The sequence below is a fragment of the Paenibacillus marchantiophytorum genome, assembly GCF_014640555.1.
Classification (GTDB): Bacteria; Bacillota; Bacilli; order Paenibacillales; family NBRC-103111; genus Paenibacillus_E; species Paenibacillus_E marchantiophytorum.
In genome coordinates this window covers 230,687-286,146 of record NZ_BMHE01000003.1, presented here as the reverse complement: position 1 = coordinate 286,146, position 55,460 = coordinate 230,687, and the positions used below count along the sequence as shown (strand labels likewise).

Genomic DNA, 55,460 nt, shown 5'->3' with positions numbered 1-55,460 from the left:
GAAGGGGGGGGGGGGGGTCTCCCATAAGGCCTATGGCCTTGGGGGGAGCCGGAAAGTACTGAAGCCCTGAGGCCCTGAAGCTCTGCTCGACCCCTGAATCCTAGATCACCCAAACCCTGAACCTCGAACTCGAACTCGGACCCCCGACCCCGAATCCCCAGATTCCAAATTCCAGACCGCAGACCGCAGAGCGCAGACCGCAGGCCGCAGACCGCAGACCGCAGACCGCAGACCGCAGACCGCAACCCGCAGACCCCCAACCCGCAGAGCGCAGAGCGCAGAGCGCAGACCGCAACCCGCAACCCGCAGACCCGCAGACCGTAACCCGCAACCCGCAGACCGCAGACCCACAAACCCCATGCCCCGCACTTACGAACTCAGTAACGCTTATTTGATCAAAATGGTTCAATTTGAAAAGATAACGAATTCCAGATGCGTTATTGCAAGAAATTAACCACCATTCCCCCAAAAAAATGCATCATAACGCTGTTTCAATTCGTTAGATTTTTAAAGTAGCCATTTTCACCTCAATAAGCATCATGCAGTTCGTAAGCGATGAGCGTTGTTGTAGATGCTGTAGATGCTGTAGATGCTGTAGATGCTGTAGATGTAGTAGTTGTTGAAGTTGATTTAGTTGTTGATGTTCTTGTAGTTGTTGATCTAGTAATAGTCGTAATTGCGGATGATGAGGCGCCATTTCAATATTCGATAACAACCATTTGATGCAGATCCAGCTTAGGAACAGTAAAGGTAAGCAACTGGTCTTTGGTCTCGAAAGCCAATGGATCCATCTGTGGAGCTAAATAAACACTAGTTGCCGCCTCCGGGATTCGTAAGGCTACGTTTATTTGATAGAGAGGTATAATATCCTCGATGACCTCGATATCTTTGCCGCGTTTGACAGGGGAAGCATAGAGCAGATGCTGCACGTATCGCTTCTCCGATATGTGTTTCGTCAATGTTGCAATTCCTTGTGCGGGCAAATTGGTTTGTAAGGTTTTATGTTCCATAAGAAGTTTATCTAAGGCATATTGTACGGATTCCTTGAGTGCCAGGCTGCCCATTTTCGCATAATCATCGAAGACGTCCCAGGCAAAATAAATGCCAGAAGCACTTTCAACCATGCCAGGACCTGCATGATGATGACGGCTTGGCGTATGCTGATGTGAGCAAAAGGTGAAAACATCCCGATTGAAATAGGGGTCTTCCCGTTGACCTAATTCCACGCCACCGTCAAGCTCAATTTTCTGGCCGAGTGAATAGAAGACGAAGGCGGCGTTCCTAAGATTCGCTAACGCAAAATGAGGACGGAAGTAATCCGGTTTGTACGGATTCTCACAAACCCATTTCACGCCTAAGTCGATGGCGAAAGCATCACCCGCATCATCTAATCCCGATTTACCAGTTGCTAATAGTTTGCCGCCGTTAAGTAGGAAGGCCTGCAATTTCTTCTTTAAAGCTTCATGAATGACGATGCGGTCAGGGAGAATGATAACTTTGTATGGATCAAAATGTTGATCTAGGTCAATAACATCAAATAGATACTTGCTTTCCAAGAGCATTCTCACTGCGCCTGCATCGGATTGTAATTTGGTGCTGTCTGCTGCATAATGAGCATCTGCGGCTTCCAGGCTTAATAAAGCAATATCAGCCACATTGTCGGCTTGTACACACCAGGCTTCCTTCGCTTGGACTTCTTGATAAGCTGCCCCGATTAAAGTGTAAGTAGCTTCATCCATGACACCGCTGGGGTGCAGTTGATCTCCGATAGAGCAGCGCGCCCCGTTAGCCAAGCTTAAAGCTGTTTCATATCTGAGGGCATTCGGATGCTTATATCCGCCAAATTCGCCCCAGCTTGTGTGAAATTTCCCGGTCATCCCGAGATAAGGTAAACCTAAGTTCTGCACATAGCGTGCAGAGAGAGGGAAATGATCATAACCCCAACCCCCTGTTGGCAGAGACTCTAACTCTAAATGTGTGTTCATCGCAGCTAAATCCCGACGTCCTCGCCTAATATGCCCTCCATTATGAAAAATAGGTGTCCCAGGCTTGATTGCATGGATAGTTTCGTTCACTCTGGCTGTGTAATTAGCATAGGTCATTTCGCCTAATTCGAGCACAGCGTTCGGATCCCGTGGATCTTTGCCTTGCTCCAATAAGGAATTAATACAATTGTGACAATAACAATTCTTAACACCGACAATGTCCAAAAAGATACCGTCTACGTCATAGTTGGTAACGACCTCTTTGATCTGCGACAGCAGAATTTCAAGATAAGGTGAGTTCATGCAAAATAGGTGATATCCGGGTTTCATGAAACCATTAACCCAACTCGTGCCATCCGTTTGATCGCGAAACAGCCATTCCGGATGCTTCCGGGCTAGTTTTTCATCTAAACCTGCTGAAAGGTAGACAGGTGTTTTCACATCGATTTCATGTGCGGCCTCAATCATCGCTTGCAATAAATCAAAGGTAAGCCCTGGATGCATGTCATTAACCGCAGAAGGATGATAAGCCCATCCATGATGACATTTGGAGAAGACCGTAATGGAATCCACATGTCCGAGCTTGAGCATTTCCTGAAATTGTTTTTTATCAAATTGGGCACCAATGTGTTCAATTGCTTCTGAGGTATGGAAATCTAAATGCACTTGTCTGAATCTCATTCTCTATTCTCCTTTTAAGTTAAATTCACTACTCTAACTGTACGCAGAATTACTCTATTTCACTAGCAAGAAAAACGACTATTAATAGCCTAATATCGACTTTAAGGTATTTATGATACGATAGGGACATGAGGTGATTAGAGCGAATGCTATGTTTGGAGTTGACCATGCCGCCGCTCCCGCAGTTCGTTACCATCGGGCGAGCAAGGTGGGAACAGGGGATGCAGCATTTCCGGAGAACATTTGATGTTTATGACATGCTTTTTTGTACGAGTGGTGCTTTCTATATGTCAGAAGACGAGCAATCATATGAAGTTCTGGCAGGACACATGTTAGTTCTGGAGGCAGGCAAAGAGCATTGGGGGTATCGGCCGACCGAGGTTAATTCGGATATTTATTGGGTGCATTTTGTTCATGAACGGCCGAATAGAACCTTGTTTCATGAAGAAATAGAGTGGACCTCTTTGATAAAAAAAGGAACGGATGCCGATATCATGCCCTCTAAACAAACGATGTATATTCCTAAATATGCGTCGCTTGATTTGGTGCCGATTATGCCCATTTTGGAAGAAATGTACGCCTTGCATAATCAATTCCAAGTAGAAAATGCGCTTGAGCTTCATTCGTTATTAGGGCTTTTATTTAGCAAATTACAAAAATCAATTCGCAATCGGCATACATCGCGCTCCCAAACGATCTGCGACCGCGTGATGCAGTATTTGCAGGCAAGACGTCATGAACCGTATAAGGCTAGCGAGATGGAGCGCGAACTCCATTTCAATCCAGATTATTTGAATCGTTGTTTGAAGAAGCATGCGGGCATGACACCTGTCGAGTATTTGCATTATTTGCGGATAGAAGATGCCAAGCTCTTATTAACTGGGACCGCGCTGCCTGTAGAACATATTGCAGAGCAGATTGGTTTTCCTAATAGCAATTATTTTGTTCGGTTGTTTCATAGGAAAGTTGGCATGACGCCGGGGAGATTTCGGAAGATCAGTATGGGTTATAGGGGGATTCTCAATGAAACGGTTAGGTGAGGGAAGGACAGCAGAGATATACGACTACGCTCCTGATAGGGTATTAAAGCTATATCGAATCGGATTTCCTAAGGAAGCAATTGTGTTTGAATTTGAGACGAATCTATTCATTTCTTCACTTGGTATTTCTTCTCCAAAAGCATTTGAACTCATAGAGCATGATGGTAGGGTAGGGATTGTTTTTCAATACGTAGAAGGTCATTCGTTTCTTCAAAAAATCACGCAAAATCCACAAGAATTAATTATACTTTCTACTATATTCGCTGATCTACACCTCCAGATGCATAACCATGTGTTGCAAACTGATCGTGCAGTTAAACAGATTCGTAATCAAAAAGTTGTATTAACAGAAAATATACATAATACGACTCAGCTCTCGCATGAAGAAAAGAGACGGATCATTCTCTATCTGGAGAAACTGCCACAAGGAAATTGCCTGTGTCATGGAGATTTTCATCCAGATAATGTCATGGTTGGCGAACAGGAATGGATTATCGATTGGATGACCGGAATGATTGGCAATGCTGCAGGGGATATTGCGCGTACTTTGCTCTTACTTACCTATGGAACACTCCCTGATGGTGCCCCTAGCGACATTATAGAAACTTTACATCTCACAAGGAACAAAATGAAAGACACCTATTTAAACCAGTATCTGGTTAATTCCAAGCTTCAGATTGACGACATCAATCAATGGATGTTACCTGTAGCAGCAGCTAGGTTATCGGAGTGGATCCCTGAGAAGGAGAAAGAAGCATTGCTCATGTTGATCAGAGAACGATTAGAACAATTATCTTGAGAATACTAAATTTGGTGTGAATAGTCAGCGTCAACATTTTTTTTTACATTTAGAACAAAAATCAGGTATTATATATAATGAAATTAAAAAAGAAAGTGGGATCACTCGTGGGCCGTAAGTGGAATAACATTAAAGAAAAGAAAGCTTCCAAAGATGCAAATACAAGTCGAATTTATGCCAAGTTCGGACTCGAAATTTATGTAGCAGCACGCAAGGGTGAACCAGACCCTGAATCGAATCGCGCGTTGAAAGTTGTCCTGGAGCGGGCCAAAACTTACAATGTACCCAAAGCGATTATTGATCGCGCCATCGATAAAGCCAAAGGCAGCTCCGATGAAATCTACGTCGAGCTTCGCTATGAGGGATTCGGACCTAATGGTTCTATGGTCATTGTGGACACGTTGACGAATAACGTCAACCGCACGGCTTCAAGTGTTCGAGCGGCTTTTAGCAAAAACGGCGGCAATATGGGTGTAACAGGATCTGTTGCCTACATGTTCGATGCCACGGCAGTTATCGGTATTGAAGACAAGAGCATCGATGACATTATGGAATTTCTGCTGGAGTCGGATGTTGACATTCGTGACATTGTTGAAGAAGAAGGCATCGTGATGGTTTATGCGGATCCGGAGCAATTCCATGCTGTGCAAGAAGCATTCAAGAAAGCTGGCATCACAGAGTTCTCGATTGCGGAATTAACGATGTTAGCGCAAAACAATGTCACTTTGCCAGATGAAGGACAGGTCCAATTCGATAAATTAATTGATGCTTTGGAAGATTTAGAAGATGTACAACAGGTGTATCATAACGTTGAATAAGCCACATACCGCGCATTGCGCGGTTTTTTTATTTTAGAAAAACTTCCTGGCATTAATGACATTATTCTGAAAATGAATCATTGCCAGTATAAGATTCTGGTCGTGGATGATGAACCACCGGTTAGCTCGGGGATTAAGAATTATTTATTGAACTGGATGAACTGATTCGCGTGGTGGGAAAAGCGTTGATAGAGAAGAAAGATATCGGAAGACAAGCATTAATTGAGTTGGTTACGGAGAAAGATCTCCAGGAAAAGGATTATGCCGATCTGCTGCGTGGAATTGGCGGTCCACTGAAAGAAGAAGGCTATTGGTACGGCATCGCGGCTGTACATTTGAATCTAAGCAAGGGCGGTTTCAGCAATCAGGACATAACGTTGGCAGATCGTAAACTATTGAAATATGCCTCGGTTAATATTCTGGAGGAAAGCTGGTCGGACTGGTGCGGTGTTGCTTTCAGAAATTACAACGCTGCCTAAGCTCATGGAGGAGGCTGCATCCGAACAATAAGATTCTTTATTATGGCAGTGTGGCTGCCGGGCCATGGCCGGACACGTTCCTTTATTACGACAACCAGTGTCAAATGGTTGTCGTGAAAGGAGAGAGCACACCGCGTTTGCTGCGCAACTACGTTGGACAATGGAATATGAACGAAATGTTCCAAGAAGATATTAGAAAAGGATTCGATTAATACTGCTGAAAAAGCAGTGATGACGTAGCCAAAGCCTTGCATCGCAATCGATGCAGGGCTTTGGGAAATGAAACGAGTTGGCGAATCCGCTCAGCATGGCAATTATGGAGCTGCAGGCGCAGCAGTCGGCTTATCTTCGGCTACCTGAGGGAGGGCTCTGACAGGGCCCGATTGTTGCGGCTCTTCCTTTGCGGCGGAGGGTTGACTTCTTACAGAAGCAGCCGCTTTCGGCTTGACTCCCGAGTCAGAAGGCAGCTCCTTGACAGAAGGTACAGCTCTCGGCTGTTGTCGCTGATCACTCACCGCAGCAGGCTGCTCAACAACCGGAGCAGTTGCACGAGTATTCTCAGTCGGTATAACTCGCACTGTGCCATCTGAAGCTGCAGGGCGTGTTTTCTCCACAGTCACAGCAGACTGAGCTGCAGATGTCTCAGATTTTGGCTTACTATCTGCGGCTGGCGTTTGTATGCCGCCTGCCAAATCGGTTTGTTGCGTTGTAACACCAGTTGGCGTTGTTTGCGGCACAGTCGGCGTTGATTTTTCTTCGGACACTTTGGTACTTGATGCTTGGGGAGCCGCTGTCTCAGTGCCCTTAGGATTGGTTAAGGTACATCCACTAATAATAAGAATGGTGGCTAGGCCAAGAAATGACCATCGATAGGAATTGGATTTGAATTGTTTGATCATGGTAATTCTCCTTTGTAGTTGACCTTTATTTCCTGAAAGATGGACGTTCCCTGCTACACGCCTAGGTTGAGTGAAATTTTCCAACAGCTTGATGAGCGTATAGCCATAGTCCTGACTTTGTTCAGGGGGTAAGCAGTTGAGGGCGAGAGCATCGCTAGCGATTTCCTGATCTTCCTGCATGCGACGATTGGCATACCAAAGAATTGGATTAAACCAATGAATAATAAGCAGAACATGCATGAGCCAGTTGATGGCGATGTCATTTCGTTTGCTATGGGCAAGTTCGTGCAAGAACACATGCTGCAATTGATCGTCATTTAAACTGTTAAGAATAGATCTCGGCATAATGAGTTTGGGCTTTATAAGGCCAAAAAGAGTAGGTGTCGCTACTTCATCAGATTGTAGAAGCACTATAGGTCTTTGAAACGACATCATGACTTTGGATCGATTGAAAAGTTTACGTATGCGCGCATCGGTGATCATCACCGTTTCACGTTGTATCTTGCGAGCAAATTTACGATTGATCCAGATCGTATAAGTACCTAAAGAACATACACCAATCAGCCAAATTGCGAATAAAATTCGATACATAGATGGGGCTGCAGTTGGTTGAGTGTTAGTAATTTGGCTAATTACTTCTTGATTAACATCTATCGCAGAGTGGACTGAATCTGTATACCCAACCCAATTGTAGATGCTGAATTCACTTTCTAAGCCCCAGGGTAGAATTAATCGGACAATCACCAAAAGCCACATAAGGTAATGCCATCTTGGTTTGAGTCGATGCTTGAGCACTTTCTGCATCCCAATAATCAGCACAACCAAAACACTTGTCATCGTCGAAACAGACCAAACCCAATCAAAGAGCTGAATCAATTGTTCAGTTAACTGTTTCATTTTGTTTTGTCATCCAGAATATTTTTCAATTCTTGAATATCTTCCTGAGAGAGGTGATCCTCTTTCAAAAAGTTGACAAGCAAAGGCTTAAAAGCACCGCCATATATGCGTTTCAGGAAAGATGTGGTTTCGGACTTCACACATTCGTCTTCGGACACCAAGGGGAAATAGGCATATACTTTGTTCTCTTGTGAATAAGAAATGGCTTGCTTGAGGGCCAATCGGTTTAAAAGCGTTCTGATGGTTTTCGGTTTCCAATCCGTTTGATCAGCTAATGCTTCAATGACTTCATTAGCCGTACATGGTGTCTTGGCCCAAAGCACTTTCATAACTTCCCACTCGGCATCTGAAATATGGGGGACACTTGTCACAGGTTTACCTCCTTGTTTATTTGGATTACAGCTGTAATACATTCACTATATTACATGTGTAATCCACGCAAGTCAAGCTGCACATCTAAGACAATGGAAGAGGAGCCTAAGCAGGATTTCTGATGGTTGAAGGGGAATACATCATGACAACTTTATCTGAAGGGGAAGATCCATTTGACCAAAGTACTGATGTGTTATCCTGGGGGACGGCACAAGGCTCTGACTATGAGCTATGATGATGGTAGAAATGCGGATAGAAGGTTGGTAGATATTTCTGGTTAAGTGTTGACGGTCAGCCAGTGGAAGTGAAAAGTGGGGAACAACGGAAGTTTTGAGACCAATACGAGGATGACGAGTTTGTAACGCGTCATTGCCTCTTTTTTTTGAGGAAATGCGGAGTTACTTCAGCTTCCTCGAGTTGCGGTAGGGGAACTACAGTACTATTTTGATTGTTCTGTGGGAATTGGGAATTTTGCAGAAATAAGATACTGTAGTTCCGCTATGACCCTCGCATTCCTGCTAATTGCCACAATAGCGTCCTAGGGTTCTCTTATAAGGTTTGGTCGCTAATTTCAGGCAAATCTTTCTAGCCGGCAAAGCTGTTTTTCTTAACACGCCAGAATTTATATGTTTTTGGGATGAGCGAAGCTTACCTTTTATTTATTGGCTTTACCACAGGCTCTTTGTTTTGGAGGTTTTCGATCTTCTTTGCTTTGAAGGTTTTCGATCTCAAGGGCAGCTAATGAACTGTATGATGCTTATAGACGAGAAAATGGCTACTTTAGAAATTTAATGAACGGAGTTGGCGCTATCCGGTACTTAATTGGCAGAATGATGGTCATTTGCTTGAAATAGAGCATCTGAAATTCATTAGATTTTCAGTATGAGTGATTTTGGCCGAATAAAGGGTATTCAGTTCGTTAAGGGGCTTGGTTTTCCTCAAGGTTCATTGACTTTGTGACTTAGCCGCAGGCTCGGTTTTTCATATTGGTGTTCACCACAGGCTCTTTGTTTTGGAGGTTTTCAATCTTCTTTGCTTTGAAGGTTTTCGATCTAAAGGGCAGCTAATGAACTGTATGATGCTTATAGACGAGAAAATGGCTACTTTAGAAATTTAATGAACGGAGTTGGCGCTATCCGGCACTTTATTGGCAGAATGATGGTCATTTGCTTGAAATAGAGCATCTGAAATTCATTAAATTTTCAGAATGAGCGATTTTGGCCGAATAAAGGGTATTCAGTTCGTTAAGGGGCTTGGTTTTCCTCAAGGTTCATTGACTTTGTGACTTAGCCGCAGGCTCGGTTTTTCATATTGGTGTTCACCACAGGCTCTTTGCTTTGGAGGTTTCCGGTCTTCTTTGCTTTGGAGGTTTTCGATCTCAAGGGCAGCTAATGAACTGTATGATGCTTATAGACGAGAAAATGGCTACTTTAGAAATTTAATGAACGGAGTTGGCGCTATCCGGTACTTAATTGGCAGAATGATGGTCATTTGCTTGAAATAGAGCATCTGAAATTCATTAGATTTTCAGAATGAGTGATTTTGGCCGAATAAAGGGTATTCAGTTCGTTAAGGGGCTTGGTTTTCCTCAAGGTTCATTGACTTTGTGACTTAGCCGCAGGCTCGGTTTTTCTGAGCTTGACAAGAAAGTCATAAATTTGCAAAAAATCCAAGACATTTGATCAGCCGAGCAAAAATGTCCAATTGTGCGTAAACTAATAGTTGTTTACGATGTTTCTGGACGTAAATCATCGCTCTATCTGGAAATTAGCGTGCTAGGAGGATTGCGCATGAGTCAAGTAAACAAGGAACCATTTCTACTAGGGAGCATCGACACCAGGGCGGCAGGTCAGCGCTGCAAAATGCTGCTTGGTGACCTGAACGGAGACGGGCGCATGGAAATATTGTTGGTGCAGCCTGACAATCGACAGGATGTACGGTACATCCCTCATCAGCTACAGTGCCTCACTGCGTTCGATCTTGAAGGACATTTATTGTGGCAGACAGGCAAACCAGATTCAGGAGCAGGGAGTCGCGGCTCAAATTATCAAGCACAAATTGCTGATATTGACGGCGATGGCCATCTGGAGGTTTTGTGCGTCATGGATGGAAGGTTTATGATCCTGAACGGACAAAATGGAACAGTGAAGACTGTTCACGATTTGCCAAGTCCAGAAGCGCATGATTGTAACATTGTAGCTAATCTAACAGGTGGTGACTTCGCCGGAGATATTATTGTGAAAGACCGTTATCATCATTTGTGGGCGCTTGACCGTCATTTGGGTTGGTGATGTAAACGGGGATGGGGAGCCGGAACTCGTTATCGGCGGCAGCGTGAAGGTCATGTATGATCGCCATGGGAAGGAACTGTGGCGTTATGAGGGTTCGATAGAATCGCAGCATATCGCACTTGGTCGTTTCCGTAGCGATTTATCTGGTCTGCAAATTGCGGGTCTGGATCGACTTGTCCGAGAAGATGACGGTAAAGGATTGAAGGGGAAGGATGCTTTATTTCTACTGGACAGCAACGGGCAAGAACTGTGGAAGGAAGACCGGACAACGGATGGTTGGTTGACGATTATTGAACCGCTGCGGAGCTGGCAGGAAGGTTCAGCAGACTATATTTTGGCCTATCGTCGCGGTGGCGGCGTATTTCCAAATTTATATGATGGTGAAATGAAGGTCGTCACGGAATTTCCGTTTATAGGCTACGCGGTACACGGTGCTTTATTGGGTGGGGCAACCGAACAAGTCATCATTTATAACGATGAAAAAGCAGTCATCTATGCGAGCCGTCCTTATGACATCAAGGAAAAACCGTCCGGCGTTCCATTAACTCAGCCAAAAAGACTATCCAGCTCGACCTTATATCCTGGCGGAGAGATTCCGCTGTAACTGATTTAAATCGTGATCCAACAACTCAATCAGATAACAAACGAGGCTGCCTTATAAGGTTGAAAAACCTGACGGGCAGCCTCTTATTTATCATTCAGTCTCCACACGAAACAGGGTGCCATCATCACGAAAATAATAAGCGATCTCATCCTGGATGGTAGTTAACCTTACTGAGTTTTTCGTGAACCTGTCGATGATGCCTCGATCTACTTCGCAATAAACACCGTCTATATCCGTCTGCCACACGGAAACCGAAGATTGTGACAACGCTGCGGCAAATAGGTCCGCATCTGATTCCAGCTTCTTCAGCATTAGCTTCGCCTCACCTTCGGATAGATTCATCCCGACCTGTTTCGTACGAAAGAATACTTGAGTATATGTCAAAGTGTGCAATGTATAACGTTTTATTATGGAATGAGGGAGATCAGGTAGTAGATAAAGATAGTACTGTTCGTATGGAAAGAATCGTTTAGAATAGATATTACAAGATTCGACATTTAGGTTTGGGGAGATTTCACTATGCATAATAGACATATTCGAATAACAGGCACTGGCAAATATTTACCGAAAAAAGTCGTGACCGCCCAAGAGATGGATCTATTGCTTGGCGTCCCCGCTGGCTGGGTCGAAAAGAAAACAAATGTCTTGCGGAGACATTTCGTTGAAGATGAGAGCGCTTCTCAGATGGGAGCATTCGCTGCAGTAGAAGCGCTCAAGCAGGCTAATCTCGACTTTCTTGACATCGATTGCCTAGTTTGTGCCAGCGGTACGATGGAGCAGCCCATTCCAAGTACAGCTTCCTTAATTCAGCGAGCGTTAGGTCAGGAGAAATCTGGGGTACCCTGTTTTGATATCAATGCGACTTGTTTAAGCTTTTTAACCGCTCTTGACGTGATGTCTTATATGGTGACCTCAGGACGTTACCACCGGATACTGCTAGTATCTACGGAGATTGCGTCGATCGGCTTGAATTGGTCGAATAAGGAAAGTGCAGCCTTGTTCGGAGACGGAGCGGCAGCCGTCGTTATTGAGGCTTCCAGCGAGCAAGAGGGCTCGCGTATTCTAAGTTCGGCAATGAAGACTTACAGTCAAGGGGCTCATTTGTCGCAAATTCGCGGCGGCGGCACGAGAATGCCGGCTTTATCCACGAAGGAGGAAGCAGCGTTCCTTTTTGAGATGGACGGACCGGAGATTTACAAGATGGCTTCGCGCTTATTGCCAAGCTTCGTTGCTTTGCTTCTGCAGGAAGCGGGCTGCGCGATGAAAGACATTCAGGTCGTTATTCCACACCAAGGAAGTGCGATGGCTATGCGTCTTATCCGTAGAAAGCTGAGAATTTCGGAAGAGCAATTGATGTTTATTACGCCAACACATGGCAACACGATTGCCGCCTCGATTCCGATGGGACTGCATGAAGCGATTCGCGAAGGGCGCATCACACGGGGATCGCGATTGATGCTGTTGGGAACTTCAGCGGGATTATCCATCGGAGGGATGATTCTTGATTATTAGGAAGCAGGCTCAGTCTAGTTCAGTTGGCAGCAGAATTCTGCTGACTGGCGGGAGAGCTCCGGCAACGCTTGACCTGGCCCGGCAGCTGGCGGCCAACGGACATGAAATCTTCGTGGCAGAGAGCTGCAAGGAACATTTGTGTCAGCACTCACGCGCTGTCAAGCGAAGCTATCTCGTGCAGGAACCTGTTTCCGATCCGCAGGCGTATCTTGATGATGTAAGAAACATTATTCAGACGGAGCAAATAGAGTGGTTAATACCCATGTGTGAGGAACTTTTTTATATTTCTGGAGGTTTAGCGTATTTAGGCGCATACTGCCAAGTTTTCGTTGAGCCGCTCGGGAAACTGAGACGGCTTCACAGCAAGTGGGAGTTCATCCTTCGAGTGCAGGAACTTGGCTTGGCTGTTCCTGGCACCCATCTGCTTTCATCCAAGCAAGAAGGTCTGGCTTTCATGGAAGCAGCGGTGAACAATGCGAAGGCGTCCAGCAAGTGGGTATTCAAGCCGGTCTTCTCCCGATTTTCGAGTAAAGTTCATGTGGCGGAGGTCACGGCGAACGGCTGGACAACGACTTTTCACTTGGGAGACGAGGACCTATCAGCGGCGACACCGTGGGTAGCACAGCAATTCGTAGAGGGAGCAGGATTTTGCAGCTACAGCGTAGTTCATCAAGGCCAGATAACGGCACATGCCGTATATCCCGTCGGGTTCACAGTCGGGCGAGGCGCCTGCATAGCCTTCGAGCCAGCCCAGCATCGTCAGATTGATGCATGGGTTGAACGATTTGTGAGGGAGGAAGACTTCACAGGACAAATTGCCTTTGATTTCATCGTGACAGATGAAGGCGAGATTTATCCGCTGGAATGCAACCCGCGAGCGACTAGCGGGATTCATTTGTTCACCCCTGAAGACCGGCTGGACCGTGCTTTTCTTGTGGAAGCGGATCAACTGCTGCCGACACGGATCGTACCACACCCTTCAAGAAGGGCAATAATTACTATGGCCATGTTAAGTTTTGGGGCTGCCAACTGCCTAAAAGGCCGATCTTGGCAAAAGATCAGAGCTTGGATGCGGTTTCTCATTTCTGGTGAAGATGTCGTATTTCGCGCCCGCGATTTCCGGCCATTCTGGCAGCAGTTCCGGCTCATTCACTGGAATTGGCGGCTTGGCGTGCGGCATCGCATCTCGGTGATGGAAGCTTCTACGATGGATATCGAATGGAATGGGGGTGAAATGTTCTGAACATTTTAGTCACCGGAGGAACGGGCTTTCTAGGCAAAAAGCTGGCCATAGCCTTGCACAATCTTGGACATAACGTCACGGCAACAGGCAGAAATCTGCAGATTGGAGCGCAACTTGCGAAGCAGGGAATCATTTTTTTGCCAGGCCATTTGGAAGATCGGACAGCGACTTTAGAGAGCTGTTCAGGGCAAGACATCGTGTTCCATAGCGGTGCCAAGTCATCTCTATGGGGCAGATATACCGATTTTTATGACAGCAATGTTATTGGAACACGCAATATCATTGATGGATGCTTGGGGAGCAGGGTTCAGCGGCTTATTCATGTCTCGACACCAAGTATTTATTTTGACTATAAGGACAGGCTCAATATTCATGAATCAGATCGCCTTCCACGTCGCTCAGCCAATGCCTACGCAGAGACGAAACGACTTGCTGAGGTGGAAGTGGACAAAGCTTTTCAAGCTGGACTTCCGGTTATTACCATTCGCCCGCGCGCTATCTTTGGCCCAGGTGATCAAGCTATTGTACCGCGTTTGATTGAGGCGAACCGTGCAGGGAAGCTTCCGCTCATTCGAAGCGGACGCGCCATCATTGATTTAACCTATATCGATAATGTGATTCAGGCCTTGCTGTTATGTATGAAGGCTCCGGCCACTACACTAGGGGGCAAGTTCAACATTACGAATGGAGAACCTTCGTCGTTCAGCGAAGTACTTATCCAGTTATTCGATAGATTGGAAGAACCGATTAGGAGTAGAACGGTTCCCTATCAACTGGCTTATTGGATCGCTGGAATGATGGAATTGGCTGCCAAACTATCTGGGAGTGCTGAGGAGCCGCTGCTAACCCGATATAGTGTAGGACTTCTCGGACGCAACCAGACGCTGGATATTTCAGCCGCCAGAGAGCAGTTGGGATACAAGCCGGATATATCCATCAAGAAAGGAATAGACATCTATGCAGCATGGTACAAAAAGCAACATCGTTAAGGTCGATGTCATGTGTTCCTTCATGGCGGCTGGTTATTGCACGCATACTGAAAGAGTTACAATCCGTGACGGCAGCCTGCAGACCGTCAGATTTCCTGCGTTATTCGCACTTATTCAGCATCCGCGCTTAGGGTATATCTTGTTCGATACTGGCTATACGGAACGCTTCTTTCATGAAACAAGCAAATGGCCATTTTCTCTGTATGCAAGGATGACGCCGGTTTTTTATAAGACGGAAGAAAGCGCAGCGTATCAGCTGCGCCAACAGGGGATTGCGCCTGAAGAGATTGGCTATATTATCCTCTCACATTTCCATGCGGACCATGTTGCGGGATTGCAGGATTTTCCGAATGCCCGCTTTCTTTATTCACAGGAAGCCTATGATGCCGTTCGCCACCGCAGCGGCTGGAAAGCGGTGATAGCGGGCTATTTGCCGGGTTTATTGCCGAGCGATTTCGAAGCGAGATCGCAGCCTTTTGACGAAACGCAGCGCATAGATCTGCCTGAGGGATTTCCGTTCAGCAGGGGACTCGATATTCTGGGAGACGGAAGTCTGATCGCTGTTGATGTTCCTGGACATGCAACAGGTCAGATTGGACTCCTGCTGTCCACTGGATCTGAAACTTATTTCTTATGCGCTGACGCGGTGTGGAGCAGCCGCGCATATCGGGAGCATTTGCTTCCGCACAGGTTGGCGGGAATTATCATGGCTGATCGCCATCAATATCAAGAAAGCTTTGCGCGAATTTACCAATTGCATAAGCAATACCCAGATATAAGAATCATTCCATCGCATTGCAGTGAGGTGTGGGAGGAGCTTGTTCCCCGCGGTGGCAGATCATGATGGAGAAATTAATCATGGTTTGGCATTACTTGAAAACCAAATATCGCATGCAGCGAAGAGGGGGAGCACTCGCCGAGCAATGGCAGGAGAAGCGTATTCGCCGCCATATCCGTAATGTTCGCAAGAAGTCACCCTACTACCGAAAGCTTTGGGCGAATCTGCCTGATTCCGATTGGCGACAGTTTCCGACGATCGAAAAATCAGACATGATGACACATTTTAATCAGTTAAATACCGTAGGAATAAAGAAAGAGCAGGCTTTCGAGCTTGCGCTGCGTGCTGAGCAAACCCGTGACTTCACTCCGATGTTAGGTTCAATTACCATTGGCATGTCTTCCGGTACGTCCGGCAACAGGGGGTTATTTCTTGTGAGCCGAAATGAACGGCTGGCATGGGCAGGCACGATTTTAGCAAAAGTGTTGCCGCACTCGCTGCTGCATCCCGAGCGAATTGCTTTCTTTCTCAGAGCCGACAGCAACCTCTATGGCAGTGTTGGAAGCCGCAGGCTGCAGTTCCAATTTTATGATCTGCTCAACTCCCTCCAAGCGCATATAGATCAATTGAACAAGCAACAACCCAGCCTTATTGCAGCGCCGCCATCCATATTGCGGCTGCTGGCGACAGCTTCGCAGGAAGGAACTCTGCATATCCGGCCTATCAAGCTTATCGCGGTTGCAGAGGTGCTCGATCCTCTGGATGGCAAGCATATCGAAGCCGCATTCTGCCTGCCTATTCACCAAATTTATCAATGCACGGAGGGATTTCTGGCAAGTTCATGCGTCCACGGGACTCTGCATATCAACGAAGATATCGTTGCCGTACAGAAAGAGTACTTGGATGCCGACTCTGGAAGGTTCATCCCCATCATTACGGACTTTTCGCGAACGACTCAACCGATTATACGCTACCGTTTGCATGATATTTTGACAGAGCGTACAGAACCCTGTCCTTGTGGTTCGACCCATATGGCCTTGGCGCGAATTGAGGGTCGCTGCGACGATTTGTTTTACTTTCATGCCAAGCAGGGTGAAGCGTTTATTGCTGTATATCCTGATTTTATTAGCCGCTGCATCATCTCAGCAGCCGAAGAAGTGCTGGAGTACCTTGCTGTTCAACACACCGTTGATACCGTACAAATCTCGTTTCGACTTCAGCAGGCAGATGACGATCTAAGAGACAGTGTGTCCAAACGAATCACTGCATCGATACAACGTTTGTGCGATCAAATGGCCTGTGCTGCGCCTAAGTTGCAGTTCACAAGGCTCGAGTATGAGCCTGGTTTACGGAAGTTGAGACGGGTGGAACGTCGGTTCCAGCTCTCGGATACTGTTAAAGCGCATAATGATGTGTTTAAGTGACAGTGATGAAGCGTTTCTTCGCGGTCTTTTCTTAAGTGTTTTGGAGTGATCGAGGAGTTGCCCTAGTTGCCTTGATTGGAGATAAGGGAACCGTCCAACCGCTATTCAAGCAAAAAGTGTCATTATCGTTAGGCAGAGGGAACTACAGTCCGTTATTTTAGTAAAAAGTGTCAATAAAGCGAGTTTGAGGGAACTACAGTACGCTATTTTTACTTTTGAAGGGAGATTCAACGCTTTTCGTGGAAATAAGACCCTGTAGTTCCGCTATTGCCCCAGCACCCCTGCTATTTGCCTAAATAGCGCACTGTAGTTCCCTCCCACTAGAAGTTTGCGAAAAGAGAGCCTCGATATTGTTCAGGAAGGTGAGGCATAAGCAAGGTACGATTTTTATTTTGACATGTCAGCCTGCGGACAGCGGGTCAACAATTTTGCTCGAATAAGCCTCATTGAGTTCGTTAGGCCAAGGAACATTGCCTGCGCACAAAAAGTAACTAAACGCGGAGTTTGCGTCCCTCAGGCAGATGCTCCGGCTGCGCGTTGACGATGGAACCATCCTCCAGATGGAGCCAAGTCTGAAAATCACGGACACCCTCCGTTAACTCAATAACTCTGGCTCCCGTCAGGAAGGGGCGATTCAAATAGGCGTTCCGCGTCGTTCGGCCATAGCAGAGACGAATCCCGTGCAAGGTCCCCCAGAAGTCATTGCCATGATCATGCCCCACGAAAGTCCCCATGACATCACCCATTTCCACCATCGCCGCAAAAAAACCTGTATTTATCCACGGCGTACAACAGCTGTTCTCCAGTTTTTGTCCATAACAGAGGCTGAAATCCCATATATCATTGTATTCCGGTAGAGGAATATGGAAAAAGGCAAGCGCAGGCAAGGGCTGCCCGCCATTCTGGTCGGTTAATCGATAGGATTGATCGACATACCATTGGATTTGGCTTCTGCGAATCCAGTCATAGAATCCTAATCGCGAATACTCAAGCGGAGAGTAACTGCCCGAGTCAAGGAAATAGAGCGCTGCGGCTGGATCATTATGCTTATCTTGAATGGTGATGACGTAATTGCCCACACCGTCAACCAGTGGCGGATCGGGTTTCGCATAACAAAACCGATGAGTCAACTGAAGCGCGTGCAGTTGCTCACGCGTCATGTTGACGGTCTCGGAATCGTGATTCCCGAAAACGACAGCCCACGGAATCTCCATTTGTTCAGGCACCTCCACGGCATTGCGGAATAATTGAGCGACGTCGGAGCTGCCGCCGCTTGCAATCACATCCCCCGTGTACACAACTAGATCGGGCTTCTCAGACTGCAAGATCCGCTGCATCATCGCTTTCATTTTGATTTCATCATCAGCTTGACTGTCGCTGAATTCAACATCGGTGAATTGGACAATTTTGAAGGTACCGTCTGCGCGAAATCGTAGTTGTTTTTTCATAGTGCAACCTCATTTCTATCTTGTGGGTGACAATTGGCCGAAATGGCTTCGAGCAATCGACGATAAACGTCCTCGAAGTTGACAGTATCCGTATTCACTTCCGTGAAGCTTGTCATGCAAGCTTGAACAATCTCATCGGCCAAAGGCTTATTGACTTCAGCAAGCAATTGAAAAAGCTCGTAATCTTCCACTCCAGCGCGCATTGCTTCTAGCCGCATGCTTAGAAGGGGACCGTCTGAACCTGGATAGACGATGTGCGTATCTCCGGCAGGAACTCTTTTGGCATGCACGCCTGGCGCGAGGAATGGGCAGGTCAATTCAAATGGATTTTGATCGTCCAAATACATGTTGAAACCCCAATGGAGATAGCCTTGCAAGCCATATTTGTAATTGCCCCAATGCAAATAACGCGTTTTGAGGAGAGCCAGATCCAAGAAACGATTTAAGTAATGACCTCCGGGATTCCAGCACGTATAGAACCAGATGGTTTCTCCGAGCTGCTTAAGGTGTTCGAAATGTTCTTGATGCTTGTCGAATCCTTCATTCGTTGGCACCCAGATATCGATAGAGCCTTCGATATGAGGATAGATCATAGCTTCAATGAGTTTAACCCCTGGCATGAACTTGCGTACGATGCTGGATAGTATACGGAAATCGCTCGCAGATTCTTGAATCGGTTCATCAGCCACATGTTGAATGGTTAGCTCCAACCAATCATTGATCTGGAGAAATTGGTGCCATGCCGGTAGAAATTGAGCAAGGAACGCATAGCCTTCTGGTGAGGTAGCTTGGATTTCCGGCTTGTAGCTGAGCACGTAAGCGGGATCATCCCAGCCAAGCCTGCTTGCCAGATGTCCAGCCTCAATGCCGGAGAAGCCAAGGGACAGGAAGAGCTCGATGTATCTTTGGATTTTAGCAAAATCAAATGTGTATGTTCCCTCATAATCATGCACATCAACAAGCGCTAAATCAACTAAAAAATGGGTTTGGCGTGTTCTTCGCATGGCTTCCCCATACTGGCGGATCATCTGCCAGTGATCTTCCGACCAAAGCTCTAGACCATGATAGGTGGCTGCATTTATATTGGAAAACCAGTTCGTGATGGCAAGTGTTTCTCGTTCAGGTACGGTTGCCAGGAAAACTTCGAGCGCGACTTGTATGATGATCTGATGTTCGTCGATTTGGAGATGCAGTTCTCCCGGATAAACGGCAGGCGTGATCCGAGAGGGAATATGCCATGAGACATATAGAGCCTCCGTTGAACTATCAACTATCAAGGCTTGATCGATTCGTTGTAAAGCGTCATATACGCGAAAAGGGGCCAGACGAGTTACATAGTCAGCGGGCGTCCCTACTGGAATGGTCGAGTATTGCGGACCTGTGTTCTCATTGACGAGTACGTCTTTCATTCGAAATACTTCAATGTTGTCTTGATATGAGGCAGTCTTCGTACTAGGATGAAAGCTCCATGCCAGATTGGCACCAATTGCCAAGCCTTGTATCAGGATTTGACAGCCTACACGGGTTCCTCTTGCCGCAGCGAGAGAAATTCGTTGATTGCAGGAATCGTTAATAACCTGATCTGGATAGAGCCATTCATTCGCGCTAAAAATTTGATAGATCATGTTGTCGTCACCTCTTTCTAGATTGGCCAATCAAGGATTCTGGCAGCTGCGCATCCCAAGTTGAGGGAGCTGCCAAGCCTAGTGCGAAGGCAGCTATTGCCGCTGTGTCCATGATCGACAAGGCTGGAAGCACCGCAGCAGCTTCAATGCCCGGCCCCACGCATCCCCAGAATACTTGTTTATCCATCGGATGGTCGCTGCCGTGATTATAGGCATCAGCGCCGCCGCCGCCATGATCGGTTAACACAATAACTAGACTATCTGCTAGTAAGTTCAAACTCTCTAGTGAAGCAAGAACCCTTCCCATTAAGCGGTCACAGTTGGTAATCGCTTGCAAATAGTCAGGAGAATTAGGCCCATAGCCATGTCTATGTCCAGAGCCGTCTGGTTCATCCAATTGCAGGAAGAGTAGTTTGACATCTTGATTATGAATCAAATATTGCTCAATCGCACTAACAAGCTGTTCATCCGGCAGAGACACTTTATGTATTGCAAGACCTTCTTCAATGATTCCTTCATTAATGGGCGACCACCCGACAAAGGAGGCTAATTTGGCTTCCGGCCAAGCTTCTCTAGCCAAGCGAAAGATGGAAGGGTAGGGCGAATCCGCGGAATAACGCTCGCTGGCTGCAATGTCATTAGTCAGTAAATGTTTCTCTGGATGCACGCCATGCAGGACGGATCCCCAGCATTGCGCGCTAATCGTAGGCGATTCTGCTTGAGCTTCAAATGTGAAAGCTCCTTGAGCCAGAAAAGAATCCAGGTGTGGCGTAGCCGTGTGTTGAATAAACGAACCAGCACCGTCCATACCTAGGATAAAAACACGCCTAACAGGATGAATAAACATTGTGCAAAACCTCCTTATTTTGAAAGCGAAAGCAGCATTATTACTTATAGAAAGAACATTTCGTTTTTAGCATAAAGAGTCCTATTTCCACTGTCAATATCGCTATGGCGGTTTCAATTAACAAGTCACCATTGTCGTATTACGAAGTCATGATCCTAGTGGTCGAGGCGATTTTGGATGTACTATAATGGCACTGTAAGCGATCGTTGGACAGAAAGGGTGGGCTCATGAAAGGAATTGAAACCGTTTCAATACAACCGAAATATGAAACATCAGCGAAGAGAAAAATGCAAGTCAGGCTAAGAAAACTAAATAAGTTCAAATGGCTGCTGCTGATGACGGTGCCGGGCGTACTGTACTTATTCATCAACAATTACATACCGATGTACGGTTTAGTGCTTGCCTTCAAAAATTATAATTTTGCTAAAGGCATGTGGGGCAGTGAATGGGTGGGATTGGATAATTTCAAATTTCTGTTTAATTCGCCAGATGCTTATATCATCACACGCAACACGATTCTATATAATGTGGTTTTCATTATTCTCAATTTGATCTTGGCCTTGTTAGCCGCACTTCTCATCAATGAAATCAAAGACAAAGTCATCTCACGCTTTTATCAAAGTACGTTTCTGTTGCCGCATATCATTTCGATGGTTGTCGTTGCCTATTTGGTATACAGCTTCCTAAATATGGAGAATGGTCTCGTCAACCGACTGATGGGCAAATGGTTTCAGAAAGAAGCTATTTCCTGGTACAGTGAAGCAGGTTATTGGCCGTATATTCTCGTTATCGTAAATGCCTGGAAACATGTAGGTTACTTATCCATCATTTATTTTGCTGCGATGCTAGGCATCGATAAAGAGTACTATGAAGCTGCCACGATCGATGGCGCGAATAAGTGGAAACAGATGACACGAATCACGATACCGCTGATTACGCCCATCATCACAACGATGACCCTATTAGCGGTCAGTGGCATTCTGAGGTCCGACTTTGGCTTGTTCTATCAAGTTCCGATGAATACAGGCGCTTTGATCTCGACTACCAATACGATTGATACGTTCGTGTATCGAGCTATGGGACAATTAGGGGATATCGGCATGTCATCCGCAGCAGGGCTCTATCAGTCTCTCGTATGTTTCTTCCTCATCCTGGCAGCCAATTATGCTGTGCGTCGAGTGAATAAACAAGAAGCTTTATTCTAGGAAAGGGTGTACCTTGATGATTAAGACGAACAAGCTCAGTCAAGCAAGTATTCATGTCTTCTTCTGGTTATTCACCATTGGTTCCTTACTGCCGTTTCTCCTTATTTTCATGGTGTCCATCTCGGACGAATCGTCTATTGAATCTAACGGCTATTCCTTAATTCCAAGCAAAATCAGCTTCGCCGCCTATGAATTTCTATTTTTTAATTTCTCTGAAATTACCAAGGCTTATGGGATTACAATCTTTTGCACGATTATCGGGACTATGTTAAGTTTACTTATTACTACGCTAATGGCGTATCCGTTATCACGCGTAAATTTGCCGTTCCGGAGAAGTTTAGCGTTCTACATCTTCTTCACTATGTTGTTTAGTGGGGGGATGGTGCCATGGTATATGACATTCGTGAATCTATTGCCTATGAAAAATTCGATGCTCGCTATGATCATCCCTGGTATGCTGTTAAGTGCCTTTAACATTCTGTTAATGCGTACTTTTTTCACAAATTCCATCCCGGAATCGGTGATTGAGTCAGCAACGATTGATGGCGCCAGCGAAATTCAAATTTTCTCGAAAATTGTTATTCCACTTTCGTTGCCCATAATGGCAACCATCGGATTGTTTACAACGTTAGCCTACTGGAATGATTGGTATAATTGCATGCTGTTTATAGATAAACCGGCACTTTATAATATTCAATATTTAATGACGAAGACGCTTACAAATATTCAATATCTCATCATGAAATCCAATTCATCCGCACAAGCCGGTGAACTGCTAGCCAAAATGCCAAGAGAAACCGTGCGTATGGCGTTAGCTATCGTCGGAATTGGCCCGCTGCTACTGGCGTATCCGTTCTTTCAGAAATATTACATAAGTGGAATCACCAGCGGAGCCGTAAAAGGGTAAGGCTGACTGCAAGCAGGAAAGGTCATTCACAAGGCAGTTACATTGAGAGGGGATAAAAGATCCATGAAGAAGACTTTCAAAATCACAGCAGCACTCTTGATCGGCAGCACATTCACACTGTCGGCCTGCAGCAAAGAAACGAACAAAGCGGAACCGTCAACATCAGCAGCTCCAATTGCGAGTACGGCAGCAGATTCTGGTTCCAAAACGTTAGCTCCATACAAAATTACGCTTGTGTATCCGGCTTCCGCTCCGAAAGATTTAGCTTTAGTCCAAGCGGAAATGAGCAAATATTTAACGGAGAAAATTAACGCAACGATTGAATTGAAACCTATCGAGTGGGGTTCTTGGGATGACAAAACGAATTTAATGAAAATATCCAATGAACCATTTGACCTCATGTTTACGGCTAGTTGGTACTATTATCCAAGGGATGCTGCCAAAGGTCAGTACCTTGAATTGGATGATCTCATGTCGAAATACGGCAAAGATATTCCGGGCGTTCTGGGACCAGACTTCATCAAAGGTTCACGCATTGGCGGCAAGCTCTTCGCACTGCCTACGAATAAGGAATTCGGTCAAGGCTTTGGTTTCTTGTTGAACAAAAAATTAGTTGATAAATACAATATGGATACCAAAGGTATCAAATCTATGGACGAGTTGGAAGCGATGTTCAAAAACATCAAAGACAATGAACCCGGTGTAACGCCAATCATAAGCAGTAAATTTTCTAATATCTGGAATGCGGCTAACTATGACGGTCTCGTGGCCGGCCTAGCCATTCCTCGCGGAAGCAAAGAGCTTAAAGTTGTAGATACGCTAGAGGATCCGAATGTCCTTAATTTTTATAAACGTATGAATCAATGGTACAAAAATGGCTGGTTTGATAAAGACGTCCTCACCTCGGATTCGGATCAGGCGATGAATATGATTAAAGCCGGCAAAGGCTTTGCCGTCGCGCAATCCTTGAAGCCTGGCAAAGATAAAGAGATGAGTCTTACATCAGGCACCGAAGTTGTTCAAATCGAAACGGCTGCGCCATTTACAACAACTGGCGATGCGCAAGGCGCTATGCTAGGAATTTCGCGAACGTCCAAGGATCCAGCGAGAGTCATGATGTTCCTCAACATGCTATATACGGATGCCAAACTGGTGAATATGCTGGATTGGGGTCTTGAGAACAAGCATTATGTGAAAAAATCCGATACGATTATCGACTATCCGGCAGGCATGACGGCAGATACAGAAACATACCCGAATCCAGGCGGCTGGATGTTCGGAAATCAATTCAATTCCTATCTATTTGCCAATGAAGATCCGAACAAATGGAAGCTGTTCAAAGAGTTCAATGCCCGTTCGGAACGCTCGATTGCGCTTGGCTTTACGTTCAATCAAGAGCCTGTGAAGTCGGAGATGGCCTCCATTACGAATGTCGAAAACGAATTTAAATCCCTCTATACCGGGGCCGTAGATGCTGAGAAGACGATCGCCAAATGGAAAGAGAAGAGGGCTGCTGCTGGTTATGCTCGTGTGAAAGAAGAAGTCGAGAAACAATTGAAAGAATGGTCAGCTTCACAAAAATAGTTCGCATAGCTTCCTTGCAAACCCTGCCTCTATGTAATCGCCATAGGGGTGGGGATTCCTTATTTTCACTAAACTAACTATAATGATTGTATTCCCACTGGTTAGGAGAGACCTGAATAGATGATGAGTTCTCTTCGATTCAAGCTGATTATTGGATTTATTACCATTGCTATTCCTTTGTTAATTTTACTGCTTTTCAATAACTTATTCGCATTGAGCACAGTCCGAGAGCAGGTGGCTGAATCGAACAAGAATGCGATTATACTGTACTCTAATCAAATACAGGCAGAACTAAATCGAGAAACGAATTTCTTATATAATTTGGCTTACGAAGACCCCAATATCTCACTATTGTCCCGTGTTATCCATGATCCAACCGAGTATATCCTCACCAAGGAGCGGATTATTAATGAGCTGAATCGCTATCACCGCTTTGACAGCAGCGTCGATTTCCAGTTTATTTATTCCGTTCAAAATAAAGATATTTTTAATACAGCGATCAAAGCCAAATCCTATGAAGAGTTAATTACGATTCAAACGACGCTGGAAGAATTGTTAAGAGAAGCAAAGCCTGGGAGCATCTATTTTCAAAAATGGAAAGCGGTTAAATACGGGGATCAGTACGCTTTAGTCCGCTTGGTAGATACAGGAGAAGGCTATTATTTGGGTGCTTCCGTTCAATTAAAGAACTTGATGATTCCTTTGGACTTAATTCAATTAGGTTCCGATGGATTTGCTTCGTTCATCTCCGACGAAGGGAAGATTATTTCGAATAAAGAGATGTCAACAGCGCTTGCCATAGAGCCAGAGGGCAGTCAAGATACCTACCAATTAGTCCTTATGGGCGATAAAAAGTATATCGTTGTTTCCAATCCGATTAAGGGTACAGACACGATGTTAAGCGCTTTTATTCCGGAAGAAAAGTTGGTTCAGAAATTAACCTATTTTCGCGGCTTTATTTTCATGCTGCCATTTCTGGCGGCCATCGTCTTGATTTTTTATGTATTTTATTTGAATAAAATGATTTTGAGGCCGATTTCCAATCTCATTCGGGGGATGCGGAAGATTAAGCATGGCGACTGGAGCACGCGTCTTGCACGTTCGCAAACCAAAGAATTCACGATTATTAATGAAACGTTCAACGAAATGGCAGCACAAATCCATGATTTGAAAATTCACGTGTACGAAGAGCAAATTAAACTGCATAAAGCAGAAGTGAAGCATTTGCAGCTTCAAATGAACCCTCATTTTTTGTTGAATTCAATCAATATTATCTATAATCTGGCGCAAATTCAGAAATACGATATCATTCAATTGATGAGCTTAAATTTAGTCAAATATTTTCGCTTTACCACCCAAACTCATCGCAACGTCGTGTCGATTGCTGAAGAGCTGGAGCATATGGAAAGTTACATCAAAATCCAACAATTGCGTTTCCCAGATCGCATAACCTATAACTTTGAAGTTGAAAACTCGCTGCAATCCAGGTGTATTCCCCCGCTGATTATTCAGCCATTCATCGAAAATAGTATGAAATATGGCTTCGACTTCATGGAGCATCCCTTTCATCTGGATATTCAGATTGCATCGGAGAAACACTCGCACATCATGGAGATTGTGATCTCTGACAATGGGAGCGGCTTCAACCCTGACATTCTAGCTCACTTGCGATCGGGGCAATATTTCCTATCACAGAGTGATGAACATTTGGGCATATGGAATGTCTATCATCGTCTCCAGTATATTTTCGGACAGGAGGCAAGTCTTCAATTCACCAATTTGCCAGATTCAGGTGCCTGTATCACAATTCGCATGCCAATTCGTAACTTGGATTCATTTGTCTAGTCGAAACGGCTTTGAAGGAGGATATCCATGAACAGAACAGCACTTATTGTGGATGATGAGATCTATGCAGTACTGGGCATTAAAAGTGGTCTGAATTGGCAAGAACTGAATATTTCTGAAGTATATGAAGCTTATAACATTCGTGAGGCGATGAAAGTATTTGAGCAAACGAACATAGATATTCTGATCTGCGATATTGAAATGCCCAAGGGAACAGGGATTGAGCTGCTGGAATGGGTTAACGCGCATTCCCCGGCAACAGAGACTATCTTCCTTACCGCACATGCTGATTTCAATTTCGTCCAGCGAGCCATTCAGCTCGATAGCTTCGATTATATGCTCAAGCCGATCGAGTTTAGTGTCTTGCAAGCAACCATCGCCAAAGCGTTGCAATCTATTGCACATGACCAAGAACTCCACCAATTGAGGGAGCAATACAAGCCTTACTATGAGCTCTGGATAAAGAATAAATCGGTGTTAAGCGATACGTTCTGGAATCAATTATTCGCGAGAAAAATGGTTTGCAGACCACATGAGGTGTCACAGTTTATTGCGGATCATCATTTGCCCCTCACCGCGCAGTCGCGCATCTTGCCCATCGTGATTAGTGTCGAGTCCTGGGATCGCGATTTGGACACAGGCGACGAGGAACTGTTGGAATATGCGCTTCGCAACGCAGCTTCCGAGGTCCTGCTAAGCGGTTTTCAAGGGGAAGTGATCCAGACCAAACAAGGCGTAAATGTCGTTCTATTCTTTGTGGAACAGGAAGAGCAGATGGACTATGCGAGCATTAATGACAAATGCTTAACGTACATAGCATCATGCAAGCAGTATTTTAGCTGCAGCATTTCCTGCTATATAGGCGAGCCTTCAGATTTAGTGGGGATACGTGAAACCTATATCAAACTGCTCGATATGGAATATAATAATTTGCAGAAATCGAACAAGATCTACTGGCAGCACGAGTATCAAGCTAACCAACTGATGCCGAAGCTTCCTGAATTCTCCGCCTGGACGATTCTGATTGAGCAGGGTAAACGGGGAGAGATGGAGAGAGAGATTGCCCGCAATCTGAAGGAGATTCGCGAAGATCCGCGATATGGAGCCAATGCGCTGCATGCCTTCTATCATGGTTTTCTTCAAATGATTCATTACATCTTGCATAAAAATGGTTTATCCGCCCATGAACTTCTCCAGGATCATCAGGATATTTTCAACGGCAAATTACCACGTTCGTTAGAACAGCTTCAATCATGGGCGTTGCAATTAATCGCTGTGGTCTGCGACTATTTGCATCAAAATGACTCCGTTATTCAACGAATTCAATGCTACATCGCAGATCATCTCAATGAAATAATTACAAGGGAGCAACTGGCTGAATATGTCCATTTGAATCCAGCCTATTTATCTCGTTTGTTCAAAAAAGAGGTGGGTGAATCGATAACGGACTATATTTTGATCGAACGCATGAAGTTGGCTCAAGAACTGATTCGAAATTCAACCATTCCAATCTCAGATATCGCCAAATCGCTTGGCTATAGTAATTTTTCCTATTTCTCGAAAATGTTTAAAAAGCTGTATCACTGTACACCCCAACATTACCGGAAACAAGTGGAGGTTATCGGCTAACACGACATCAATTGTGTTTTTTTCACGAATAGGATACAGTTTGAGACTTCTTCCAACTATTTTCCATTTAATCATGTATAATAGATCAAGTCTCGACATAAATCCAAAAAGATGGTGAAAAAATGACGAAAAATGCAGTATCCATATTCCTACTCGTTATGTTTTCTTTTCAAATTTTTATGGTTAATGCGTCTTCAGAAGAAATTGCCAACCCCAGAACGTACAACCTAGAGCTTACCCGATGGCACATATATAACGATGGCACTCATCCTGTCGAAACGACGACTGGGATCAATAAAGCGCTGCAATGGTCGCATGAACAAGGATATCAAGTTTTCAAAGTACCAGCGGGTACTTATTTAATCAGTAAAGGAACTGGTCCGAATGACTCGCAAGCTCAAATCAACATGGTTAGTCAGATGACTTTCTTACTGGATGATGCAGCGGTTATTCAAAAAGAATCGAATGGTTTTGAGAATTATAGAACCTTCTATGTGGGCTATGGCGTGAACAACGCAACTATCAAAGGCGGAACATTGAAAGGAGACAAAGATACTCATAACTATAGCAAGAAAGATAACTCCTCGAGTTATGGGACTCATGAATTTGGCAGCGGAATCTCCTCGGAAGGAGCGTACCAATTAACCATAGACGGCGTTCGAACCACTCATTTTACTGGGGATGGCATATCGATCAACGGATCTATCGTTGGCATTGAAGGTACTTACGGGAAGAGCTACCTTAGAGGAGATATTGATCCGTTGGGCAAGTTTATTCCTTCCACATCGAAGATAAGAAGTAAAACGGCCGTGGACCTCACTAATCCATTATTTAAAGGGAGACAATATTTTGCTTACGAGCAGCCTCAAGCTGCTTCAAGCAACCAATATGATGTCTATTTCTATAATAAAGATGGCAAATATGTTTCTGCCGTTAAACAAATCAGATTTGGCATTGATCTCGTTCAAATCCCCTCTAATGCGAGCAGCTTTTACCCTGTTTTCAGTTCAACGGATCTGGCTAATTTTTTTGTGAAATTGTTCAGTAATGATGTTTCAAGAAATGTAACGATTAAAAACTCGGAATCCGCATTTAACAGAAGACAAGGCATCTCACTTGTAGGCGTAGATGGGATTGAGATCACGAATAATAAAATTCATGATATCCAAGGTACAGCGCCTCAATATGGCATTGATTCAGAGGCGGGGGGGTTTTTCCCCAACAAGAACATCACGATAAACAATAATCGCTTTTACGATAATAAAGGTGGAGACATTGTATTCGCTGATGGAGACACGGCGACAATAAGCAATAATCTATTCGAGAGCAATATAAATGTGTACATTTACAAGGCATTTCCAAATACTGTCGTTAAAAACAACACTTTTCATCAAGGCGGACTGACAATGGCGGGTACAGGAGTTGCAGATCAAAACACTTTTCATAACGCCGAAGTGAATCTATTGGCAACAAGCAATACGTTAACTAATGCAACTTTTATTAATAGTAATTTGAATTTGAATAATACAGACCCTTTTGGCTCGAAAGTAGATCAAATTACGATGACCAATACGGATACCTCCGTTTCTACTTCCTTAAATGTTGGCAACCGTCCAGTTCGACTATCCAATGTTACCATAAAGGGTTTAACCAAACTTTCTGCGTTGGGCGGCAAAGGAACGGACCAAAACATCTATGACCAAGTAGTTGTGCAAGATTATAATGCCTACAACGGGACGACACTTCCAGCGGGCACTTACAATAAATGCAAGTTCACATCGACAACCAATGAGTCTGTTGGATTGGGTATTAATCAAGCTGGCAAATATGTTTTCAATGACTGTTCGTTCCACTCCTTAGGCAAGATCTTCACGATTAATGAAATGTATGGGGAACCTGATATCATTTTTAATAATGCTGACTTTAAGATTTCCAATGATGTTGGTTACGCGGCAGCCATTTATATTCAAGGGGTGAAGCAGCTATCCATTCTAGGCAGCATTTTTAATGCTACAAATCTCACGGCAACCAAAACACCGTTAATAAAAGTGGGTTCAATTGCAGGGGCAACAAAACCTTCCAAAGTGAAGGGATTTACCATTAAGAATAGCCAAATAATAACGAATAAACCACTGCATGGGATAGATACAACAGATGCAGGTACCGGGGCTCCAGCGTATACAATTGCCTATAATACCCTTCAGGTAGCAATCATGAAGCTGAAAACGAATGATATGAAAACAAGCAATAATGAGTTGACTAATTAAATAAAATTTAAGGAGGGGCGTTGCTCGGTGAATAGGATAAGGTGCTGAGAAATTAGGGGAGAAGCCCTAGCAGCTATCGTATTCATCACGCTCATAAATGACCTAGCTGCTGGCTGGGATTTTTCGTCGGAATTTATATGTTTTTGGGTTTGGGGTGAGCGAAGCTTACCCCTTCTTGGCGTCTACCGCAGTCTTCTTTGCTTTGAGGGTTTTCGGTTTAAAGGGCATCTAATGAACTGTACGATGCTTATATAGGTGAAAATGGCTACTTTGGAGATTTATTGAACTGAGTTGGCGCTAACGAGCACTTTATTGGCTGAATGGTGAGCATTTGCTTGAAATAGCGCATCTGGAGTTCATTAGATTTTCAGAATGAGCGATTTTGGCCGAATAAAGGGTATTGAGTTCGTTAGGGGGGCTTGAGGTTTGCCTCAAGGTACACGGAATTGGTGACCTAGCTCCGGGCTAGGTTTTTTGTAATGGTTTGGAGTGATCGAGTGGTTGCCCCGGCTCTTTACGAACAATGTTCGTATGGTATAAATAGATCAAGGCATTCAAAATCTAACTCCGAGGTGTAAATTCATATGACAACAACAATAGCAAATACAAAACAACAACAACGCATCGCTATCGTAGGGGCAGGCCCTGGAGGGTTAACATTGGCGCGTATTTTACAGCAGCATGGTGTGGCGAGCGTCGTCTATGAACGAGAACAATCTCCGAGCAGGGCGGGTCATTAGGAATTCATCACGATTCTGGCCAAAAGGCACTCCGAGAGGCGGGGTTAATCGACCAATTCGAAGCGCTGGCCAGGTATGAGGGACAGGACTTCCGCCTGTTCGATAAAACCGGCAAAATTTATCTGGATGAGGTGGCAGAGCCCCAGGAAGGGGATCGACCTGAGATCGACCGCGGCGTTCTTCGTGTGCTGTTAATACAATCGCTTGATATGTGAGAGGCTGTATCATCTTCACTTCAACTGGATAAACTATCCTCTAATACATGTACGCTTGAGGATAGCGTCCAATTGGAGAAGGGATGTAACTAGCATGACGATACAAGATGGAATTAATCAAGTCGAACAAGCACAGCAGGAAATCGTTGAAGCCAATACAATGATTAATGATGCTATTATTCATAGCTTTATATTTACATGGAGATGGTGGCTGGGCATTGCCTTGTTTATTGTTCCATGGCTTATTTGGTTGAAATATAAGAAGAAGGATAGCACATTTAGACTGCTTTTAGCTGGTATTTGTTCGATTCTACTCGGTCAAATCATCGATATGTTTGCCTTATCCATGGGGAAATGGTCGTATCCGATCAAGTTTATTCCTTGTTCGGGAACGACATTTCTTCCTTATCACTTTTCAATGCTTCCAGTAGGCGTTATGTTTGCCATTCAAATAAAACCGAAAATAAATCCAATTATTAAAGGGATTGTTTTAGGACTTGTTTGCGCGTATGTGATGGAACCTTTCTTCACGAAGACGGGTTTCTATAACCCGAAAAATTGGAAATATATATATGACGTCGGTATCTATTTCTTAATCTTCAACATAGCTCACTTATTAACTAGATTGAAACATTTCGATCCAATTGAATCGAAGGACCAGTAACCAGGCTCGGCTCATGCGCACTTGATGCGAATTGAGCCGTTTTTTATGTGTAAACTGAGGTTTGTGCCAAAAAAATCATGAGGTTTCTCCATTGCTAAGAAATGCAAATTTTATTATGCTTATCAACGATAATGATTATCATTATCTTCATAAATTAACTATTGGGGGAAAAAGAGCGAGATGAGAACTGCACGTAGATTTTTCGTCCTATTAGCAATAACAACTTTGATGATCGCTTTGGTTGCAGCTTGTGGAACTAAAGTTCAGGAATCAGCACCAACGGTTGCCACAGAGCAACCTAAAGGAGAAGCAACTACTAAAATGATTACAGATTCCAAAGGTCATACAGTTGTGATCCCAACGCAAGCCAGAAAAATCGTATACACAGGCAGTGACTTGGGAGATTTGTTGGCATTAGGCATTAAACCAGCAGGTGCCGCGCTTGGAGTTATTGCCAAACAGGTTGCTTATCCGGATTTGTTGGTGGGTATTCAAGATATTGGTGACGTGTCAGCGAATCTGGAGAAGGTTCTTTCACTTGAACCTGATCTAATCCTGATGGACAGTGGAGGCACTTATTATAAATCTACAGATTATGACGCGCTGAATAAGATTGCTCCAACGGTTACGTATGACAGGCTGCCTACTTTTGAACGATTGCTTGTCATCGGTGATATTCTAGGAAAGAAACAAGCAGCAGAGAAATGGATACAAGATTTCAAAGGGAAAGTTGCTGGAATGAAAGGGAAGTTAACTGTCAAAGAGGGTGAAACAGCCACTGTTTTCATTCGCTTAGGGAAAGAATTCTATGTGATGGGGAATAGCGGGTTCTCCACCATCCTTTATGATACACTCGGTTACAAGCCTGCTCCCAAGGTTAAACAAACTTTAATTGATAAGAATGAAAGATTCAGTGATGTAAGCAACGAGGTAATGCCTGAATTTGCAGGGGACTATCTGTTTGTATTAACGGATGATAATGAAGCAGCCAGAGCTGCGTCAGATTCTTTTACCAATGATTCGGTTTATAAATCCATTAAAGCTGTTGCCAACAAACAAGTGTACTACATCCCAACGAAATGGAACTTCGATGATCCGATTACCAAGGACCGATTATTAGATGAACTTCCGAAATTAATGAAATAATTGGTGATATAAGTTATCGATAGGTAGGAAGCTCTCAACTTCGAGTTGATAAGCTTCTTTTTTTTCGGTACAATAAACCTATAATTGATAACCATTCTCAAATAGTTTTGCAGGAGGATCACCATTGAATCAAGATGTCAGGGAAGCACAAATCCTTCATGATTTATTATTTTCCATAGGTACCGTTGGTTCGATGAATTGCACTGGCGGATTGATAGATGTAAGCCCAATAGAAGGGCGACATGCAATCATTGCTTTTACCGAAGGCCGCGGTTCTCTCCTTATTGACGGAGTTGCTGTACCTATTAAGCCGGGAGTAAGCTTGATTGCACACCCTGAAACTAAATTAGTATTTAATACTCGAGAAGGTGATGACTTAGCTGGATTGTGGGTTACTTTCAGTATTCATCGCTTGGGTAATATTAGTCCTCTTTCTATACACCCGCACTTGCCCTATGGGCATCCAATAACCCCAACACCATTCATCAAATGCGTAGACCTGATGGAGCAAATCATCACTAAAGGGGAAGATGGGGGGCTATTTGAGAGTTTCAAGCAGCAAATTCGTTTGCAAGAATTGCTGCTGTTTTTGCTGGAAAGCCATCAAGGCAAGCGCACTCCTACAGATTCCATACAGGCAGTTGAGCAGTCTGTTGCTTATTTGGAAGAGCACTTTATTGAACATATTACGGTTGAACAGCTTGTACAGCAAACGGGTGTCAGGCGCTGGGAATATAGTTCTATTTTTCAAGCTATCACAGGTTATAAACCTTTGGATTATTTAACTGAAGTACGTATGAAGCGTGCTTCAGAGTTGTTGCTGCTCTCTAATGCGCCCCTCAGAGACATCGCGCACCGGGTAGGATTTAAGGATGAGTATTATTTTAACCGTAGATTTCGGCAATCTATGGGAATTTCCCCCAAGCAATATGCGCGTACAGATCCGAGGCATGTAATGATTCAGAAGGAGCTAGGATCTAAGATTGAGCTGCCCTTGCAGAATTCAAGGATTGTTGTGATTGGTTATGCCTTGGGGAATTTGCTTACGCTTGGCGTGAGGCCAGTCGGCGCTGATTTGACGGTAATCGGCAAACAGGTTGTTTATCGCAATGAACTCCAACATATTATGGATATTGGACCCAAGAGGATTTGGAGCGAATAAAAGCACTCGCGCCCGATTTTATTTTCCACTGCAACACGGTTGAAACCGGAGCAACGCCCATTTCCCAGATTGCGCCGACCCTGGTTCTTGACAGAGAAGATGCCAACTTCGAGCAGCTTAGATTAATGGCGGCCGTATTGGGCAAGAGAGCTCATGCTGAGAAGTGGATCAAGAATTATAAGTCCAAATCCAAGGCATTATGGAACCAATATCGGCTAGATATCAAAGCGAATGAAACGGTAACTGTCATTGTTGTCGTAGATGGGCGGCTTTACGTCATGGGGAACCATGGACTCTCTTTCACACTTCATCATCCTCTGGCCTTTAAACCTTCAGAGAAAGTCAGAGCCATGATGGACATGGGGGTTAAATATCAGGAGATTTCGGCTGAAATGATAGAGGCCTATGCCGGGGATCGGTTATTTTTACTCGTGGGCGAAGACCAGTGCTCCTTGGATTCAGCCAAGTTGTTAGTCAATAGTCCATTATGGCGAGAACTTTCACCTGTGCAAAATAACCTTGTTTATCTCATGGATGCCAAATGGAATTATGATGATTCAATTACGCTGGAACGGCTGTTGAACGTGCTGCCGGATGTTCTTCGCAAGAGCGTTTAGATTAGGTCATATTGCCAGCGGGGCTCATCAAGGTTTATTTCCCTTGATGCAGCCCTCCTGCTATTTTGCAAAGGGAGGGTCATTAGCAGTGATGAAACATAACCTAGCGTGAAAAGGAACTACGATCCGCTAATTGGCGGGAACTGGGGTGAAAGTTGCCTGAAAGGGAACTGAGATACGTTATTTAAGCGGAAATGCTGATTCCGACCAGGAAATGGCGAAATAACGGATCGTAGTTCCCACTGGAGTGAAATTAGGCGGTTTTCAGCATTATAACGGATCGTAGTTCCCTTTGGGCTTTGCGATGATAGAGAACCTAGTGTGATAAGGAACTATGATCCGCTATTTGGCGGGAACGGGGTAAAACCAGCATGAAAGGCAGCTGATGTCACATTAGCTCCGAGTTTGAAAACGCATAAGAGAAAGGAGAAATTGAGTTAAGGGTAAGAATAAAAACTTTTCTCATTTAATTTTAATAATAGTCGGGTATAGTAGTCCTATCTTAATTGAAGGGGGAACTTAGCACATGACAACAAGGGAAACCAACACCATAAAATCTTCTTGGATCCCCCGAAGAGAACGGATATGGGTATTTAGTGCCATTATTATTTCAATTTTGTTTGTTCTATGGGAAATCTGGAGTCTGATACATCTACCCGCTGCAACTTTGCACAACCGTCGATTCGAACAAACGTTTAAGAATTATGGATCTAATGCAAGACTTGCTTTATTTTTCGTTCTTGCCAACTATGTGCTTATGTATATAATCAAACTGCGTATTTGGGATCAAATGGCTAATGTCAAAAAAGCGATCGTTTTTTTACTGCGATTCGTGAGAAGGTGGCACACGCCAATTGCGATTATCGCAATCGCACTAATTATACTGCATGCCGCTGCCGTCTTTATGTACGGTTTCAAATTGGATTTCAATAATTTAAGTGGACTGCTTGCGCTTGTGGTATTACTTCCGGTTCCGGTTTCGGGCTTGTTCAGATATAGGCGGTTAGATCGGAAATGGCATTTGCGTTCTGGGCTGGCATTTGCAGGTTTATTTGTAATACACGCTTTTCTATAATCGAAGTGCAAGCTGACTAAGCCAGTCAACTTGCACTTTTTGAGTTGCCAGAACCTCCTAGAATTATCCATTCTATGAGTCTATGAATCTACTATCCTCTGGTATATAATGGAATCTATTGCGTCCATTTGTTGTATCAACTTTACAGGGGGATTTACATGAAAGTTTCTTTTAGAAAACGAATAGTTCATATGGTGGCAGCCGTTTGGATTGCCGCTATTGTGCTGCCAACTGGTGTTCAGGCCAACAGCGACTCAACCGCCTATCCGGATGTGCCCACAGACTATTATGCAAGTCAAGAAATCACGGTGCTAAAGCAGAAAGGAATCGTTAGTGCAGCTGAGGATGGAAGCTTTCATCCAGATGACGCTGTTACACGGGGAGATGCGGCCTTATGGCTGAGCAAGGCGCTCAAGCTGAATAAACCGAAATCGTTAAACGCGTTTACGGATGTGAAAGTGACGAGTCCTTATGCCGAGGCGGTCAATTCTTTGAAAGAGCAGAACATTGTGCAGGGCAATGAGGGGCTGTACCAGCCAGATTCTCCCCTAACCCGTGAACAAATGGCGAGTTTGCTCGTTCGCGCTTTTCAACTCCAAGATAACGGCATTCAAGCATGGCTCAAAGATGAAACAACGATCGGCAAAGTCCATCACGACGACGTCATGAAGTTAAAACAAAACTTCATCACGGAGCAATTGGAATTTATGCCGCAAAACCAGGTGACCCGTGCACAGCTTGTCTTATTTATTTATCGTACCCTTTCTCAAAAGGAAGAAACAGCGCAAGGTCTTGTTTCTTTGGATGACTTTGTGCGGATGCCGGATAAGGTTTCAATGAGGCTTTCGCCTGACAGCAAAACACTGGCTTACTTGCAGCCATGGGAGAATCGGATGAATGTCCATATCCAAAAGGTTGGGGAGACGCAAAGCACGCGAATCACCAGCTCGAAGGATGAGAACATTCACAGTTTAATATGGATTACCGACAAAATTCTCATCTATACAGTCGATAGCGGCGGAACGGAAAATCAGCATATCCGCGCTGTTCACATTGACGGTTCGGGAGATATGGACCTAACTCCCTATACCAACGTAAAGTCAGATTTGCTTGACATCCTGCCAGCTAAGGAAGAAAGCGACTTTGAGCTTTTGCTTACAATGAACAAACGTGATCCCAAAGTTATGGATGTATATCGGGTTAAGCTGAGTACCGGAGATACCAAGTTGCAGATACAGAACCCCGGGAACGTCGTGTACTGGCAGACTGATAATTGGGGTGAAATTCGGACTGCGATTGCCAGAGACGGCGATACGACCAGCCTGCTTTATAGAGAAGACGAGGACAAAGCTTTTGACAAAATTACTACTTTTGACGCAAAAGATACCTTTATTCCAGTCATGTTCTCCTTTAATAATGAACAAATCTATGCTGCTTCAAACGTTGGACGGGATAAGCAAGCTTTAGTGAAATTTGATCCGATTACGAAGAAAGAGACAGAAGTCATCTATGAGAATGACGAAGTCGATATCGATAATTTTATCGTTTCCTACAAGAAGAAAGCGATGCTTGCCGTATCCTATGAGACGGATGATATGAAAATGCATTACTTGGACAAAGAATTTGAAGAGCTGTCGCACAAAATTGAGGCCAAGCTGAATACTCGCCATTGGAATCTAGTCGGATCGCCGGATAAGAATCTACTGCTTTTGTATTCGGGTAGTGATAAATCATATGGCACTTATTATTTATATGACCGCAAGGCGGATAAGCTGGATAAAATAGATGACATTCATCCGAAAATCGATGAGTCTAAGCTGGCCGACATGAAGCCGATTTCTTTTAAAAGTAGGGATGGCTTAATTATTCACGGTTACTTAACGCTTCCCAAAGGCGTTGCTCCTAACAAACTTCCTGTAGTTATCAATCCACATGGAGGACCTTGGGCTCGGGATTCATGGGGGTATCAGATGGAAGTTCAGCTGTTGGCCAGCCAAGGGTATGCCGTGCTTCAATTGAATTTCCGCGGTTCTACAGGCTATGGGAAAGCGTTCTTGCATGCCGGTGACAAACAATGGGGCAAAGCGATGCAGAATGATATTACCGACGGTGTAAACTGGCTGATCAAGAGGGGGACAGCTGACCCTGAACGCATCGCGATATATGGAACTTCTTATGGTGGATATGCGACACTAGCCGGCATGGCTTTCACGCCTGATTTGTACGCAGCAGGTATTGATTACGTAGGGCCTTCGAATCTCCTAACCTTCATGAACACGATTCCACCATATTGGGAACTTAATCGCTCACAGATGGTTCAACAGGTAGGTGACCCCATTAAAGATAAGAAGCAGCTCGAAATGGTATCCCCTTTGCTGCACGCGAGTCAAATCAAATCACCGCTGATGATTGTGCAAGGCGTGAATGATCCAAGGGTGAATAGGGCGGAATCCGATCAAATGGTTGAAGCGCTGCGCAAGCTGGATGTAGACGTTCCTTATATGCTCAAGCGGAATGAGGGTCATGGTTTTCAAAAGGTGGAAAACGAACGCGATTTCTATCAAGCACTCATCCATTTTCTCAATCAAAACGTGAAAAATAAGAAAAAACCAGCGTAATCGAATTGTCATTCTTTCGTTATCTTGCTCATCCATTCGAGAATGCGTACAAAAACTTAATGCTGCGGTTATACTGATCCCAGAAGTAAATAAGCAGCTCATAAACTGGGGGGTACGCAACATGCCTAAGCAACTGCAACAAAGTTTAGAAAATCTGAATTGGCACTCTATCCAGCAATCGCTGGATGAACAGGGGTATGCCAAATTGCCTGGTTTGTTAAATAAACAGGATTGTGAGGATGTCATCAGCGGATATGAGGAAGAGGATTGCTTTCGAACGACCATCGATATGGCAAGGTACCGTTTTGGGATTGGAGAGTACAAATATTACAATACACCGCTGCCACCATTGCTGCTGCAGCTTCGAGAGGGTTTATACCCTGAACTTGCGATAACAGCTAACCGTTGGCTGGGGCAATTGGGCCAACCTGCTACGTATCCGGCAACATTAGCAGAATTCCTTGATCTATGTCATCTAGAAGGACAGAATCGGCCAACCCCGTTGATCCTGAAATATGAAACAGGCGGATACAATTGTTTGCATCAGGATTTATACGGGAATGTGTGCTTTCCCTTTCAGGTGGTGTTCGCTCTGAATCAAAGAGAAGAAGATTTCTCAGGCGGGGAATTCTTACTGGTGGAGCAAAGGCCGAGGGCGCAAAGTCGGGGCCATGTCATCACATTGGATCAAGGAGAGGGGCTGGTCTTCCCTACGAATCATCGTCCCCAATCAGGAACGCGCGGGTATTACAAAACTACACTCCGACATGGTGTAAGTACTGTGACAACAGGTACGAGATACAGTTTAGGGATTATTTTTCATGATGCGAAATAGCAACTTTAGATGGAGAATCGCTGCACAATTGAATACATGTTGATTGGCTATCCGACGAGCTGGTTTGCTCAATGGATGGCTTTTTTTTGAATACATATAGAAACAAACCATACATATATGAAGGTATATGTATGGTTTAACTTAATTATAAAAATTATCTAAGCGTATTTTCCTTTGAAAATATCATTAAATTTTTCGATTATTTTTCCAGTTATAAATAAAAAAATCGATTAGACCGCAACGAAGAGGCGGTGCTAAGATAGGCAAAGCGTTATTCCTATTATTAACATAGGATAAGTAAGTTTATTGGCGAGAAATAGTTAGATCTGTCATATCAACTAGGAGCGTGGGAACAAATGTCCAAGAAGAAAATGCTCAAATTCGGTGCCCTGATACAAGGTGTTGGCGCCCATATTGGCTTATGGCGGCATCCGGACGCACAGGTGGATGCCAGCGTCAGTCTGGAATTCTATAAGCGTCAAGTTCAAATTGCGGAAAAAGGTAAATTTGATTTGGTCTTCATCGCTGACGGCCTCTATACTAACGAACAGTCGATTCCCCACTTCCTGAATCGCTTCGAGCCGATTACGATTCTTTCAGAACTGGAAGCTGTGACGAACCGAATCGGACTGGTCGGCACGCTGTCAACCGATGCTGTATTAACTGAACATGAGGACATCGAGAAAGCGAAGGAGTTCTACCGTGATGTAAAAGCTCGAGCCAAGGCTTATGGCCGCTCAGAAGATGACATTGCTACTATGCATGGCATTGGTCTGATTGTAGGTCGAACCCAGGAAGAAGCAGAACGTAAACGCGAGGAAACTGCGAATCTGGTTACGATTGAAGGCGCAATTGCCGACACACTGCGAGGCAACTTGGAGCTTGCGATTCCAACCAACAGCTACCTAAGCCGAGATGAGGGGGTGCACCTATGAATCTTTCACAAAGTTTGAAAGCGCATTTGGACAATTGGGACAACGAAATGATTACGGTACGGCGCGACTTGCATCGTAATCCGGAGAGCATGTTCGATGTGGAACGAACCGCATCACTTGTCGCACAACAGTTGGAGGAATGGGGACTTGAGGTAAGACGCAATGTTGGCAAGCGCTTCAAGGCCGGGGTTGTCGGCATCCTCCGAGGCGGACAGCCCGGACGCACGATTATGCTGCGAGCGGATATGGACGCTCTGCCTATCCAGGAGCAAACGGAGACGCCGTACCGCTCGCTGAGGGACGGCTTCATGCATGCTTGCGGACATGACGCGCATACAGCGATGCTTCTCGGCGCCGCGTATGCGCTTAGCAGGGAAGCGGAGAGCTTGAGCGGAACTGTGCTTTTCGTATTCCAGCCTGCCGAAGAAGGCGCACGGCCCTGTCCCGAAGACGGTAGCCTCATCAGCGGCAGCCGGGATCTCATCGACGACGGCGTATTGGACGAAGCTGAGCTAGGTTTTGCTTTACATGTCTGGCCCGACCTTCCCACTGGGACAATCGGGCTTAAGGAGGGCTACATCATGGCCGCCTCTTCGCATTTTACATACGAGTTCCACGGACTCTCGGGTCATCATGCTACACCGCATCTGGCGGTGGATGCTTTGGTGATGACAGCACAGTTCGTCATTGAAGCCAAGACAGCAGCAGCCACACAATGGAATCCGCTGGTCCCAGCCGTGCTTTCCTTCGGCACGATGCAAGCGGGAACGGTGCTGAATGCGATTGCTGACGCGGGGAAAGTGACGGGCAGTTTCCGTACGTTTGGCAATGAAGCCGTTCAGCGAATGAAAAGTTTGCTTGAAACGCGTGCCGAGTCCGTCGCTCAATCCTTCGGAGGGACATATAACTCCCGCTACCGCCTAGGCACGGCACTCCTGAATAATGCGGAAATCGTACAGATGGCAGCAAGCGCAGCGGTGAACGGAGACGTAGAAGTTGAGTGGCTGGAGGCTCCAAGTCTCGCGGGGGAAGATTTCGCGCTCTATGCAGAGCGAATCCCGTGTGCCTTCGCTTTCCTAGGAATACGCAATGAAGAACTTGGCATTGTTCATCCGCTGCATCATCCTCGCTTTGATGTGGACGAGTCGGCCCTGATCATTGGCGCAGGCATGCATATCCGATTCGTGTTAGAGGCGCTTGGGCATAGTTAATTCGACGACTGTCGGTACAGAAAAGAAACTGTGGCATTAACGCTGCAAATCATCGTTAAAGTTGTGTAAGAGAGGGTTTTCTCATTTATAAGACTGAAAAACAACCTTAATGGGAAATATTGCATCATGATTTCATTGTTTTCACGTGTTACAATTTATAGGATCCATTTTGGATCAAAAAAAACTTAGAAGGCCGAAGCTTTAGTATGAAGCACGGGGGAACCATTCTTTGGGGTGAAGTCGCGTGAGCGACCGGGTGATTACTCTTTGATCCGAATCCGACAGCTAACCTCGCAGGCCGTAAAAAGGAGAGATTTATGTTGAAACGTTACAAAAAATTTATGGTAACCGGCGCATTAGGATTAAGCCTCCTAGTGGGTTCGACCGCGGCGATGGCCGCATCATCGACTTATCAGGTATCCGGCAATGATACGATGTGGTTAATCTCCCAAAAGTATGGGATCAGTCTTACATCACTGATTCAGGCTAACCCTCAAGTGACCAATCCCAATGTGATCTGGTCAGGCATGAAATTGAATATACCTGGAAGCCCGAGCGCAACGCCTGTTCCCAAAACACCGGTTGCCACAGCACCATCGCAAGCAACATTTGCTAGCCAGGTCGTTACAATTGTGAATCAGGAGCGTGCGAAGGCGGGGCTTAGTCCTTTGACCAGCAATAGCGCACTTACAACGATGGCTTTGGATAAAGCGAAAGATATGTACAATAATGGCTATTTTGATCATACCTCGCCTACGTATGGCTCTCCTTTTGATATGATGAGCACTTATGGCATACGTTATTCCTATGCAGGTGAAAATATCGCAAAAGGGCAACAAACGCCTGAAGCCGTTATGAAAGCATGGATGAACAGCACGGGTCACCGTCAAAACATCCTAAGCCCCAACTTTACCCAAATAGGCGTTGCTTATTACAATGGTGAGTGGGTTCAGGAATTTATCAGTAATTAATTATGTTGAAATAGTGCCAGCAAACCCAAAGGTTTGCTGGTTTTTCTGTCTTACAGGCTTTGTGTATGTGATTTTCTCATTTGAGAATGGCTAACTTCAAGATATAATAATTATGTGCTTATTTTCCACTATTAATAAAGTCTTATCTGGAGTTGAAATTCATGTACTTGAGAAGCATTAAGATACTAAAAAATGAACACGCGGATTCGAAAACATATCCATTTTCCATACCTGCCATAAAATCTTTGAATACACTAACATTTCGAACAAATGTTACCTTTCTTGTTGGGGAAAATGGGTCGGGTAAATCAACGCTCCTTGAAGCAATCGCCTATCAAAGCGGCTTTAATACGGCTGGCGGCGGGAAGAACAACTACTATGATGTGGATGCTGCCCATTCCATTCTGGGGGATCACATTCGACTTTCGTGGATGCCTAAGATCACAAATGGCTTTTTCCTAAGAGCTGAAACCTTTTACCATTTTGCCTCTCATTTGGATACTTTGCCCGAAAGCCTGAAGTATTATGGCGGCCGTTCTTTGCATGAGCAATCGCATGGTGAAGCATTTCTTTCGCTTTTTAAACATCGTTTTTGGAAAAAGGCGATTTACTTGCTCGATGAACCGGAAGCGGCATTATCACCTGCCAGGCAATTGGCATTAATGCGGGTAATTAAGGATTTAGAGAAAGAAGCTCAGTTCATCATTGCGACGCATTCCCCGATACTTCTTGGATTTCCGGATGCACAGATTATTAACTTTGATGTAGATCCTATTGCTGAAATACGCTATGAGGACACGTTGCATTACATCCTAACAAGACGGTTTCTCGAAAATAGAAAATCGGTCCTGGATGATTTGTTCAGCGATGCAGATGATGAGATGTGAAAAATGATGAATGTAACTATACGTAAATATGACATTTCCGACGCCGAGTCCATCGTCAATATGATTAATCGAGATGAATATAATTTACAAAAGGGCATGACCATCCAAGAATTTGAACGATATTTAGATGATCCAGGAGCCAGGAGTCGAGACCATACATTTGTAGCTGTCAGCTATGAACAAATTATTGGGTACATCTCGCTTTGTTTTGTAGAAACAGCAAATGGCAGTAAAGTCGATAGTTTTGTAGCTATTGAAGCCGATTGGCATGGAAAGGGTATAGGCACAATCCTGATCCAGTTTATACTGGAACATTTAAAAGAATGTGCCGGCAAAGAAAATAGCATGCTAAATTTCGTTCTTAGGGTGGATTCAAGAGCAGATGAGATGCTTGAAACTGCACTTTTGCATGATATGCAGAAGCGGCATGTAGTACTGTTACTCAGTAATAAAGAACTCACTAGTCCTAATATTACTCATTTAATGAATGGCTGTTACATTAGTTCACCTACAATTAAGGATGCAGCGGCATGGGCAGCAATTTATAATGATGCATTTAATGGCAAAAAAACGGCTGAAAGTGTGGTTCATGAGTTTAATAGTTCTGAATTTAATTCTGAATTGTATGTGTTGGCATGTAACATGAAGGGGGAGCCTGTGGCGTTCATTTCTGCGAAGTTAGTTGGCGAAGTTGGTCAAATTCCAACGCTTGCTGTTAGACGAGATGCTCAAAGTCAAGGTATAGGAACATATTTACTTTTGGAAATCATAGATAGGTTACAAATGGCAGGTGCTAAAGAAGTAACCCTAAGTGTCAGTTCGACTAACACTAAAGCGATTAATTTGTATGAGAAAAATGGATTTACCCCCTATGCCAAACGAAGTTATTACTTCAAAAAAATATCTGCTAACGATTGACATTCACCTTACGTCATAGTTTAACCTCCTATTATCAATCCTATTAGGAGGTTTTTTTATGAAAATATTAATTAAGAATGTAATCATCCTTACGATGGTCGGCGAGGAGCAACCAATCACAGGCGACATTCTCGTTGAAGATGACAAGATTAGAAAGTTAGGGAATGTAATTACGGATGAGGTAGATGAAGTGATCCAGGGCCAAGGCATGATTGCGATGCCTGGCTTGATTAATGCTCATCAACATTCTCCTATGAGCTTGCTCAAAGGCTTTTCGGATGATCTGAAATTAATGGATTGGCTGGAGAAAAAAATGCTGCCGACAGAAGCCAGAATGACGCCTGAAGATATATATTGGGGTGCCAAACTATCGATGGCAGAAATGATCAAGTCAGGAACAACGGCTTTTGCTGATATGTATATCCAGATGAATGAAATTGCTTTAGCTGTACAAGAAGTTGGTATGCGTGCTTCATTAACGCGAGGATTGGTTTTTCTTCAAGATGATGGTGGTAAACGGTTAACAGAAGCGCTGGAACTGGTTGAACGTTGGAATGGAAAAGCGGATGGTAGAATCACAACCATGTTGGGACCCCACTCGCCATACACTTGTCCGCCAGAAGCATTAAGAAATATTGTGAATATTGCGGAAGAACGCAAGCTTCCAATACATATCCATCTGGCAGAAACAAAAGAAGAAGTAATAAAAATTCAGGAAAAATATAACCAAACGCCGACAGAGTATTTATATAATGAAGGTCTTTTTGCAAGATTACATGTTCTGTTAGCTCATAGTGTGCATCTAAACCGTCGGGATATTAGACTCTTGAAAGGCATGCGTGGAGGTGTTTCTCATAACCCAGTAAGTAACTTAAAGTTAGGGTGCGGGATAGCACCAGTGCTTGAAATGATGAATCAGGGAATTACGGTTGGTCTGGGAACGGACGGCGCAGGAAGTGCCACAACGATCGATATGTTTGAGGAGATTAAGGCAGCTACTTGGTTGCAGAAATTAGATTGTGGAAGTCCAACCGTGCTGCCTGCCAGACAAGTTTTGCAAATGGCGACAACAGGAAGTGCTTCGTTGTTAAACATGGAAGATGAAGTCGGCACACTAGAAATTGGAAAAAGAGCGGATATCATACTCGTAGATATGAACAAACCACATTTGCAGCCTATTCATAATGTTGAATCGCTCCTTGCCTACAGTGTTAATGGAGCTGATGTTGATACAACGATAGTTAATGGAAAAGTGCTTATGAGAAACCGGAAATTAATGACGATCGATGAAGATGAGCTTTTAAAGCAAGTAGCTGTTCGCGCGAAACGAATCGTAGAGGGAGTCTGAAATAGAACTAAACGTCATTGCTGAAAAGATGCTATTATATTCTGATGAAATTGAGTTTGCTAAACAGATCCATACTGTGTTTTATGAGAAAATGGTAATAAGTCAAAGATGAATGCTGGGTTGAATGATGCTGGTGAGTGCTCTGAAATTAGCATAATTCGACCGTACCTGCAATCTCGGTGATGCCTTTTGAATCCCCTACTAGAATTGTTAAGAAAACTGGCTTCGCTTCCCTGAGAGATCAGCCACTTGTTTGCGACCAAACCTAGTAAGGGAACTATAGGGTGCTATTTAGGCAAAAAGCAGGGAAGCGAGGTCATAGCGGAACTACAGGGTCTTATTTCCACGAAAAACGCTGAATTTCCCGCGAAAAAGCAAAATAGCGTACTGTAGTTCCCTTTAACCCCTGATAATACCACTTTTGGCTACAATAGCACCCTGTAGTTCCCTCTGCGCTAGGCAGTTGGAGTAACTCCGCTTTCACCCCAAAATATACCTTGTTCCGGGCGCTTCGGACCACTTTTTCTCCCAATCTTTCCTATCGATCAACTCTTATATTTCCCTATGCCATACGCGGCATCGCCGACAGACTGCTCGTGTTGTCTTAGAAGCGGCCTGGACTTATCAATTCGGAATTTATTGATGCGATCGAGCAACCCTTCTCCGACATAATCTTTGAAGAGCTTGGATAAGCCTCTTCGCGTCAACAATCATGCAGTCCCTGTTAAACGACTTCTTCTACTTTGACCTTGCTTTGATTGAATGATTGAAGCAGCTTCATGCCGATGTAATAAGATAAACCAGTGGCTAGGATAGCATTGACCGACGGAATACCAGCGTCAATGTAGTATCCTGCCAGGATGCCAATCCCCCAAGCCACGAGCATAATCGGATGGAAGTTCTCAGATTCTGAAGGCAATGTGCCTAGACGGCGACTCTCGTCCAGAATTTTGCGGCTGCGTTTCAGAATATAATAGTCGACTATTATGATTCCAGGAATGGGGGGGACACATATACCTAGCAGGATTAAGAAGCCGATAAATTGATCCAAGATTCCCATGATAGATAAAGCGGTTCCAAATATTCCCACGACTAATGTGACGATGGCTCGGTTGGTTTTAACTTTAAACAAGGTATGGATGGCATTGGTGAAGCCGAGCGAAGAGGAGTAAAGGTTAATGTCATTAATTTTGATGGTTGCAAAAGTAACCAGAACGGCGCCGAACAAGCCGGTTAGCTGGAGAACGATTGTCATAATGTCATTGCTTTTTATCGCATGGGCCATGAGTACGGCAATCATATTGACACCCAGTTCACCGAGGAAGATGCCAATCACGGTCATTCCGAATACATCTTTACTGGAACGGCAATATCTGCTTATATCGGGAGTGATGACGCAGCCTACGATGAAGCCGCCAGCAACGATCGTTGTAGCTGCGCTAATCGACAGTGCGGGACCTGGAGCTGGCGAGGATATTAGGCTTGAAAGCGAGTGGTTTTCCAAAACTTTGTAAATGCCGTAAGCCATCACGAGCAGAAATCCCGGGACGGCAATTTTCGCTGTCCAGCTGAGCCATTTGAAGCCGAAAATAACGATGATGGTTACAAATAGCCCAGTTAGGGCAGCGGATAAAGGAAATCCCAGCTTGCCTCCGAGGGCTTGATCGACGCCTTGGGCAAATACGGAGTTCTGAATGCCGAACCAACCTGCGAGGCTAATAGCAAATATAGCGCCTATTAAACCCGAGCCGTATTTTCCGAATCCAGCCCACCGGGCTAACATGCTGGTTGACAATCCTTCGCGGGCTCCTGCAATCCCAAGCAGCACGCTAACGACCTGCAGGATGATACTGCCAAACATAGTCGCCCAGAAAGCTTGCCAAAATGTCATACCATAACCAAGGGCAGCACCAAGCATGAATTGAGAGATACAAGTTAGCGCGCCAATTCGAACAAGCAGAACTTCCCACATCGGTAGTCTGGCATGGGCAGGTACCCTTACAAGAGAGAAGTCATCTGATTTAGGGGCATGTTGGGTCATTACAATCATCCTCCAGCGTTTGTATTTTCCTCTGAATTATAAAATTTGTGTGAACAATTTAATATATTGTAACGAACAAACGTAGCCACGTTCACTTGTGCGGGTGCACAGTTTCCAGGCTCTGGGTCATTGTGGGGACGCCTAAAAAGGAGGTCTTGCATTTGGGAGGCTTTCCATAGGAAGGAAAGTTGGCTTTTGATATAGTTTGGTTGTAAATATCGTTTAGATGTACATACAGTCGCGGGTTTCCAAAAAAATAAAGGTAAGTAGGGAATACAAATGGCGAAGACATATTTGGATGAACGGATGATGGAATTCGCTGTATATGGCGGCGCTATTCTTGGCGGAGGCGGAGGCGGGTGGATCGAAGACGGTCTGAAACTGGGAAGATTGGCACTGGAAGTAGGCTCACCCCAACTTTTCTCAGTAGATGAGCTGATGGAGGACGACATGGTCCTTACGACATCACTTGTCGGAGCGCCAGCTGCGAAGGAGAAATTTGTGAAACCTATTCACTATGTCAGAGCTATGGAACTGATGTCAGACAGGGTCAAAAAGCCGATCAACGGCATCATCACCAACGAAAATGGCGCTAACACGACGGTGAATGGTTGGTTTCAGGCGGTCGTGACAGGGCTTCCAGTTGTCGATTTGGCATGTAATGGCCGCGCTCATCCTACATCGATCATGGGAGCAATGAACCTTCACGAAAGACTTGGATATGTTTCTCATCAAGCGGCTGTAGGTGGGCAGGCTAACCGATATACGGAGGTTGTCGTGTCAGGAACGATCGAGCAAGCCTCAACATTAGTGAGGAGAGTTTCTATCGACGCGGGTGGGCTAGTTGCTGTCGCGCGTAATCCGGTGACGGTTGGTTATGCGACAGCAAACGGTGCGCCAGGAGCAATCAGTCAGGCGATAGAACTGGGTGAAACACTTTTGAGCCATAAGGGCGAATCTGCCATTGAGGCTGTTTGTGCTAAACTGGGCGGAACGGTTATCATGTCCGGTGTTGTTACTGCGTTCACACTGAAGACCGACGGAGGCTTCGATGTTGGGCATGTGACGATCGAGGAACATTGGGAACTCACATTTTGGAACGAATATATGACGTTGGAACATAAGGGGCAGCGGCTAGCGACTTTTCCCGATTTAATCATGACGCTTGATGCGAATACGGCAAGACCCCTCGTTTCCGCAGCCATTACCAAGGGCCAAGCCGTCGCCATCATTTATTTGCCCAAAAGTAAGCTGCTGCTAAGCACTACAATGAGTAGATCTGACTTGCTGCAATCGATTGAAGAGGTTATTGGCAAACCCATAAATGCTTATCATTCGGAAGGAAGATCAACTCGTTGACCAATCCGCTCACCCACCACTAGGATCAATCTAGCTTTCTATTGAAATTGTGGTAACATCGAGTTAACCATTTACTTGAGGTGAGCGTATGGAGAACACCCCTTTTACTGTGCAGCATTTGCTGCAAATGCCCTTGTTTCGAGATGCCAAAATTATCGGTGGGCAAGCCGGCGTAACGAATGAAATTTATTATATCGATAGCATGGAGATGCCGGATCTGACAGGTTGGCTGCGACCCAATGAACTTATCCTCACGACAGGATATTCTTTCCGTCACGAGCCTACCATGCTGTGCGGTTTGCTTGATGAGATGCATAGGGTCGGCGGCTCTGCGGTTGGCATTAAGACGAGGCGGTTTCTTCAAGAGGTGCCTGAGGAAGCTATTTACAAAAGTAATTTGTATAACATTCCTTTATTTGATATTCCACTTGAAGTTCCTTTCATGGACATGACTCGATCCATTCTAGATCAGATTCTTCAGCGACAAGCTTATATGCTTCGCGAACTGCGTGAAGTGAATCAGCAGTTTACGAATTTAGTATTGAACCGAAGGACGACTGAACTTGTTATATTGATTGGTCAGCTCCTGCAATGCGAAGCCGCGGTAGTCAACAGCCAGGGAGAAATAGAAAGCGGCACGATCAATTTCGCCAAAGCGAACATAGCAGAGAAGCACGACGTTCGCGTAGGCAGTCGTAAGTTTGGTTATTTGGCCATCACGCGCAAGCTGGGAGAGCAGGATCATTTCGAGATAAGCTGTCTGGAACATGCGATTACCGTATTAGCTCTGGAATTTACAATTCGGCAATCCCAGCAGCTGCATCTGGAGCGGGAACAGGAAGCTTTTCTAGTCGAGCTGTTGTCGGGTTCCAACCATCAGGAAGAGCTGCTGAATTATCGGGCCAAACGCCTGGGTATCCCACTCGGCTCCTTTCCTTATGTCATTGTCATGAAGAATTCAAGCTCAGTAGCAATGGACAATGAAAAGATCAATAATTTGAATCATTGGCTGCTGCGCGAGATTAACAACCCCGGAAGCTTTGCGCGCAAAGGGGTAGAGATTAACGGGCAGCTCCTGATCTTATGCCACTTGGCTCAAAAGGACATAGATAACCAGCGCAAAGAAACCGAACAGTTCGTCAGGGACCTTTTGACCAAAGCGAATCATTATGGCTTCAATGAAGATATACGTTTCGTTTGCGGAGTAGGGAGTTTCCGGGAGCGGATTAGCGGAATTGCTGACAGTTGTCGAGAGGCTCAGAAGGCTTTGACCATCGGAGAGATCAGTTTGCCTAAGCAAACGGTTGTTCATATCAAGGATGTTTTAGTCGAACAATTGCTCATGGACACCTCTGATCACCACGTATTAAACGTATTGTATGAAGAGTTCATTGCACCATTGGAAGGGTATGATCAGGAATTCGGAGCGAATTTATTAATTACTTTGGAAGCCTACTTAAGATTGGGAAGTAATACGAAACAAGTGGCCGAAGAGCTATTTATCCATCGGAATTCCGTCTTATACCGTTTGGAGCGCATTAGAGAGATTTTGCAAAAAGAATTGAATGACGCCGAGGTTCATTTGAGGCTTGTATTAGCGATTCGGTTTTGGAAGTTGAAACGGGTAAGAGGGAAGTAACACGCTGCTTTTGTGACGCTGCCCAAATGGAGGCTATCTATTTTGGGTCCCACTCCATAGGAGGGCAGGGCCCTTCTTGCTATATTTGAAGTATAGTTTGAGAGCATATAAGTGAGGGAGAAGATCATAATGACACTGAAAGACAAACGCGTAATTATTATCGGCGGAAGCACAGGCATCGGTTTGGCGACCGCTAAGGCAGCTATAGAGCAAGGCGCCAGTGTTGTCATTGCTGGACGATCGTTAGAGAAATTGGAGAAAGCCAAAGCAGAAATCAATAGTGATGCCCTTCAAGTGATTCAAGTGGATAACAAGAATGAGGAAGCACTCAAAGCTTTTTTTGAAAAGGTGGGTCATTTCGATCATCTGTTCACACCTGGAGCCGCTTATGTACTCGGACCTATATCGGCAGATTCGGACATTGCTGAGAGCAGTTTCAATGGAAAGTTCTGGCCGCAGTATTATGCTGCCAAGCATGCGGTTCCCTATATCTCACAGAGTGGTTCTATTGTGCTGATGTCAGGCGCAGCCGGGCAAAGACCCATTCCTGGCGCTGCTTCATATGCAGCTTGTAATGGCGCCATTGAAAGCTTGGGCAAAGCGCTGGCCATTGAGCTGGCTCCAGTGCGCGTTAATGTGGTTGCTCCTGGCACCATCCGAACAGAGAAAGAACGGACGGAAGCTTACGAGGCCTATAAAGGGATGTGTCTGTTGAAGCGAGTGGGGGATGTCGAAGACGTTGCGCATTCCGTAGTTTACTTAATGACAAATCGCTATACGACGGGGAGTACGCTCTTTCCCGATGGCGGTTATGTTTTAAGCTGATTGCTAAATTAACAGAAATAAGCACGTCGCATCTAATGAACTAAATGATGCTTATAGCTGAGAAAATGGCTACTTTGGCGATTTAATGAACGGAGTTGGCGCTATCGAGCAGCTTTTAGGCGGAAAGGTGTTCTTTTGTTTGAGATAGCGCTTCTGGCATTCATTAGATTTTCAGAAAGAGCGATTTGGAGCGAATAAAGGGCGTTGAGTTCGTAAGGAGACCTGGGCTTGCCTCAAGGTTCATTGACTTGGTATTTGGGAGAATAAGATCCTCTAGTTGTGCTATCGCGCGGAGATAAGGGAACGTGAAGCCGCGTTTATAGCAATAAGTGTCATGATCGCGAGTTGGAGGGAACTACAGTACGCTATAATTCTGAAAACCGCCATATTCTACGCCAGAGGGAACTACGATCCGCTATGTCACCATTTCCCAGTTGGAATCGGTAGGTTCCGCTTAAATAGCGGATCTCAGTTCCCTTTCAGGCTACGTTTACCCCAGTTCCCGCCATATAGAGGATCATAGTTCCTTTTCACACGACACTCTCTGTCATTGCAAAGCCCAAAGGGAACTAGGTTCCGCTAGTTTGTTGAAAACCGTTATTTGGCAACGAATTGTCCGGGAAGGGAATCCGGTATTTAGGCTAAATGTCTTAATCAAGAAAAATTGATTAAGTAATTGCATTAGAATGCAGAGTGGGTTATAATGTATCTAGATCAAAAAATATTGATGAATGAATTGGGTGAGAATAATGAAAACCGTCATTCCTTTAAATCAGGTAACAGCCAAGACTGCTCCAAGTGAGGCATTTTTCGAAACCTTTGAAGCAAAGTTTAAAGCGTTAGCAGACCGCAAGAGACTGCAGATTATGTATGAGCTAACGCAACGTGGAAAAACATGTGTTTGTGATCTATGCGATATCGTAGAAATGGCTCAATCCAAATTATCGTATCACTTAAAAATCTTGTTGGATGCCAATCTTATTACAAAAGAAATCATCGGCACCTGGAGTTACTATGAAATCCATTCGAGTGAAGTTAATGCACTGCTTTCAGAACAATTGTGCTGCATTTTTAAACCGAGCGGATCTTAATTTTTTTGTTTAATAAATCAAATTTTCTTGATTAATAGAACTGAATTATAACCTGGAGGTCGTATGATGAATCAATATTCCAGTTTGTCCAAAGCACAACTGCCAGTAGCCATTATAGGTGCTGGACCTGTAGGTCTTGCCGCTGCAGCCCATCTAGTTACTCGTGGGGAATCGTTTGTACTATTTGATGTTGGTCATGCGGTGGGAGCTAGCATCCTTCAATGGGCTCATGTACGCCTCTTTTCACCATGGGAATACAATATCGATAAAGCAGCTAAACAATTGCTTATTTCACACGGTTGGAATGCTCCGAATCCGTTAGATATTCCCACAGGATTAGAAATGGTTAAAGACTATTTGACACCTTTCGCTGAATTGCCCGAAATTAAACCATTCCTATACTTGAGTGCCAAAGTGGTTGCTGTGAGCCGTGAAGGCTTAAATAAAGTTAAAACGCATGGCCGGGAGGATCTTCCGTTTGTTTTGCACGTTGAAATGAATGGTGAACGTAGCATCGTAAAGGCTAAAGCCGTCATTGATGCCTCCGGGACCTGGACGAATCCCAATCCAATCCGATCTGAAGGTGTATGGACAACAGAAGAACAAGCTTTCAGTAAGCAAATATCCTACGGAATACCTGATATTCTTCATAAGCATAAAGATCGTTATAGTGGAAAGAAAGTGCTTGTTGTGGGCAGTGGTCATTCTGCGATTAATACATTATTGGAACTTGGAGAACTCAAGGGGATAGTACCGGAAACTGAAATTGTTTGGGTCTTGAGAAAATCTAACTTGGAAGATGTTTACGGAGGAAGGGAGCAAGATCAACTTGCGGCAAGAGGAGAGCTCGGAAAACGGATTCAAAAACTTGTCGAATCAGGCAATGTGAAAATAATAACGCCATTTTTTGTGCAAGAGGTAAAAAAGAATAAAGATAAAATTCAAGTCATCGGAACTTTGAATGGTGAATTTCAACGGATCGATGGGATTGATGAAATTGTTGCCAATACTGGTTCTCGCCCAGATTTCTCCTTTCTAAGAGAAGTTAGGGTTTTGGCAGATCCTAGTCTAGAAAGTGCAATGGAACTGGCACCTTTGATCGATCCGAATGTTCATAGTTGTGGTACTGTGAGACCACATGGAGAGAAGGAACTACGTCAACCAGAAAAGGACCTCTACATTGTCGGAGCAAAGAGCTATGGCAGAGCACCAACTTTTTTGATGGCCACAGGGTATGAACAAGTGCGTTCCGTTGTCTCCTATCTTGCAGGAGATCGCGAAGCAGCAGAGAGAGTGGAACTTAGACTGCCGGAAGCAGGGGTATGCAGTATTAGAGCCGATGTCACAAGTTGTTGTTCACCAGCCCCCCAATTAAAGACGTCAAAATCTTCATGCTGTAACGGTTCGAGCAAGCACGAATGATGAAACGTCCATAAAGGCGTACAAACTGACAACAGTTTGTACGCCTTTTTTTACAGGTTAGAGAAAGCTTTTTAACGAAAAAGGAACCTTTTGGGTGTTGTTCGGTCTATTTATAGAGGTGAGCGCATTGTCGAACGATTTGGAATACTTAAAGCATTTGGTTAAGGGCTATGACCGAGACCTGGTATTGAGAGACTTAATGAATAAGTTCGGGGATGATGTGTGGAACTTTGCTTTCTTTTTGACACACCGACCAGATGTCGCGGACGATTTATCGCAAGAAGTGTTTCTAGCTGCGTATAAGGGAATGTATGCGTTTCGTGGGGAATGTTCAGTAAAAAGTTGGTTACTTACCATAACGAGAAATAAAGCGCTTCATTATTTACAAGGAGCATTTCTTCGGAAAGTTACTTTAACTGATCGTTTGTATTCAAAAAGTGTCTCCCCGGCAGCTGAACAGGTGTTATTTGATCGAATTGAAAACCTCAACTTATGGGGAACAGTGATGACATTGCCACGGAAATATAGGGAAGTGTTAGTGCTGGATTACCATTATGGGCTTAAATTGAATGAGATAGCGAAGTTATTAGGGGTTTCCGTAGGTACTGTCAAATCAAGATCTTATCGTGCAAAGAAGAAAATGAATGAACTGTTGGCCCCAAATCAGGAGGAGGAATAGCTATGAGCGGTAAAAAACCTGTCTGGGCGGAAGAAATGGCAGAATCACCTTTTACAGATCGACATTTTACAATGAAATTGAAGAATAAAGTCATTCATCGTGTTAGTGAAACACGTCGTGATAATAGGCGCATTTACAAAGTGGTTGCTGCTGCGTTAACATTAGCGATTGTACTGCTCATAGGTGGTTTGTCAGGGAAAATAGAGGAAGCTTTTACAGTAGGTACTGGTTTTCTGAATACACATAAGGCCAAGGTAAGTTTGAGCGAGCGGAAAGAATACTATGATCACGGACGTTTGTTATTTTCAATCGCTCCTCAGCCAAATGCAAGAGCAGGCGAAACAAACGGATATATCCTTCACTTTGAGGCTCCGATGGAGACCTTTATTGGGAAAATAATGGTGATTCAAGCCGTACACCTCCAATCTGGAAGTCAAGAGACGATCTCATCCGATAAAATTGCAACTCCTAGTAATGGTTATCCTGGGCTTGACAGGTATGCTCTGCGATTCGCACTTCCGCTTGAAGGGATGTGGCGAATAGATGTGTTACTGGACGAGAAGATGTATGGTAATGTGACAGTGTATTTGGATAGTCCTTTATGGGAGATCAGCCCGCAGTTCGTGTCAGACAATTACTTCATGCGGGGGACAGAGCAGAAGATTGGCTTTATTGATGCTGGATTTATTGCTGGTAACGAACAAAAATATATGTGGCATTTCTGGGGAAATGAAGATCAACTAAACGGCCCCTTCCAGATAAAAGCGGTGAAAGAAGGTTCAGATAACATTATCGATGTTTTCTCTTCAAATCCGTTGGCTTCATCGAATGCCTTGGCCGGAGAACTAAATGGAGCCGATCGTCATGCGCCTACGTTGATGATGCTGCCAGAAG

The 55,460-nt window shown here is 44.6% G+C and carries 44 protein-coding genes, 4 pseudogenes and 1 riboswitch (1 of these 49 cut by a window edge); of the genes and pseudogenes, 39 read left to right on the top strand and 9 right to left on the bottom strand.

Going from position 1 to position 55,460, the window contains the following annotated elements:
• The first annotated feature begins 555 nt into the window (after window positions 1-555).
• Window positions 556-723, top strand: coding sequence for a hypothetical protein (locus IEY34_RS05165; protein WP_189008527.1), 168 nt, complete (start codon window positions 556-558; stop codon window positions 721-723).
• Here the strand turns inward: IEY34_RS05165 and IEY34_RS05160 are convergent.
• Window positions 699-2,666, bottom strand: a complete 1,968-nt coding sequence (locus IEY34_RS05160; RefSeq protein ID WP_189008524.1) for an alpha-amylase family protein — start codon at window positions 2,664-2,666, stop codon at window positions 699-701. The two genes, IEY34_RS05165 and IEY34_RS05160, sit on opposite strands and share 25 nt — an antisense overlap.
• A 146-nt stretch (window positions 2,667-2,812) precedes the next feature.
• Between IEY34_RS05160 and IEY34_RS05155 the strand changes: the two genes are divergently transcribed.
• The 4 genes from IEY34_RS05155 to IEY34_RS05140 all read left to right on the top strand — a co-directional run bounded on the left by IEY34_RS05155 (window position 2,813) and on the right by IEY34_RS05140 (window position 5,802).
• Window positions 2,813-3,706 carry a helix-turn-helix transcriptional regulator gene (locus IEY34_RS05155; protein ID WP_189008521.1) on the top strand — a complete coding sequence of 298 codons (894 nt, stop codon included), beginning with the start codon at window positions 2,813-2,815 and terminating at the stop codon, window positions 3,704-3,706.
• Complete coding sequence (locus IEY34_RS05150; RefSeq protein WP_189008518.1) at window positions 3,690-4,505, top strand: aminoglycoside phosphotransferase family protein; 816 nt, start codon at window positions 3,690-3,692, stop codon at window positions 4,503-4,505. Before IEY34_RS05155 ends, IEY34_RS05150 begins: the two co-directional genes overlap by 17 nt.
• Before the next feature lie 107 nt (window positions 4,506-4,612).
• Window positions 4,613-5,323, top strand: coding sequence for a YebC/PmpR family DNA-binding transcriptional regulator (locus tag IEY34_RS05145; RefSeq protein WP_189008782.1), 711 nt, complete (start codon window positions 4,613-4,615; stop codon window positions 5,321-5,323).
• Between the two features lie 185 nt (window positions 5,324-5,508).
• A complete protein-coding gene (locus IEY34_RS05140; protein ID WP_189008515.1) occupies window positions 5,509-5,802 on the top strand; it encodes a hypothetical protein in 294 nt (97 codons plus the stop codon).
• 314 nt (window positions 5,803-6,116) lie between these two features.
• Here IEY34_RS05140 and IEY34_RS05135 read toward each other — a convergent pair whose 3' ends face one another.
• Both IEY34_RS05135 and IEY34_RS05130 read right to left on the bottom strand, forming a co-directional pair.
• Complete coding sequence (locus IEY34_RS05135) at window positions 6,117-7,598, bottom strand: M56 family metallopeptidase (protein ID WP_189008513.1); 1,482 nt, start codon at window positions 7,596-7,598, stop codon at window positions 6,117-6,119.
• Window positions 7,595-7,927: a BlaI/MecI/CopY family transcriptional regulator gene (locus IEY34_RS05130; RefSeq protein WP_373291158.1), complete on the bottom strand. Its 333-nt coding sequence runs from the start codon at window positions 7,925-7,927 to the stop codon at window positions 7,595-7,597. The genes IEY34_RS05135 and IEY34_RS05130 overlap by 4 nt, the downstream gene beginning before the upstream one ends.
• A 216-nt stretch (window positions 7,928-8,143) precedes the next feature.
• Here IEY34_RS05130 and IEY34_RS36575 point away from each other — a divergent pair.
• Window positions 8,144-8,242 (top strand): annotated as a pseudogene (locus tag IEY34_RS36575) (polysaccharide deacetylase family protein); the annotation flags it as partial.
• A 1,518-nt stretch (window positions 8,243-9,760) separates the two neighbouring features.
• Window positions 9,761-10,865: pseudogene (locus tag IEY34_RS05125) on the top strand (FG-GAP repeat domain-containing protein).
• A gap of 90 nt (window positions 10,866-10,955) precedes the next feature.
• On the opposite strand, the gene IEY34_RS05120 reads toward IEY34_RS05125, so the two are convergent.
• Window positions 10,956-11,207 carry a hypothetical protein gene (locus IEY34_RS05120; RefSeq protein WP_189008507.1) on the bottom strand — a complete coding sequence of 84 codons (252 nt, stop codon included), beginning with the start codon at window positions 11,205-11,207 and terminating at the stop codon, window positions 10,956-10,958.
• Window positions 11,208-11,384: 177 nt separating this feature from the next.
• Here IEY34_RS05120 and IEY34_RS05115 point away from each other — a divergent pair, with 177 nt between their 5' ends.
• Genes IEY34_RS05115 through IEY34_RS05095 form a run of 5 tightly spaced genes read left to right on the top strand, consistent with a single transcriptional unit; the run spans window position 11,385 to window position 16,811 of the window.
• Window positions 11,385-12,377: a beta-ketoacyl-ACP synthase III gene (locus IEY34_RS05115; protein ID WP_189008504.1), complete on the top strand. Its 993-nt coding sequence runs from the start codon at window positions 11,385-11,387 to the stop codon at window positions 12,375-12,377.
• A complete protein-coding gene (locus IEY34_RS05110) occupies window positions 12,367-13,620 on the top strand; it encodes an ATP-grasp domain-containing protein (RefSeq protein ID WP_189008502.1) in 1,254 nt (417 codons plus the stop codon). Before IEY34_RS05115 ends, IEY34_RS05110 begins: the two co-directional genes overlap by 11 nt.
• Window positions 13,617-14,609 (top strand): NAD-dependent epimerase/dehydratase family protein, encoded by a 993-nt coding sequence (locus tag IEY34_RS05105; protein ID WP_189008779.1) that lies wholly within the window; start codon window positions 13,617-13,619, stop codon window positions 14,607-14,609. The genes IEY34_RS05110 and IEY34_RS05105 overlap by 4 nt, the downstream gene beginning before the upstream one ends.
• Window positions 14,578-15,453, top strand: a complete 876-nt coding sequence (locus tag IEY34_RS05100) for an MBL fold metallo-hydrolase (RefSeq protein ID WP_189008499.1) — start codon at window positions 14,578-14,580, stop codon at window positions 15,451-15,453. Before IEY34_RS05105 ends, IEY34_RS05100 begins: the two co-directional genes overlap by 32 nt.
• Window positions 15,450-16,811: a F390 synthetase-related protein gene (locus IEY34_RS05095; protein WP_308422979.1), complete on the top strand. Its 1,362-nt coding sequence runs from the start codon at window positions 15,450-15,452 to the stop codon at window positions 16,809-16,811. Before IEY34_RS05100 ends, IEY34_RS05095 begins: the two co-directional genes overlap by 4 nt.
• Before the next feature lie 491 nt (window positions 16,812-17,302).
• On the opposite strand, the gene IEY34_RS05090 is transcribed toward IEY34_RS05095, so the two are convergent.
• Genes IEY34_RS05090 through IEY34_RS05080 form a run of 3 tightly spaced genes read right to left on the bottom strand, consistent with a single transcriptional unit; the run spans window position 17,303 to window position 20,731 of the window.
• On the bottom strand, window positions 17,303-18,259 hold the full coding sequence (locus tag IEY34_RS05090) for a metallophosphoesterase family protein (protein WP_189008496.1): 957 nt from the start codon (window positions 18,257-18,259) through the stop codon (window positions 17,303-17,305).
• Window positions 18,256-19,884: a DUF4091 domain-containing protein gene (locus tag IEY34_RS05085; RefSeq protein WP_189008493.1), complete on the bottom strand. Its 1,629-nt coding sequence runs from the start codon at window positions 19,882-19,884 to the stop codon at window positions 18,256-18,258. Before IEY34_RS05085 ends, IEY34_RS05090 begins: the two co-directional genes overlap by 4 nt.
• 7 nt (window positions 19,885-19,891) lie before the next feature.
• Window positions 19,892-20,731 (bottom strand): alkaline phosphatase family protein, encoded by an 840-nt coding sequence (locus IEY34_RS05080; RefSeq protein ID WP_229757476.1) that lies wholly within the window; start codon window positions 20,729-20,731, stop codon window positions 19,892-19,894.
• Window positions 20,732-20,958: 227 nt separating this feature from the next.
• On the opposite strand from IEY34_RS05080, the gene IEY34_RS05075 reads away from it, so the two are divergent.
• The 20 genes and pseudogenes from IEY34_RS05075 (at window position 20,959) to IEY34_RS04980 (ending at window position 45,510) form a co-directional block, all read left to right on the top strand.
• Window positions 20,959-21,936, top strand: coding sequence for an ABC transporter permease (locus tag IEY34_RS05075; protein WP_373291155.1), 978 nt, complete (start codon window positions 20,959-20,961; stop codon window positions 21,934-21,936).
• A 16-nt stretch (window positions 21,937-21,952) separates the two neighbouring features.
• Window positions 21,953-22,843: a carbohydrate ABC transporter permease gene (locus tag IEY34_RS05070; RefSeq protein WP_189008490.1), complete on the top strand. Its 891-nt coding sequence runs from the start codon at window positions 21,953-21,955 to the stop codon at window positions 22,841-22,843.
• Window positions 22,844-22,906: 63 nt separating this feature from the next.
• Window positions 22,907-24,427 carry an ABC transporter substrate-binding protein gene (locus IEY34_RS05065; RefSeq protein WP_189008487.1) on the top strand — a complete coding sequence of 507 codons (1,521 nt, stop codon included), beginning with the start codon at window positions 22,907-22,909 and terminating at the stop codon, window positions 24,425-24,427.
• A 120-nt stretch (window positions 24,428-24,547) separates the two neighbouring features.
• Entirely contained in the window at window positions 24,548-26,272 is a 1,725-nt protein-coding gene (locus IEY34_RS05060; protein WP_229757475.1) for a sensor histidine kinase, read from the top strand.
• A gap of 27 nt (window positions 26,273-26,299) precedes the next feature.
• On the top strand, window positions 26,300-27,901 hold the full coding sequence (locus IEY34_RS05055) for a response regulator (RefSeq protein ID WP_189008484.1): 1,602 nt from the start codon (window positions 26,300-26,302) through the stop codon (window positions 27,899-27,901).
• A 122-nt stretch (window positions 27,902-28,023) separates the two neighbouring features.
• On the top strand, window positions 28,024-30,168 hold the full coding sequence (locus tag IEY34_RS05050; protein ID WP_189008481.1) for a right-handed parallel beta-helix repeat-containing protein: 2,145 nt from the start codon (window positions 28,024-28,026) through the stop codon (window positions 30,166-30,168).
• Between the two features lie 584 nt (window positions 30,169-30,752).
• A pseudogene (locus tag IEY34_RS05045) lies at window positions 30,753-31,117 on the top strand (FAD-dependent oxidoreductase); the annotation flags it as partial.
• A gap of 100 nt (window positions 31,118-31,217) precedes the next feature.
• Complete coding sequence (locus IEY34_RS05040) at window positions 31,218-31,787, top strand: CBO0543 family protein (protein ID WP_189008478.1); 570 nt, start codon at window positions 31,218-31,220, stop codon at window positions 31,785-31,787.
• A gap of 180 nt (window positions 31,788-31,967) precedes the next feature.
• The gene (locus tag IEY34_RS05035) at window positions 31,968-32,933 is read left to right on the top strand and encodes an ABC transporter substrate-binding protein (RefSeq protein ID WP_189008476.1); all 966 of its coding nucleotides are present in this window, start codon (window positions 31,968-31,970) and stop codon (window positions 32,931-32,933) included.
• Between the two features lie 124 nt (window positions 32,934-33,057).
• Window positions 33,058-34,095, top strand: coding sequence for a helix-turn-helix transcriptional regulator (locus IEY34_RS05030; RefSeq protein WP_189008473.1), 1,038 nt, complete (start codon window positions 33,058-33,060; stop codon window positions 34,093-34,095).
• Window positions 34,083-34,712 carry an ABC transporter substrate-binding protein gene (locus IEY34_RS05025; RefSeq protein WP_189008470.1) on the top strand — a complete coding sequence of 210 codons (630 nt, stop codon included), beginning with the start codon at window positions 34,083-34,085 and terminating at the stop codon, window positions 34,710-34,712. The genes IEY34_RS05030 and IEY34_RS05025 overlap by 13 nt, the downstream gene beginning before the upstream one ends.
• Window positions 34,713-35,238: 526 nt before the next feature.
• Complete coding sequence (locus tag IEY34_RS05020) at window positions 35,239-35,787, top strand: hypothetical protein (protein WP_189008466.1); 549 nt, start codon at window positions 35,239-35,241, stop codon at window positions 35,785-35,787.
• Between the two features lie 158 nt (window positions 35,788-35,945).
• Complete coding sequence (locus tag IEY34_RS05015) at window positions 35,946-38,405, top strand: S9 family peptidase (protein ID WP_189008463.1); 2,460 nt, start codon at window positions 35,946-35,948, stop codon at window positions 38,403-38,405.
• 121 nt (window positions 38,406-38,526) lie between these two features.
• Complete coding sequence (locus tag IEY34_RS05010) at window positions 38,527-39,240, top strand: 2OG-Fe(II) oxygenase (RefSeq protein ID WP_189008461.1); 714 nt, start codon at window positions 38,527-38,529, stop codon at window positions 39,238-39,240.
• A gap of 356 nt (window positions 39,241-39,596) precedes the next feature.
• Window positions 39,597-39,890: pseudogene (locus IEY34_RS38080) on the top strand (LLM class flavin-dependent oxidoreductase); the annotation flags it as partial.
• A gap of 281 nt (window positions 39,891-40,171) precedes the next feature.
• On the top strand, window positions 40,172-41,386 hold the full coding sequence (locus IEY34_RS05000) for a M20 metallopeptidase family protein (RefSeq protein WP_189008455.1): 1,215 nt from the start codon (window positions 40,172-40,174) through the stop codon (window positions 41,384-41,386).
• Between the two features lie 181 nt (window positions 41,387-41,567).
• Window positions 41,568-41,701: riboswitch (cyclic di-AMP (ydaO/yuaA leader) on the top strand.
• Between the two features lie 5 nt (window positions 41,702-41,706).
• Window positions 41,707-42,357: a CAP domain-containing protein gene (locus IEY34_RS04995; RefSeq protein WP_444544024.1), complete on the top strand. Its 651-nt coding sequence runs from the start codon at window positions 41,707-41,709 to the stop codon at window positions 42,355-42,357.
• Between the two features lie 161 nt (window positions 42,358-42,518).
• The gene (locus IEY34_RS04990) at window positions 42,519-43,244 is read left to right on the top strand and encodes an AAA family ATPase (RefSeq protein WP_189008450.1); all 726 of its coding nucleotides are present in this window, start codon (window positions 42,519-42,521) and stop codon (window positions 43,242-43,244) included.
• A gap of 3 nt (window positions 43,245-43,247) precedes the next feature.
• On the top strand, window positions 43,248-44,162 hold the full coding sequence (locus IEY34_RS04985) for a GNAT family N-acetyltransferase (protein ID WP_189008447.1): 915 nt from the start codon (window positions 43,248-43,250) through the stop codon (window positions 44,160-44,162).
• A gap of 58 nt (window positions 44,163-44,220) precedes the next feature.
• Window positions 44,221-45,510 (top strand): amidohydrolase, encoded by a 1,290-nt coding sequence (locus IEY34_RS04980; protein WP_189008444.1) that lies wholly within the window; start codon window positions 44,221-44,223, stop codon window positions 45,508-45,510.
• A 545-nt stretch (window positions 45,511-46,055) separates the two neighbouring features.
• On the opposite strand, the gene IEY34_RS04975 is transcribed toward IEY34_RS04980, so the two are convergent.
• On the bottom strand, window positions 46,056-46,220 hold the full coding sequence (locus IEY34_RS04975) for a helix-turn-helix transcriptional regulator (protein ID WP_189008442.1): 165 nt from the start codon (window positions 46,218-46,220) through the stop codon (window positions 46,056-46,058).
• 14 nt (window positions 46,221-46,234) lie between these two features.
• Window positions 46,235-47,551, bottom strand: coding sequence for a purine-cytosine permease family protein (locus IEY34_RS04970; protein WP_189008439.1), 1,317 nt, complete (start codon window positions 47,549-47,551; stop codon window positions 46,235-46,237).
• Between the two features lie 279 nt (window positions 47,552-47,830).
• Between IEY34_RS04970 and IEY34_RS04965 the strand changes: the two genes are divergently transcribed.
• The 7 genes from IEY34_RS04965 to IEY34_RS04935 form a co-directional block, all read left to right on the top strand.
• Window positions 47,831-48,910 carry an S-methyl thiohydantoin desulfurase family protein gene (locus IEY34_RS04965; RefSeq protein ID WP_189008437.1) on the top strand — a complete coding sequence of 360 codons (1,080 nt, stop codon included), beginning with the start codon at window positions 47,831-47,833 and terminating at the stop codon, window positions 48,908-48,910.
• Window positions 48,911-48,998: 88 nt separating this feature from the next.
• Window positions 48,999-50,549 carry a PucR family transcriptional regulator gene (locus IEY34_RS04960; protein WP_189008434.1) on the top strand — a complete coding sequence of 517 codons (1,551 nt, stop codon included), beginning with the start codon at window positions 48,999-49,001 and terminating at the stop codon, window positions 50,547-50,549.
• 129 nt (window positions 50,550-50,678) lie between these two features.
• A complete protein-coding gene (locus tag IEY34_RS04955; RefSeq protein WP_189008431.1) occupies window positions 50,679-51,374 on the top strand; it encodes an SDR family oxidoreductase in 696 nt (231 codons plus the stop codon).
• 749 nt (window positions 51,375-52,123) lie between these two features.
• A complete protein-coding gene (locus IEY34_RS04950) occupies window positions 52,124-52,465 on the top strand; it encodes an ArsR/SmtB family transcription factor (protein ID WP_189008428.1) in 342 nt (113 codons plus the stop codon).
• A 63-nt stretch (window positions 52,466-52,528) separates the two neighbouring features.
• Window positions 52,529-53,887: an NAD(P)-binding domain-containing protein gene (locus IEY34_RS04945; protein WP_189008425.1), complete on the top strand. Its 1,359-nt coding sequence runs from the start codon at window positions 52,529-52,531 to the stop codon at window positions 53,885-53,887.
• 127 nt (window positions 53,888-54,014) lie between these two features.
• The gene (locus IEY34_RS04940) at window positions 54,015-54,566 is read left to right on the top strand and encodes an RNA polymerase sigma factor (protein WP_229757474.1); all 552 of its coding nucleotides are present in this window, start codon (window positions 54,015-54,017) and stop codon (window positions 54,564-54,566) included.
• A gap of 2 nt (window positions 54,567-54,568) precedes the next feature.
• Window positions 54,569-55,460, top strand: the 5' portion of a protein-coding gene (locus IEY34_RS04935) for a DUF4871 domain-containing protein (RefSeq protein WP_189008422.1). 71 nt of this gene lie beyond the right edge of the window; 892 of the gene's 963 nt are visible here — the first part of the coding sequence; its start codon is at window positions 54,569-54,571; its stop codon lies beyond the right edge, outside the window.

Bases quoted from the DNA above. Each gene is read 5' to 3' on its own strand.
- IEY34_RS05165 (WP_189008527.1), top strand. From the start codon at position 556: ATGAGCGTTGTTGTAGATGCTGTAGATGCTGTAGATGCTGTAGATGCT.
- IEY34_RS05160 (WP_189008524.1), bottom strand. From the start codon at position 2,666: ATGAGATTCAGACAAGTGCATTTAGATTTCCATACCTCAGAAGCAATT.
- IEY34_RS05155 (WP_189008521.1), top strand. From the start codon at position 2,813: ATGCTATGTTTGGAGTTGACCATGCCGCCGCTCCCGCAGTTCGTTACC.
- IEY34_RS05150 (WP_189008518.1), top strand. From the start codon at position 3,690: ATGAAACGGTTAGGTGAGGGAAGGACAGCAGAGATATACGACTACGCT.
- IEY34_RS05135 (WP_189008513.1), bottom strand. From the start codon at position 7,598: ATGAAACAGTTAACTGAACAATTGATTCAGCTCTTTGATTGGGTTTGG.
- IEY34_RS05130 (WP_373291158.1), bottom strand. From the start codon at position 7,927: ATGAAAGTGCTTTGGGCCAAGACACCATGTACGGCTAATGAAGTCATT.
- IEY34_RS05120 (WP_189008507.1), bottom strand. From the start codon at position 11,207: ATGAATCTATCCGAAGGTGAGGCGAAGCTAATGCTGAAGAAGCTGGAA.
- IEY34_RS05115 (WP_189008504.1), top strand. From the start codon at position 11,385: ATGCATAATAGACATATTCGAATAACAGGCACTGGCAAATATTTACCG.
- IEY34_RS05100 (WP_189008499.1), top strand. From the start codon at position 14,578: ATGCAGCATGGTACAAAAAGCAACATCGTTAAGGTCGATGTCATGTGT.
- IEY34_RS05095 (WP_308422979.1), top strand. From the start codon at position 15,450: ATGATGGAGAAATTAATCATGGTTTGGCATTACTTGAAAACCAAATAT.
- IEY34_RS05090 (WP_189008496.1), bottom strand. From the start codon at position 18,259: ATGAAAAAACAACTACGATTTCGCGCAGACGGTACCTTCAAAATTGTC.
- IEY34_RS05085 (WP_189008493.1), bottom strand. From the start codon at position 19,884: ATGATCTATCAAATTTTTAGCGCGAATGAATGGCTCTATCCAGATCAG.
- IEY34_RS05080 (WP_229757476.1), bottom strand. From the start codon at position 20,731: ATGTTTATTCATCCTGTTAGGCGTGTTTTTATCCTAGGTATGGACGGT.
- IEY34_RS05075 (WP_373291155.1), top strand. From the start codon at position 20,959: ATGAAAGGAATTGAAACCGTTTCAATACAACCGAAATATGAAACATCA.
- IEY34_RS05070 (WP_189008490.1), top strand. From the start codon at position 21,953: ATGATTAAGACGAACAAGCTCAGTCAAGCAAGTATTCATGTCTTCTTC.
- IEY34_RS05065 (WP_189008487.1), top strand. From the start codon at position 22,907: ATGAAGAAGACTTTCAAAATCACAGCAGCACTCTTGATCGGCAGCACA.
- IEY34_RS05060 (WP_229757475.1), top strand. From the start codon at position 24,548: ATGATGAGTTCTCTTCGATTCAAGCTGATTATTGGATTTATTACCATT.
- IEY34_RS05055 (WP_189008484.1), top strand. From the start codon at position 26,300: ATGAACAGAACAGCACTTATTGTGGATGATGAGATCTATGCAGTACTG.
- IEY34_RS05050 (WP_189008481.1), top strand. From the start codon at position 28,024: ATGACGAAAAATGCAGTATCCATATTCCTACTCGTTATGTTTTCTTTT.
- IEY34_RS05040 (WP_189008478.1), top strand. From the start codon at position 31,218: ATGACGATACAAGATGGAATTAATCAAGTCGAACAAGCACAGCAGGAA.
- IEY34_RS05035 (WP_189008476.1), top strand. From the start codon at position 31,968: ATGAGAACTGCACGTAGATTTTTCGTCCTATTAGCAATAACAACTTTG.
- IEY34_RS05020 (WP_189008466.1), top strand. From the start codon at position 35,239: ATGACAACAAGGGAAACCAACACCATAAAATCTTCTTGGATCCCCCGA.
- IEY34_RS05015 (WP_189008463.1), top strand. From the start codon at position 35,946: ATGAAAGTTTCTTTTAGAAAACGAATAGTTCATATGGTGGCAGCCGTT.
- IEY34_RS05010 (WP_189008461.1), top strand. From the start codon at position 38,527: ATGCCTAAGCAACTGCAACAAAGTTTAGAAAATCTGAATTGGCACTCT.
- IEY34_RS05000 (WP_189008455.1), top strand. From the start codon at position 40,172: ATGAATCTTTCACAAAGTTTGAAAGCGCATTTGGACAATTGGGACAAC.
- IEY34_RS04990 (WP_189008450.1), top strand. From the start codon at position 42,519: ATGTACTTGAGAAGCATTAAGATACTAAAAAATGAACACGCGGATTCG.
- IEY34_RS04985 (WP_189008447.1), top strand. From the start codon at position 43,248: ATGATGAATGTAACTATACGTAAATATGACATTTCCGACGCCGAGTCC.
- IEY34_RS04980 (WP_189008444.1), top strand. From the start codon at position 44,221: ATGAAAATATTAATTAAGAATGTAATCATCCTTACGATGGTCGGCGAG.
- IEY34_RS04970 (WP_189008439.1), bottom strand. From the start codon at position 47,551: ATGACCCAACATGCCCCTAAATCAGATGACTTCTCTCTTGTAAGGGTA.
- IEY34_RS04965 (WP_189008437.1), top strand. From the start codon at position 47,831: ATGGCGAAGACATATTTGGATGAACGGATGATGGAATTCGCTGTATAT.
- IEY34_RS04960 (WP_189008434.1), top strand. From the start codon at position 48,999: ATGGAGAACACCCCTTTTACTGTGCAGCATTTGCTGCAAATGCCCTTG.
- IEY34_RS04955 (WP_189008431.1), top strand. From the start codon at position 50,679: ATGACACTGAAAGACAAACGCGTAATTATTATCGGCGGAAGCACAGGC.
- IEY34_RS04950 (WP_189008428.1), top strand. From the start codon at position 52,124: ATGAAAACCGTCATTCCTTTAAATCAGGTAACAGCCAAGACTGCTCCA.
- IEY34_RS04945 (WP_189008425.1), top strand. From the start codon at position 52,529: ATGATGAATCAATATTCCAGTTTGTCCAAAGCACAACTGCCAGTAGCC.